Annotated in this window: 59 protein-coding genes (1 of these 59 only partly in view); 22 read left to right on the top strand and 37 right to left on the bottom strand. The window is 62.9% G+C overall.

The window, feature by feature from the left end:
• Window positions 1–258: 258 nt before the first annotated feature.
• The 3 genes from E8E68_RS08520 to E8E68_RS08530 are packed head-to-tail and all read right to left on the bottom strand — an operon-like array spanning window position 259 to window position 2,696.
• Window positions 259–843 (bottom strand): LysE family translocator, encoded by a 585-nt coding sequence (locus tag E8E68_RS08520; RefSeq protein ID WP_110743287.1) that lies wholly within the window; start codon window positions 841–843, stop codon window positions 259–261.
• Window positions 844–893: 50 nt separating this feature from the next.
• Window positions 894–1,724: an AraC family transcriptional regulator gene (locus E8E68_RS08525; protein WP_266029658.1), complete on the bottom strand. Its 831-nt coding sequence runs from the start codon at window positions 1,722–1,724 to the stop codon at window positions 894–896.
• Window positions 1,725–1,772: 48 nt separating this feature from the next.
• Window positions 1,773–2,696: a LysR family transcriptional regulator gene (locus tag E8E68_RS08530; RefSeq protein WP_280340690.1), complete on the bottom strand. Its 924-nt coding sequence runs from the start codon at window positions 2,694–2,696 to the stop codon at window positions 1,773–1,775.
• Between the two features lie 102 nt (window positions 2,697–2,798).
• Between E8E68_RS08530 and nfsB the strand changes: the two genes are divergently transcribed.
• The 3 genes from nfsB (at window position 2,799) to E8E68_RS08545 (ending at window position 4,518) form a co-directional block, all read left to right on the top strand.
• Window positions 2,799–3,452 carry an oxygen-insensitive NAD(P)H nitroreductase gene (gene nfsB, locus E8E68_RS08535; RefSeq protein ID WP_280340692.1) on the top strand — a complete coding sequence of 218 codons (654 nt, stop codon included), beginning with the start codon at window positions 2,799–2,801 and terminating at the stop codon, window positions 3,450–3,452.
• 182 nt (window positions 3,453–3,634) lie between these two features.
• Window positions 3,635–4,084, top strand: coding sequence for an antitoxin Xre/MbcA/ParS toxin-binding domain-containing protein (locus E8E68_RS08540; protein ID WP_110743283.1), 450 nt, complete (start codon window positions 3,635–3,637; stop codon window positions 4,082–4,084).
• On the top strand, window positions 4,081–4,518 hold the full coding sequence (locus tag E8E68_RS08545; RefSeq protein ID WP_110743282.1) for an RES family NAD+ phosphorylase: 438 nt from the start codon (window positions 4,081–4,083) through the stop codon (window positions 4,516–4,518). The genes E8E68_RS08540 and E8E68_RS08545 overlap by 4 nt, the downstream gene beginning before the upstream one ends.
• A gap of 7 nt (window positions 4,519–4,525) precedes the next feature.
• Here the strand turns inward: E8E68_RS08545 and E8E68_RS08550 are convergent, their stop codons facing one another.
• Window positions 4,526–5,680, bottom strand: a complete 1,155-nt coding sequence (locus tag E8E68_RS08550; protein WP_266029663.1) for an aminotransferase class V-fold PLP-dependent enzyme — start codon at window positions 5,678–5,680, stop codon at window positions 4,526–4,528.
• 183 nt (window positions 5,681–5,863) lie between these two features.
• Window positions 5,864–6,790 carry a LysR family transcriptional regulator gene (locus tag E8E68_RS08555; protein ID WP_266029664.1) on the bottom strand — a complete coding sequence of 309 codons (927 nt, stop codon included), beginning with the start codon at window positions 6,788–6,790 and terminating at the stop codon, window positions 5,864–5,866.
• A gap of 139 nt (window positions 6,791–6,929) precedes the next feature.
• On the opposite strand from E8E68_RS08555, the gene E8E68_RS08560 reads away from it, so the two are divergent.
• From E8E68_RS08560 to E8E68_RS08570, 3 genes are all read left to right on the top strand, one after another.
• Window positions 6,930–8,159 (top strand): acyl-CoA dehydrogenase, encoded by a 1,230-nt coding sequence (locus E8E68_RS08560; protein WP_280340696.1) that lies wholly within the window; start codon window positions 6,930–6,932, stop codon window positions 8,157–8,159.
• Window positions 8,160–8,280: 121 nt separating this feature from the next.
• Window positions 8,281–9,681 (top strand): PAAR domain-containing protein, encoded by a 1,401-nt coding sequence (locus tag E8E68_RS08565; protein ID WP_280340698.1) that lies wholly within the window; start codon window positions 8,281–8,283, stop codon window positions 9,679–9,681.
• Window positions 9,674–10,066, top strand: coding sequence for a hypothetical protein (locus tag E8E68_RS08570; protein ID WP_280340700.1), 393 nt, complete (start codon window positions 9,674–9,676; stop codon window positions 10,064–10,066). Before E8E68_RS08565 ends, E8E68_RS08570 begins: the two co-directional genes overlap by 8 nt.
• A gap of 6 nt (window positions 10,067–10,072) precedes the next feature.
• On the opposite strand, the gene E8E68_RS08575 is transcribed toward E8E68_RS08570, so the two are convergent.
• The 7 genes from E8E68_RS08575 to ribBA form a co-directional block, all read right to left on the bottom strand.
• On the bottom strand, window positions 10,073–11,137 hold the full coding sequence (locus tag E8E68_RS08575; RefSeq protein ID WP_280340701.1) for a TerC family protein: 1,065 nt from the start codon (window positions 11,135–11,137) through the stop codon (window positions 10,073–10,075).
• Between the two features lie 299 nt (window positions 11,138–11,436).
• Complete coding sequence (locus E8E68_RS08580; protein ID WP_266029670.1) at window positions 11,437–12,744, bottom strand: phosphate ABC transporter substrate-binding/OmpA family protein; 1,308 nt, start codon at window positions 12,742–12,744, stop codon at window positions 11,437–11,439.
• A 98-nt stretch (window positions 12,745–12,842) separates the two neighbouring features.
• Window positions 12,843–13,991 carry an ABC transporter ATP-binding protein gene (locus E8E68_RS08585; RefSeq protein ID WP_266029671.1) on the bottom strand — a complete coding sequence of 383 codons (1,149 nt, stop codon included), beginning with the start codon at window positions 13,989–13,991 and terminating at the stop codon, window positions 12,843–12,845.
• A gap of 17 nt (window positions 13,992–14,008) precedes the next feature.
• A complete protein-coding gene (locus E8E68_RS08590; RefSeq protein ID WP_003256236.1) occupies window positions 14,009–14,815 on the bottom strand; it encodes an ABC transporter permease in 807 nt (268 codons plus the stop codon).
• A gap of 6 nt (window positions 14,816–14,821) precedes the next feature.
• Window positions 14,822–15,739, bottom strand: coding sequence for an ABC transporter permease (locus E8E68_RS08595; RefSeq protein WP_110743268.1), 918 nt, complete (start codon window positions 15,737–15,739; stop codon window positions 14,822–14,824).
• Entirely contained in the window at window positions 15,736–16,761 is a 1,026-nt protein-coding gene (locus tag E8E68_RS08600) for an ABC transporter substrate-binding protein (RefSeq protein WP_110743267.1), read from the bottom strand. Before E8E68_RS08600 ends, E8E68_RS08595 begins: the two co-directional genes overlap by 4 nt.
• A 367-nt stretch (window positions 16,762–17,128) precedes the next feature.
• Window positions 17,129–18,250, bottom strand: a complete 1,122-nt coding sequence (gene ribBA / locus E8E68_RS08605) for a bifunctional 3,4-dihydroxy-2-butanone-4-phosphate synthase/GTP cyclohydrolase II (protein ID WP_266029674.1) — start codon at window positions 18,248–18,250, stop codon at window positions 17,129–17,131.
• A gap of 78 nt (window positions 18,251–18,328) precedes the next feature.
• On the opposite strand from ribBA, the gene E8E68_RS08610 reads away from it, so the two are divergent.
• A complete protein-coding gene (locus tag E8E68_RS08610; protein ID WP_266029675.1) occupies window positions 18,329–18,622 on the top strand; it encodes a DUF1330 domain-containing protein in 294 nt (97 codons plus the stop codon).
• 79 nt (window positions 18,623–18,701) lie between these two features.
• Here the strand turns inward: E8E68_RS08610 and E8E68_RS08615 are convergent, their stop codons facing one another.
• Entirely contained in the window at window positions 18,702–19,721 is a 1,020-nt protein-coding gene (locus tag E8E68_RS08615; protein WP_266029676.1) for an alpha/beta hydrolase, read from the bottom strand.
• Window positions 19,722–19,867: 146 nt separating this feature from the next.
• Here E8E68_RS08615 and E8E68_RS08620 point away from each other — a divergent pair, with 146 nt between their 5' ends.
• A complete protein-coding gene (locus E8E68_RS08620; RefSeq protein WP_266029677.1) occupies window positions 19,868–20,752 on the top strand; it encodes a LysR family transcriptional regulator in 885 nt (294 codons plus the stop codon).
• A gap of 59 nt (window positions 20,753–20,811) precedes the next feature.
• Here the strand turns inward: E8E68_RS08620 and E8E68_RS08625 are convergent, their stop codons facing one another.
• Genes E8E68_RS08625 through purU form a run of 6 tightly spaced genes read right to left on the bottom strand, consistent with a single transcriptional unit; the run spans window position 20,812 to window position 27,633 of the window.
• The gene (locus tag E8E68_RS08625; RefSeq protein ID WP_280340708.1) at window positions 20,812–21,414 is read right to left on the bottom strand and encodes a sarcosine oxidase; all 603 of its coding nucleotides are present in this window, start codon (window positions 21,412–21,414) and stop codon (window positions 20,812–20,814) included.
• A 3-nt stretch (window positions 21,415–21,417) separates the two neighbouring features.
• Complete coding sequence (locus tag E8E68_RS08630) at window positions 21,418–24,321, bottom strand: 2Fe-2S iron-sulfur cluster-binding protein (RefSeq protein ID WP_266029679.1); 2,904 nt, start codon at window positions 24,319–24,321, stop codon at window positions 21,418–21,420.
• On the bottom strand, window positions 24,318–24,623 hold the full coding sequence (locus E8E68_RS08635; RefSeq protein WP_280340710.1) for a sarcosine oxidase subunit delta: 306 nt from the start codon (window positions 24,621–24,623) through the stop codon (window positions 24,318–24,320). Before E8E68_RS08635 ends, E8E68_RS08630 begins: the two co-directional genes overlap by 4 nt.
• 12 nt (window positions 24,624–24,635) lie before the next feature.
• The gene (locus E8E68_RS08640) at window positions 24,636–25,877 is read right to left on the bottom strand and encodes an FAD-dependent oxidoreductase (RefSeq protein WP_110743259.1); all 1,242 of its coding nucleotides are present in this window, start codon (window positions 25,875–25,877) and stop codon (window positions 24,636–24,638) included.
• Complete coding sequence (gene folD / locus E8E68_RS08645) at window positions 25,859–26,770, bottom strand: bifunctional methylenetetrahydrofolate dehydrogenase/methenyltetrahydrofolate cyclohydrolase FolD (protein WP_266029681.1); 912 nt, start codon at window positions 26,768–26,770, stop codon at window positions 25,859–25,861. The genes E8E68_RS08640 and folD overlap by 19 nt, the downstream gene beginning before the upstream one ends.
• Window positions 26,767–27,633, bottom strand: a complete 867-nt coding sequence (purU, locus tag E8E68_RS08650) for a formyltetrahydrofolate deformylase (RefSeq protein ID WP_266029682.1) — start codon at window positions 27,631–27,633, stop codon at window positions 26,767–26,769. Before purU ends, folD begins: the two co-directional genes overlap by 4 nt.
• A 230-nt stretch (window positions 27,634–27,863) precedes the next feature.
• Between purU and E8E68_RS08655 the strand changes: the two genes are divergently transcribed.
• The 5 genes from E8E68_RS08655 (at window position 27,864) to E8E68_RS08675 (ending at window position 31,038) form a co-directional block, all read left to right on the top strand.
• Window positions 27,864–28,265, top strand: coding sequence for a hypothetical protein (locus E8E68_RS08655; RefSeq protein WP_110743256.1), 402 nt, complete (start codon window positions 27,864–27,866; stop codon window positions 28,263–28,265).
• 147 nt (window positions 28,266–28,412) lie between these two features.
• Window positions 28,413–28,634, top strand: a complete 222-nt coding sequence (locus E8E68_RS08660; RefSeq protein ID WP_003256222.1) for an MbtH family protein — start codon at window positions 28,413–28,415, stop codon at window positions 28,632–28,634.
• Window positions 28,631–29,350, top strand: a complete 720-nt coding sequence (locus tag E8E68_RS08665) for an alpha/beta fold hydrolase (RefSeq protein WP_266029683.1) — start codon at window positions 28,631–28,633, stop codon at window positions 29,348–29,350. Before E8E68_RS08660 ends, E8E68_RS08665 begins: the two co-directional genes overlap by 4 nt.
• Window positions 29,351–29,407: 57 nt before the next feature.
• Complete coding sequence (locus tag E8E68_RS08670; RefSeq protein ID WP_266029684.1) at window positions 29,408–29,959, top strand: hydrolase; 552 nt, start codon at window positions 29,408–29,410, stop codon at window positions 29,957–29,959.
• A gap of 26 nt (window positions 29,960–29,985) precedes the next feature.
• Window positions 29,986–31,038, top strand: a complete 1,053-nt coding sequence (locus E8E68_RS08675) for a DUF1615 domain-containing protein (RefSeq protein WP_266029685.1) — start codon at window positions 29,986–29,988, stop codon at window positions 31,036–31,038.
• A gap of 62 nt (window positions 31,039–31,100) precedes the next feature.
• Here E8E68_RS08675 and E8E68_RS08680 read toward each other — a convergent pair whose 3' ends face one another.
• From E8E68_RS08680 to E8E68_RS08720, 9 genes are all read right to left on the bottom strand, one after another.
• Window positions 31,101–31,964 (bottom strand): zinc ABC transporter substrate-binding protein, encoded by an 864-nt coding sequence (locus E8E68_RS08680; RefSeq protein ID WP_266029686.1) that lies wholly within the window; start codon window positions 31,962–31,964, stop codon window positions 31,101–31,103.
• A complete protein-coding gene (locus E8E68_RS08685; RefSeq protein ID WP_110743251.1) occupies window positions 31,961–32,860 on the bottom strand; it encodes a metal ABC transporter permease in 900 nt (299 codons plus the stop codon). The genes E8E68_RS08680 and E8E68_RS08685 overlap by 4 nt, the downstream gene beginning before the upstream one ends.
• Window positions 32,860–33,606: a metal ABC transporter ATP-binding protein gene (locus tag E8E68_RS08690; RefSeq protein WP_266029687.1), complete on the bottom strand. Its 747-nt coding sequence runs from the start codon at window positions 33,604–33,606 to the stop codon at window positions 32,860–32,862. The genes E8E68_RS08685 and E8E68_RS08690 overlap by 1 nt, the downstream gene beginning before the upstream one ends.
• A complete protein-coding gene (locus E8E68_RS08695; protein ID WP_110743249.1) occupies window positions 33,603–34,505 on the bottom strand; it encodes a metal ABC transporter substrate-binding protein in 903 nt (300 codons plus the stop codon). Before E8E68_RS08695 ends, E8E68_RS08690 begins: the two co-directional genes overlap by 4 nt.
• Window positions 34,506–34,521: 16 nt before the next feature.
• Complete coding sequence (locus tag E8E68_RS08700) at window positions 34,522–35,091, bottom strand: DUF6162 family protein (protein ID WP_266029688.1); 570 nt, start codon at window positions 35,089–35,091, stop codon at window positions 34,522–34,524.
• Window positions 35,088–35,408 (bottom strand): hypothetical protein, encoded by a 321-nt coding sequence (locus E8E68_RS08705; RefSeq protein WP_110743247.1) that lies wholly within the window; start codon window positions 35,406–35,408, stop codon window positions 35,088–35,090. Before E8E68_RS08705 ends, E8E68_RS08700 begins: the two co-directional genes overlap by 4 nt.
• Complete coding sequence (locus E8E68_RS08710; RefSeq protein WP_280340715.1) at window positions 35,405–35,944, bottom strand: thiamine pyrophosphate-binding protein; 540 nt, start codon at window positions 35,942–35,944, stop codon at window positions 35,405–35,407. Before E8E68_RS08710 ends, E8E68_RS08705 begins: the two co-directional genes overlap by 4 nt.
• Entirely contained in the window at window positions 35,941–37,134 is a 1,194-nt protein-coding gene (locus E8E68_RS08715; protein WP_266029690.1) for a PepSY domain-containing protein, read from the bottom strand. The genes E8E68_RS08710 and E8E68_RS08715 overlap by 4 nt, the downstream gene beginning before the upstream one ends.
• A 177-nt stretch (window positions 37,135–37,311) precedes the next feature.
• Window positions 37,312–38,646 carry a SidA/IucD/PvdA family monooxygenase gene (locus E8E68_RS08720; RefSeq protein ID WP_280340717.1) on the bottom strand — a complete coding sequence of 445 codons (1,335 nt, stop codon included), beginning with the start codon at window positions 38,644–38,646 and terminating at the stop codon, window positions 37,312–37,314.
• 172 nt (window positions 38,647–38,818) lie between these two features.
• Between E8E68_RS08720 and E8E68_RS08725 the strand changes: the two genes are divergently transcribed.
• On the top strand, window positions 38,819–39,268 hold the full coding sequence (locus tag E8E68_RS08725; protein ID WP_280340718.1) for a hypothetical protein: 450 nt from the start codon (window positions 38,819–38,821) through the stop codon (window positions 39,266–39,268).
• 79 nt (window positions 39,269–39,347) lie between these two features.
• On the opposite strand, the gene pbpG is transcribed toward E8E68_RS08725, so the two are convergent.
• Entirely contained in the window at window positions 39,348–40,274 is a 927-nt protein-coding gene (gene pbpG / locus E8E68_RS08730) for a D-alanyl-D-alanine endopeptidase (protein WP_280340719.1), read from the bottom strand.
• 261 nt (window positions 40,275–40,535) lie between these two features.
• On the opposite strand from pbpG, the gene E8E68_RS08735 reads away from it, so the two are divergent.
• Window positions 40,536–40,829, top strand: coding sequence for a hypothetical protein (locus E8E68_RS08735; protein WP_280340721.1), 294 nt, complete (start codon window positions 40,536–40,538; stop codon window positions 40,827–40,829).
• A 73-nt stretch (window positions 40,830–40,902) separates the two neighbouring features.
• Here E8E68_RS08735 and E8E68_RS08740 read toward each other — a convergent pair whose 3' ends face one another.
• On the bottom strand, window positions 40,903–41,577 hold the full coding sequence (locus E8E68_RS08740) for a polysaccharide lyase family 7 protein (RefSeq protein ID WP_280340723.1): 675 nt from the start codon (window positions 41,575–41,577) through the stop codon (window positions 40,903–40,905).
• A gap of 241 nt (window positions 41,578–41,818) precedes the next feature.
• Here E8E68_RS08740 and E8E68_RS08745 point away from each other — a divergent pair, with 241 nt between their 5' ends.
• Window positions 41,819–42,142 carry a DUF1654 domain-containing protein gene (locus tag E8E68_RS08745; protein ID WP_280340724.1) on the top strand — a complete coding sequence of 108 codons (324 nt, stop codon included), beginning with the start codon at window positions 41,819–41,821 and terminating at the stop codon, window positions 42,140–42,142.
• A 39-nt stretch (window positions 42,143–42,181) separates the two neighbouring features.
• Here the strand turns inward: E8E68_RS08745 and E8E68_RS08750 are convergent, their stop codons facing one another.
• The gene (locus E8E68_RS08750) at window positions 42,182–43,006 is read right to left on the bottom strand and encodes a S24 family peptidase (protein WP_266029696.1); all 825 of its coding nucleotides are present in this window, start codon (window positions 43,004–43,006) and stop codon (window positions 42,182–42,184) included.
• A 162-nt stretch (window positions 43,007–43,168) separates the two neighbouring features.
• Here E8E68_RS08750 and E8E68_RS08755 point away from each other — a divergent pair, with 162 nt between their 5' ends.
• Complete coding sequence (locus E8E68_RS08755; RefSeq protein ID WP_266029697.1) at window positions 43,169–43,525, top strand: chemotaxis protein; 357 nt, start codon at window positions 43,169–43,171, stop codon at window positions 43,523–43,525.
• A 32-nt stretch (window positions 43,526–43,557) separates the two neighbouring features.
• Here E8E68_RS08755 and E8E68_RS08760 read toward each other — a convergent pair whose 3' ends face one another.
• Window positions 43,558–43,740 carry a hypothetical protein gene (locus E8E68_RS08760; RefSeq protein WP_016711139.1) on the bottom strand — a complete coding sequence of 61 codons (183 nt, stop codon included), beginning with the start codon at window positions 43,738–43,740 and terminating at the stop codon, window positions 43,558–43,560.
• A 94-nt stretch (window positions 43,741–43,834) separates the two neighbouring features.
• Window positions 43,835–44,185, bottom strand: a complete 351-nt coding sequence (locus E8E68_RS08765; RefSeq protein ID WP_266029698.1) for a hypothetical protein — start codon at window positions 44,183–44,185, stop codon at window positions 43,835–43,837.
• A 159-nt stretch (window positions 44,186–44,344) separates the two neighbouring features.
• Here E8E68_RS08765 and E8E68_RS08770 point away from each other — a divergent pair, with 159 nt between their 5' ends.
• Window positions 44,345–45,166 (top strand): shikimate 5-dehydrogenase, encoded by an 822-nt coding sequence (locus tag E8E68_RS08770; protein WP_266029699.1) that lies wholly within the window; start codon window positions 44,345–44,347, stop codon window positions 45,164–45,166.
• A gap of 63 nt (window positions 45,167–45,229) precedes the next feature.
• On the opposite strand, the gene E8E68_RS08775 is transcribed toward E8E68_RS08770, so the two are convergent.
• From E8E68_RS08775 to E8E68_RS08785, 3 genes are all read right to left on the bottom strand, one after another.
• On the bottom strand, window positions 45,230–45,472 hold the full coding sequence (locus E8E68_RS08775; protein ID WP_280340729.1) for a hypothetical protein: 243 nt from the start codon (window positions 45,470–45,472) through the stop codon (window positions 45,230–45,232).
• 97 nt (window positions 45,473–45,569) lie between these two features.
• A complete protein-coding gene (gene gloA / locus E8E68_RS08780; protein WP_110743234.1) occupies window positions 45,570–46,097 on the bottom strand; it encodes a lactoylglutathione lyase in 528 nt (175 codons plus the stop codon).
• Window positions 46,098–46,322: 225 nt separating this feature from the next.
• Entirely contained in the window at window positions 46,323–46,682 is a 360-nt protein-coding gene (locus E8E68_RS08785; protein WP_110743233.1) for a histone-like nucleoid-structuring protein, MvaT/MvaU family, read from the bottom strand.
• A 359-nt stretch (window positions 46,683–47,041) separates the two neighbouring features.
• On the opposite strand from E8E68_RS08785, the gene E8E68_RS08790 reads away from it, so the two are divergent.
• Both E8E68_RS08790 and cobF read left to right on the top strand, forming a co-directional pair.
• Window positions 47,042–48,331, top strand: a complete 1,290-nt coding sequence (locus tag E8E68_RS08790; protein WP_266029700.1) for an OprD family porin — start codon at window positions 47,042–47,044, stop codon at window positions 48,329–48,331.
• A 67-nt stretch (window positions 48,332–48,398) separates the two neighbouring features.
• On the top strand, window positions 48,399–49,148 hold the full coding sequence (gene cobF, locus E8E68_RS08795) for a precorrin-6A synthase (deacetylating) (protein ID WP_266029701.1): 750 nt from the start codon (window positions 48,399–48,401) through the stop codon (window positions 49,146–49,148).
• 124 nt (window positions 49,149–49,272) lie between these two features.
• Here cobF and E8E68_RS08800 read toward each other — a convergent pair whose 3' ends face one another.
• Window positions 49,273–49,623 (bottom strand): response regulator, encoded by a 351-nt coding sequence (locus E8E68_RS08800; protein WP_266029702.1) that lies wholly within the window; start codon window positions 49,621–49,623, stop codon window positions 49,273–49,275.
• A gap of 248 nt (window positions 49,624–49,871) precedes the next feature.
• Here E8E68_RS08800 and E8E68_RS08805 point away from each other — a divergent pair, with 248 nt between their 5' ends.
• Window positions 49,872–53,339, top strand: a complete 3,468-nt coding sequence (locus tag E8E68_RS08805) for a response regulator (RefSeq protein ID WP_266029703.1) — start codon at window positions 49,872–49,874, stop codon at window positions 53,337–53,339.
• A protein-coding gene (locus tag E8E68_RS08810; RefSeq protein WP_110743228.1) for a protein-glutamate O-methyltransferase CheR crosses the window boundary here: on the top strand, window positions 53,336–53,898 show its 5' portion. Its footprint extends 259 nt past the window's final position; 563 of the gene's 822 nt are visible here — the first part of the coding sequence; its start codon is at window positions 53,336–53,338; its stop codon lies beyond the right edge, outside the window. The genes E8E68_RS08805 and E8E68_RS08810 overlap by 4 nt, the downstream gene beginning before the upstream one ends.

The raw sequence follows: 53,898 nt of genomic DNA on the forward strand, positions 1-53,898 counted from the left end.
GACAAGCCCGCTCCCACAGGGGATTGCGCTAGATTCTGGAAATTGAGCAAGCCAGTTGTTTCCTCAGGTACAGCATCAGCCCCAAGCCTGCGGGGTACCTGTGGGAGCGGGCTTGTCCCGCGAAGTATCCAACACGGTGGATGGCACCGGCTCCGCCGGTGTTCGCGGCTAAAGCCGCTCCCACAGGGGGGCGCAAGATCCTGGAAATTGAGTAAGACAGTTGCTCCGACAGGTCTCGCTTAGCTTGCAGCAGAGGGCTCAAGCCAGCACGGCGGCCCAGGCAGAAACCAACAAAATCCCCGCCAACACCTGATTGAACACTCGCAACCGCTGCGGCGCCTGCAACCAGCGCGTACTTCCCACCCCCAGCATCGCCCACGCCGTCATGCAGGGCAGAGCGATAAGCCAGAACACCAGCGCCAGCATCCACACCGGCAACGAGGGTGCGGCGAATACCCCGACCACCGCCACAGCCATCAACCACACCTTGGGGTTCACCACCTGCAGCGAGGCGGCGCTGAATGCGCTGAAGCCTTGCCCATTGCCTTCCCGCAGCGGTGCAGCGGCACTGCGCAGCATCTTCCACGCCAGCCAGCTCAGCCACAGCACCCCGGCCCAGCTCATCAGCTGTTGCGCCAGCGGGTGACGCAGCAACAGCTCGCCCAGCCCCAGCCCGACCAGCAAAACGATCGTCGCCGCTGCGCCACAGGCCGCCAGGATTGGCGCCAGGCTGGCACGCAGGCCCAATCGGGCGCCATGGGCCAGGATCAACAGGTTGGTTGGCCCCGGGCTGATACTGGACACCAAAGCAAACAGGATGAAGGGCAACAACGACTGCGACATGGTCAAGCACTCCGAGAAATCGAAGCACCATGCTCGCGGCTTGCAGGCACTCAGTCTGGAAGGTTTGAGCAGCGCCTGCGGTAGTCCGCTGGGGTCAACTGGTAGGCGCGACGGAACCAGCGGCCCAAGTGACTTTGGTCGGCAAAGCCCAAGGCCACGGCCACTTCGGCAGGCGTCTGGCCCTGGGCAAGCAGACGCCGCGCACGGGCCAGGCGCAACTGGATCAGGTAGGCATGCGGTGCAATGCCGAACGCGGCCTTGAATGCACGGGTGAGGCGAAAACGGTCGATGCCGCAGGCTTGCGCCAGGTCCTCCAGGCCGATGTCGCGTTCCAGGTTGGCGTGCAGGTAGTCCCGCGCGCGCTGCGCGGTCAGCGGCAGGCGCGGGTCGGGGTTGACGCGCCGGCGCCAGTGCAGGTGGCGGGTCAGGCAGGCCAGCAGGTCATCGGTGGCGGTTTGCCGGACGATACGCAAGTCCTGGTCGTGCACGGCGCGGAAGGCGAGGCCGGTGGCCCGGGCCAGGCGCTCATCCTGGCACAGGGTATCGGCAAAGCTGGGCAGGCTGTTGCCTGGTGCTTGCTCGAACAGCGCCCGCAGTTGCTGGTCGAGCCAGGCCGGCTCCAGGTACAGCGTCGAATAGGTGAAGCCTTCGTCGGTGGGGGCCAAGCCGTCGTGAATGTCGCCGGGCTCAAGCAGGAACACCTGCCCGGGGGTACTGCGGTGGCGCACCCGGCGACAGTTGAACTGCTGCACGCCCTGCTCGGTCACGCCGACCAGGAAGCTGTCGTGCCAGTGCGGGTCGTAGGCATGCCCGACAAAATGCGCACGGACCGACTCGATGCCGGTGTCGGCATCTTGCTTGAAGTCGATCCAATTGCTCATGAAGGTGTGCCTTGGGGGTAAAGGGCTACCTTAGCGTACCCGGCCTGTTCAGTCTGGAACGATTGTGCAGCCGTTGGTCAGTGCCCGGTCACGCAGTTGGTCGAAGCGCTCGCGCAGCCAGCGGTGCAATTGCGTCACCGCAGGCGTGAGTTGCTTGCGGTGTGGGCAGACCAGGGTGACCGGGGTCGCTTCGCCGAGGAGTTCGGGCAAGACGATTTCCAATTCTCCGGCGGCAATGTTGGCGCTCACATCCAGCCACGATTTATACACGATGCCCTCGCCTTGAATGGCCAGGCGGCGGATGACGTCGGCATCGTCGCTCACCAGTGGCCCGTGCACGTGCACGGTGCGGTTGCCCAGCTGCCATTTGTCGTACACCCGGTTGTGCTGCATGTACAGCAGGCAGGCATGTTGCTGCAGGGCGTCGGGGTTAGACGGGCGACCATGGCGGGCCAGGTAGTCGGGTGAGGCGACCAGCACCCGGCGGTTCCAGGCGGCCAGCGGCAGGGCAATGTAGTTGGCGTCCTGGTTGAGGCCATAGCGGATGGCCACATCCACTGGGTCCCGGTTGAGGTCGGCAATCTGGTCGGAGAGGAAGAAGCGCAGCTGCAACGCCGGGTGCTCACGGCGAAAGGCACTCAGCCACGGCAGCAGCATATTGCGACCCATGTCGGACGGCGCCGAAACCTGCAGGGTGCCGCGCAGGGTGTTGGGGGTGCCGTGCAGGTCCTCGTGGCCCTGGCGCAGGCTTTCCAGCACATTCAGCGCGGTGGGCAGGTAGCGCTCGCCCTCGGCGGTCAGGCGCAGGCTGCGGGTAGTGCGGGCAAACAGGCGCACATCCAGGTCGCGCTCCAGGCGCTTGATTGCCGCAGCCACCTGGCCAGGCAGCAGGCCGGCTTCGTGGGCGGCGGAAGTGAAGCTGCCCAGCACGCTGCTGCGGGCAAACAATTGCAGGTCGGTGACGCGCAGCATTTTCACTCCAGGGATGAAAGTGTTGCTGAATATTCCCACTTTTTCTTTTAGTAGGGAAATATAAGATGCCAGGCAAACCACGTTCATACCCGGAGCTGTTGCATGGATACCGTCTCGCTGGCCAAGCGCCGCTACACCACCAAAGCCTACGATGCCTCGCGCCGTATTCCTCAGGCCACTGTCGATGCCCTGCTTGAACAACTGCGCCACAGCCCGTCTTCGGTCAACTCCCAGCCATGGCACTTCGTTGTTGCCGACAGCGCTGAAGGGAAGGCCCGCCTGGCCAAGAGCACAGCCGAACGCTATGCCTATAACACCCCGAAGATTCTCGACGCCTCGCATGTGATTGTGTTTTGCAGCCGCACCGAGATGACTGAAACGCACCTGAACAGCGTGCTCGACCAAGAGGCTGCCGACGGGCGTTTCCGTGACGAGCAGGGGCGTGCGGCGCAGAACCAGAGCCGTCGCCATTATGTGGACCTGCACCGTTTCGACTATAAGGACGTGCAGCACTGGATGGAGAAGCAGACTTATCTGGCGTTGGGTACGGCCTTGCTGGGTGCGGCAGCGCACGGGCTGGATGCCACGCCGATCGAAGGTTTTGACAGTAAGCTTCTGGACGCGGAACTGGGGTTGCGCGAGCGTGGGTTCACCAGCGTGGTGATGCTCAGCCTGGGGTATCGCAGTGAGAGCGATTTCAATGCGGGCCTGAGCAAATCGCGGTTGCCGGCTGCGCAGGTATTCACCTTCCTGTGAGTTCCTGGGGCCGCATCGCCAGGTGAGGGGCGCGGCCTTGGCCAGCGCGTCCCAACGCCGCCCAGGTTGTTCAATGCTGAGTCATTCCCCTCGTCGAGCGCGGAGCAGTGCCTGGTCCCAGGCTGGCATTGCTCCGGCATATGCCGCATACTTGTCGGCAAACGCCGAATGAGGACCTTGCCATGCTTGCCGAAGTGCTTCGCGACAACGGTTACCATGCGTACCGGGCGCGCCTTGAGGCGCTGCTGGAAATCCCCGAATTCGCCAGTGACTTTGAAATCCACACCCGCATTACCCATGGTTTCGCAGCCACTTGGCTGGTGACACTGACCGAGCGTGGGGTGTTCACCCCCGTGGAGCGTGACCAGATCATTCCGTTGCGTACCCTGAAAACCCGCATCGAACGCGACCAACCGCTTACCGTGGAAGAAAGCGATCGGCTGTTCCGCTCGGCGCATATCACCGCCATGGCCGAGGCCGTGTTCGGCGAAGCGGGCAAGGCCAAGCGCTGGTTGTCCAAGCCCAAGGAGCGCTTCTCGGGGCTGACGCCGATGCAGATGCTCACCACCCAGCAAGGCACCACCCAAGTCGAAGAGATGCTGTTGCAGATCGCCGAGGGTTTTGGTCTGTGATTCTATGGCGCATCAGCGCTTATGCAGACTTGAGTGGTACCGGCGGCTTGCGTGTCAGTGGTCGCTGGCATCAGGCGGGGCGGCCGGTTGTGTATGCCGCCACCAGCCCGTCGGGGGCCATGCTCGAGGTGCTGGTGCACCTGGAGATCGACCCCGAGGATTTCCCCACCACCATGCGCTTGATCCGCATCGAGTTACCCGACACTGTTACGCAAGCGCAGCTGCCTGCCTTGCAGCCTGGCTGGTCTGGGCATACCGAGCTGACCCGCGCCCTGGGCAACCGCTTTCTGGACGACTGTTCAGCGTTGCTGTTGCCAGTACCGAGCGCGATCATGCCCAGTACCACCAATTACCTGTTCAACCCCCGGCACCCGCAGGCGCAGAGCGCGACGATCCAGGTCGAGGACTTCACCCCCGACAGCCGCTTGTTCTGACGCGTGTCTACCACAGTGCTGCCGATGCCGCTGCCAGCACCCGGGCGAACACTTCAAGCGCCTTGTCTACTTCGGCGTCGGTGCTGAAGCGGCCGATGCTCAAGCGTAGGCTGTTGCGTGCCTGGTGCTCATCCAGCCCCAGCGCCAGCAGCACATGCGACGCTGCATTGCTTGCCGAGTTACACGCCGAGGTGGTCGACAACGCCAGCTCGCTGGCCAGCGCTGCACTGTTGAAGCCGGTGTGGGCGATGCGCAGGTTGAGGGTATGGGGAATGCGCTGCGTAGCGCAGCCATTGAGGGTGACGCCGGGTAATGCCAGCAGGCCTTCGCGCAGGCGCTGGGCCAATTGCGCAAGGCGCAGGTGCTCGCTGTCGCCGGGTTGACCGGCCAGGGCGAAGGCGCTGCCCATACCGGCGATCTGGTGGGTTGCCAGGGTGCCTGAGCGCAGGCCCTGTTCATGGCCACCGCCGTGTATCTGCGCACGCATCAAGGCGCGGGCGCGTGGCCCCACATAGAGCGCACCGATACCCTTGGGTCCGTACACCTTGTGTGCCGAGAACGACATCAGGTCCACAGCCAGGGCGCTGAGGTCGATCGCCAGCTTGCCAACGGCTTGCGCCGCATCCACATGCAGCAGGGCGCCATGAGCGCGAACGCTTTCGCCAATCGCGGCAAAATCGGTGACTGTGCCCAGTTCGTTATTGACCGCCATCAGCGATACCAGGCGGGTATCGGCGCGCAACGCTGCTTGTACGGCAGCTGGCTGGATCAGGCCGGCGGCATCCGGTGCCAGGCGGGTAACGGCCCAGCCCTGGCGCTGAAGTTCGGCCACGGTGTCGAGCACTGCCTTGTGTTCCAGCTGGCTGGTGATCAGGTGCCCGGGCTGGCCGACGCCTTGGGCAATGCCCTTGAGCGCCAGATTGTTCGACTCGGTCGCGCCAGACGTCCACACCAGGTCCGCAGCTTGTGCACCAACGCGGTCGGCCACTTGCTGGCGGGCATGCTCCACTGCATCGCGGGCAGCCTGGCCGAACGCATGGCCGCTGGATGCCGGGTTGCCGAAGTTGGCCTGGCTGCCCAGGCAGGCGAGCATGGTCTCGATGACCCGGTCGTCGACCGGGGTAGTGGCGGCGTAGTCGAAGTAGAGCGGGGCGCTAGGCATTGGGGCGGGTCCATGTCAGTCGGCGATCGATGCAATCAGCGTACCCGCGGATTGAGAGATATTTTTCACTTACAGCAGCTCTTAACCAAGATTCTGTGAAAAATATTTCTACATGGAGTGATTTAGATAGAAATATTTTCTCGCTCTGATGAAGGGCATGCAAGCAGCCCCTCTTTGACCTGCTCAGGCTAGCTCTACAGCCCTTTCTTCATCGGCCACCACACGCTCGCACAACTCCGTGATCTGCTCGCGCATCCAGCGGTTAGCCGGGTCCTGGTCGGTACTTTCATGCCAATACAGGTGGGTTTCCAGCGCGGGCACTTCCACCGGCAGGGGGTGGTAACGCAGTTGATGGCGGCGGGCGAATCGCTCGGGCACAGTCATCGCCATGTCAGTCTGCTGCAACACCTGCGAAGCCATCAGGTAGTGTTGCGACCGCAGGGCTACCTTGCGTTGCACGCCCATCTTGCCCAACGCCAGGTCGACATAGCCCAGGCCGTTGCGGCGGCTGGAAATATGGATATGGGTCATGCCCAGGTAGCTGTCGAGGGTCAGCTTGCTGTCGGCCAGCGGGTGACCCTGGCGCAAGGCACACACGTAGCGGTCCTGCATCAGTTTGACGTGACGTACTTGCGGGTCGGTGTTCAAGGGGGCGTCGATGGCGAAGTCCAGGCGGCCAGCAGCGAGTTCCTTGGTGGTCTCGCGGCGCTTGCACAGAAAACTTTCGATCAGCACCCCTGGGGCCAGGCGGCGCAGGCGCTGGAACAGTGGTGGCAGGATTACCGCCTCGGTCAGGTCGGTCATGCTGATGCGGAAGGTCTTGTTCGCCTGTTGCGGGTTGAAGATGCGGCTTTCCTGGACCGAAGTGCGCAGCAGCGCCAGGGCGTTGCGCACCGGGCCAATGATGTTCTGCGCCATGGGCGTGGGCACCATGCCTTGCGCAGTGCGGACGAACAGCGGGTCGTTGAAGGTTTCGCGCAGCCGCGACAAGGCGTTGGACACTGCTGGCTGGGTGATGCCGACGATCTGCCCGGCGCGGGTCAGGTTGGCTTCGGTGTAGATCGCATCGAACACGATGAACAGGTTGAGGTCGACCTTGCTGAGGTTCATGGGCGCCGCTCTTTGTTGGAATTATCAGCCGATCATATATCGGTTATGAATGTTTATACACGCGGAAAATAGACTAGGTGGATGGGGCCATGCTGCTCTAGGCTCTGGCCATGTACTCCGAACCGTGAAGGTAGCCCCGATGGATTTCGCCTATTCGCCCAAGGTCCAGGCACTGCGCGAGCGCGTCACAGCGTTCATGGACACCTACGTCTACCCCGCCGAGGCGGTGTTCGAACGGCAGGTTGCCGAGGGCGACCGCTGGCAGCCAACTGCAATCATGGAAGCGCTCAAGGCCAAGGCCCGCGCCGAAGGGCTGTGGAATCTGTTTCTGCCCGAGTCGGAATACGGCGCCGGCCTCAGCAATCTGGAGTACGCCCCACTGGCAGAAATCATGGGCCGCTCGCTGCTCGGGCCAGAGCCGTTCAACTGCTCGGCGCCGGATACCGGCAACATGGAAGTGCTGGTGCGTTATGGCAGCGAGGCGCAGAAACGCCAGTGGCTGGAGCCGCTGCTGCGTGGGGAGATCCGGTCGGCATTCGCCATGACCGAGCCGGACGTAGCCTCCTCGGACGCTACCAACATGGCCGCCACAGCCGTGCGTGACGGTGACGAATGGGTCATCAATGGCCGCAAGTGGTGGACTTCCGGCGCGTGCGACCCACGCTGCAAGGTCATGATCTTCATGGGCCTGTCCGACCCTGAAGGGCCACGCCACCAGCAGCATTCGATGGTCCTGGTGCCCACCGATGCGCCGGGCGTGAAGATCGTCCGCCCGTTGCCGGTATTCGGCTACGACGATGCGCCGCATGGCCATGCTGAAGTGCTGTTCGAAAACGTGCGGGTGCCCTATGAAAACGTGATTCTCGGCGAGGGCCGTGGTTTCGAGATCGCGCAGGGGCGCTTGGGCCCGGGGCGTATCCACCACTGCATGCGTTCGATCGGCATGGCCGAGCGTGCGCTGGAATTGATGTGCAAGCGCTCGGTTGAGCGCACGGCGTTCGGCCGGCCGCTGGCACGCCTGGGCGGCAACATTGACAAGATCGCCGACTCGCGCATGGAAATCGACATGGCCCGGCTGTTGACGCTGAAAGCGGCATACATGATGGACACCGTCGGCAACAAGGTGGCACGCAGCGAAATTGCGCAAATCAAGGTGGTGGCGCCTAACGTGGCTTTGCAGGTAATCGACCGGGCGATTCAGCTTCATGGCGGGGCAGGGGTGAGCGGCGATTTCCCGCTGGCCTACATGTATGCCATGCAGCGCACCCTGCGCCTGGCCGACGGGCCGGACGAAGTGCACCGGGCGGCGATTGGCAAATATGAAATTGGCAAGTATGTGCCGGTGGAGATGTTGCGCAGCGGGCGATAGCGGGTTGCTACCGCAAGTTCGGGATAACTTGTAGGAGGCTTCTGATTCTCTGTTCCAAGCGCTTGAGGCCGCCCTGTGGGTGATAGGTTTCTAACCCTATCCACCCACAGGGAGCTTGAGGATGCGCGTCAGCCTAGAGGGAAAAGGTCAGGCGGTAGATGGCGATGTGACCACAACGGGGGCCGTGTGTATTGCGACGGATGCGGGCTATCTCGACGAGGGTCGAATGGTGCTGCGCGAAGGTGACCACACCACGGCATGCCCTGTTTGTGGGCAGGTGGGAATGGTCGCCGAAGGTGTGGACCATGTTATTTCCGATGGCCGCCGGGTGGCCATGGACGGTGCGCTGGTTCTCTGTGGTTGCTCGCCGGGCAGCAATCGGGTTGTTGCACCGGTAAATGAAATACCACCGTCCAGGCATTCCGTTGCAGTGCGCCCGAACACCCACGTTGGCGAGCCTTCAACCCTCGTTTACCCCGAACGTTTCTCCCAACCCATTGCCGTGGCGATGCCCGGTACCCTGGAGCCTGGCTTCTACGTTATTCCGCGACGCATGTCATTCGCACAGGTACTGCTGGAATTGGCCGAACACGATGCCACGTTGCCGATTTCCCGGCTGCAGCGGCTCAACCCTACGTTCGAACAGGGGTTCAAGGCCGGGGAAATTTTCGTTATCGGTGACCCTGACAATGGTGGCGCCTGCACCCGCGAGGAAGGCCAGCTGATGGCGGCGGCGCAGCATGCGCGGCGTGCGCTGGCGGTGCTCGATTTCGCCGAAGCGGACTTCATGATGAAGCATCAGGCCGAGATTGCGGGGTTGCTCAGCGACGCTAGCCTGTCCATGGGCGTGGGCAAGGATATGCTGGACCAAGGTTTGAAGCAGGTCAGCCATACCTTGACCAGCATCGAGCAATTGCACCAGCGGGAGTTCATTCGCCACGGGCACTTGAACAGCCCGGGCTTTTTTGCTGAACGGCGGCGGCTTCTGCAGCAGCTGGATGGGCAGTTGAAAACAGCACTTTTGAACAAACAGTTGAACCTTGGGAACTATGAGCGCTTGAGGAAGAGCTTGAATATTTCGACCAAGAGTCTAGTCCATCACTGGTCGAAAGCGGGCGGGCCGGGGCAGATTCCGGGGTATGCGACGCATCTGGACAAGGTGGCACGGCTCAGCAAGTATCTTGAATATGGAGGGTATGCCGCGATTGGGTTAGGTGGAGCTTCTTCATATTTAAAGGTGCAAGACGCTTGTCGGGCTGAGGAGACCGAAGACTGTAAAAAAGTCAGACTGACCGAGACTGGAGGTTTTGCTACTGGAACCGCCGGAGCAATGGCTGGCACTTTAGGAGCAAACCTCGTATCGGGAACAATTTGTGCCGCTGTTACTATGGGTTCGGCAGGTCTGGCTGCGCCGGTATGCGGGATTGTACTGGTGGGCGTCAGCGGGATGGCCGGAGGAGTGCTGGGCGGGAAGCTCGGTGAGTTCGTAGGCGAGTTTATTTACGAGGCAACCAGTGATTGACATTACTGGCTGGCAATCACTTGCTAAAGTGGCGCTTCTATTAAGTCCTTTCGCTATCGTCATACCAGGATTAGTCCTTAGTGCTGTCTCGACGCTGGCCAAAGATTATGATGCCGCCTGCTCGGCCATCACCAGTAACCCCTATTTTGAAAGCATCAAGCGTTATTGGGGTTCTGGGTCATTCAAGTGGCGCTGGATGACGCTATGTACGGTAAGTGGGCTAGTGGCATTTCCATGGTTAGCGCTGCGAATGGGTCAACTGGATGCTGGCGAGCTAAATGCGTTTCCGAAGAAGCTTAAACGCAGGTTGAAAATTTCAGCCTGGCTAAGCATGGCTGGATGCATCTGGATGGTGGTTGTATGGGCGTTATTTAAGTTCAAGTAGGGGAAATCAGACCCGCATCTGCGGGTCTTCCTCTTTCTGGTCGACAGCACGATCGGCATTTGCAGGTTGCTCGAGGGGCTGATCTACGATCACTACCTTCTCCCCCCGTGTCTTGATCAACGAAACCACCACCCCACCCAGCAACAACCCGAACGTCACCCCCAACGACACCAGCGCCGGCACCTTGCCCACCATGCCGTGATAGAAAATCTTGCACCCAATAAAGATAAGTACCAGCGCCAACGCATACTTGAGGTACACGAACCGGTGCATCAACGACGACAGCGCGAAGTACAGCGAGCGCAGCCCAAGAATGGCGAAGATGTTCGAGGTGTAGACAATGAACGGGTCCTGGGTAATGGCGAAGATGGCGGGCACGCTGTCGACCGCAAACACCAGGTCGGCCAGTTCGATCAGCACCAGTGCCAGGAACAACGGTGTGGCGTAGCGCAGCGCCTTGCTGTGGCCGGCCGGGGTCTGGCGGATGAAGAAGTGCGAGCCGTGGATCTGGTCGGTAACCCGCATGTGCCGACGTACGAACTTGATGACCGGGTTATTGGCCAGGTCCGGGTGGCCGTCTTCCTTCGACAGCGCCATTTTTACCCCCGTGAACAGCAGGAATGCGCCGAAGATGTAGAGCACCCAGGCAAAGTTCTGCACCAGCGCGGCGCCGACGCCGATCATGATCGCCCGCAGGAATACCACCCCGAGGATGCCCCAGAACAAGACGCGATGCTGGTAGCGGCGGGGGATGGCGAAGTAGCTGAAGATCATCGCCATGACGAACACGTTGTCCATCGACAGCGACTGCTCGACGAGGAAACCGGTGTAGAACTCCAGGGCCGACTGCGCGCCCAGCTGGTACCAGACCCACACGCCGAACAGCACACCGACACTGAAGTAGCCTGAATACAGCAGCAGGCTCTCGCGCATTTCTATCTCGCGGTCGTGGCGGTGCAGCACGCCGAGGTCGAGTACCAGCAAGCCGATGACGATGGCCAGGAATACCAGCCACAGCCAGGCGCTGGTACCGAGAAACGGAGTGGTGAGGAATGCTTGCAGAGCTGTCATGAGCCCCTCCTTGAATGTCGACGTTGCATGGCAACAGTGATCCGACATCACGGCATGGAAGCCGTCAGAGGGGCCCGGTATCACATGGGCTTGAGCCTAGACCCGTTTGCCGGTGATGCCGAATGGGGAGCTGTTACATTTCTTTGCCAGCGCCCCTGCAGCACCCGCCGGGTCTCGTAGACAACACATAATCCATGCTCAAGCAGGGGCTCTGTGGGAGCGGGCTTGCCCGCGAAGAATCCAACACTGTGGAAGGCACCGGCTCCGCCAGTGTTCGCGGCCAAGCCCGCTGCCAAAATTCAGTACACCCATACCTCGACCCGTCGATTGCGCAGCCGCCCTTGTTCCAGTTCGTTCCCGGCCACCGGCAGTTCATCGCCCATGCCGGTGACCTCTAGCACCTCCACCCCATCGCGTGCCAGTTCGCGGCGTACCGCCTGCGCGCGCAAGCGCGAGAGCAAGGCGGCGCGGCCGGGTGTTTCCTTAGGGTCGCCAAAGCCCACCAGCACCGCCTTGCCCTGCAGTTTGCCAGCCTGGCGCAGGTACTCGGCCACCCGCTGCACATCGCGCAGGGCCTTGGTGTCGAGGCTGGCGCTGCCTTCCTGGAAGCGGAAGTTCACGCTTAGGCGCTGCGCCTGCTGGGCCAGGCTGCGGTAGCGTGGCGGCATGTCGGCCTGGGGTACTACTGGCTGGGCCTTGATCTGCTGCGAAACAAAGCCCTGCTGGGCGACGATCGCCTGGCCGGCCGGGCTCTGGGCAAAATCGGCCAAGGCCTTTGCCTCGGGCTTGGCGTTGGCTGGCAGATAGAAGTAAAGGCGTCGCGACAGCGGGTAGTCCTCGCTGGCCACCAGCGCACGCTCGGGCAGCATGGCCGGTGCGTCGCCTTCGGCGACGGCAAGTACCTTGGCCCCGTGGACAGCAGCCAGGCTGCTGAAACCGATGGCCTGGCGGTCGCCGCCCACCCGCGCGGCCAGTTCTTCACTGGATTCGAACCGGCGGGCCTTGGCGGACAGTTCAGCATGCTGCGGCTCCAGCACCAGAGCCTTGAAAGTCTCGAAGGTACCGGAGCGGTCATCCCGGGCGTACAGGTGAATGGCGCCACCGCTGACCCCCAGTTGCTCCCAGCGCTGGACCTCCCCGGAGAAAATCTGCGCCAGTTGCCCGGTGGTCAGTTGTGGCAACGGGTTGTCGGGGTGCACGATAACCGCGACACCATCCAGGCCGATGACCTGCTCGGCGCTGGCTGCGCGCAGGTCGCCCAGGGCCCGCAACTGCTGCAGTTCGCTGTCGTTTATCGGCCGAGAGGCAGCGGCCAGGTCGGCCTCGCCACGGCCCAGGGCGATGAAACCGGTGCTGGAACCGTGGGCAGCGATGTCGATGCGCAACGGCCGGCCATGCACGTCGCGCGCGCTGATCACGGTTTCGTTGGGCCGTTGGCCAGGCTGCTGTTCGATGGCGCTGGCCTGCTGTGCACGCAATTGCCCCTGCACCAGCGCCGGCAGCAACGCTGCCCCGATGGTGTTGGAGCCTTGCGCACGTAAATGCACGGGTTCGGCCAGGGTGGCCAGGGGTAGCAACGTGAGCAGCAGGACAAGCAGACGGGGCATGCCGGGTGGCCCTGTGGCATAGAGTTGGCCGGCAGATTACGACAAAGGCGTGATGAAAATGTGACAGGCCGTGGGGCCGCAAAGCGGCCCCGGCGACCTCAATGCGCCCCGGCCGATTTGCTCAGGTCACTTTCGGCCCATTCGGTGTAGATGCACGCATCGGCCACTGCCCAGCGCACCTTCACGCTGTCGCCCGGCTGCATGGGCATGCCCGCGGCCGACAGGGCCTTCACCGTCAGCTCGGTACCCCCTGCAGTCACCACATGACAGGTCTGGCTTTCACCCAGGAACAGCACTTCGCCAACCTTGGCACTGACCTCGTTCCAGCCCGCCGGCAGTGGCTCGCGCGCTGCTTGTTCGGCGGTCAGGGCCAGGGCTTTTTCCGGGCGCACCATGATCAGTGCGTCCTGTGCAGCGGCCAGGCCTGGGGTGAGGCGGATGGCCACTGGCTGGCCCTCGAAGCTGCCTGCGCCATTGCTGCTGGCCTTGATCCGCAGGAAGTTGGAGTTGCCGAGGAACGACGCAACAAAGGCATTCGGCGGATTCTGGTACAGGTCGTACCCGGTGCCCAGGCCGACGATCTTGCCGTGGCTGAAGATGGCGATGCGCTGCGACAGGCGCATGGCCTCTTCCTGGTCGTGGGTCACGTAGACAATGGTAATGCCCAGGCGGCGGTGCAGCTGGCGCAGTTCGTCCTGCAGGTCTTCACGCAGCTTCTTGTCCAGCGCGCCAAGCGGCTCGTCCATCAGCAGGATGCGTGGCTCGTACACCAGCGCCCGGGCAATCGCCACGCGCTGCTGTTGGCCGCCAGACATCTGCGACGGCTTGCGGTGGGCGAACTTCTCAAGTTGCACCAGCTTGAGCATGGCGTCGACGCGCTTGCTGGTTTCGGCAGCATTGAGTTTGCGGATGGCCAGCGGGAAGGCGATGTTGTCGCGCACGTTCAGGTGCGGAAACAGCGAATAGCGCTGGAACACCATGCCGATATCGCGTTTGTGCGGCGGCACATTGACCAACGACTGGCCGTCGACCAGGATCTCGCCGCTGCTGGGTGTTTCGAAGCCGGCCAGCATCGACAACGTGGTGGACTTGCCCGAGCCGCTGGAGCCGAGGAAGGTCAGGAACTCGCCATCCTGGATTTCCAGGTCGAGGTTGTCCACGGCGGTGAAGTCGCCGTAGTGCTTGTTCAGGCCGCGCAGGCTGACCAGGGTCTTGCCGTGCGCGTTGTCTTTGATCACTGCACTCATTGTTGTTTTCTCCGCGCTCAGGCGTTTTCGGTGCGCCGGCGCAAGGCGGCGGCAATGAACATGACCAGCAACGACAGGCCGATCAGCAAGGTCGAAGCCACGGCGATGACCGGGCTAAGGTCCTGGCGCAGGGTGGTCCACATCTTCACCGGCAGGGTTTGCAGGTCGGGGCTGGCCATCATCACGCTCAACACCACCTCGTCCCACGACACCAGAAAGGCGAACAGGCCACCCGCGATCATGCCCGGGCGAATCGCCGGGAAGGTCACCTTGAAGATCGCCTGCAGGCGCGAGGCGCCACAGATCACCGCGGCATCCTCGATCGACTGGTCGAACAGCTTCAGCGAGTTGATGATCGAAATGATGGTGAAGGGCAGGGCGACGATCACGTGGCTGACCACAAAGGCGAACAGCGTGCCGGTGTAGCCCAGCTTGAGGAACAGCGCGTACACCGCTACGGCAATGATCACCAGCGGCACGATCATCGGCATGGTGAACAGCCCGTACAGCAGCTCGCGGCCCGGGAAGCGGCCACGCACCAGGGCGAACGCGCTGGGCAAACCGAGCAACACGGCGGCGATGGTGGTCAGCACGGCCACTTTCAGGCTGGCCAGGGCGGCGTCCATCCACTCCGGGTTGGAGAAGAACTGGCCGTACCATTTGAACGTCCAGCCCGGCGGGGGGAACACCAGCCACTGTGACGAGCCGAACGACAGCAACACGATGAACACGACGGGCAGCAGCAGGAATGCCGCAATCACCCCGGTGGTCAGGTACAGGCCGGTGCGCAGCGGGCGGCCCATGGCATTGGGAGACAGGAGCATGGCGGTTTACCTCGCGTTGCCAACCGGGGATTCCGGCTGCAGCTTCAGGTACAGGTAGAAGAGCACCAGGGTGATCACCACCAGCAGTGCGGCGGCGGCGCTGGCCAGGCCCCAATTGAGGAACGATTGCACCTGCTGGATGATGAATTCGGGCAGCATCATGTTCTGCGCCCCGCCCAGCAGAGCCGGGGTGACGTAGTAACCGAGCGACATCACGAACACCATCAGCGCCCCGGAGAACAGCCCCGAGCGGCACAGCGGCAGGAACACCTTCCAGAAGTTGGTCCACGGACTGGCGCCACAGATCGAGCCGGCCTGCAGCACCATCGGGTCGATGGCGTGCATGGTCGCCTGCAACGGCAGCACGATGAACGGGATCATGATGTAGCTCATGCCAATTACCACGCCGGTGAGGTTGTGCACCATTTCCAGCGGGGCATCGATGATGCCCATGGCCATCAACGCCTTGTTGATCACCCCCGAGCTCTGCAGCAGCACCAGCCACGAGTAGGTACGTGCCAGCAGGCTGGTCCACATCGACAACAGCACGATGTTCAGCAGCCAGCGGCCCCAGCCCTTGGGCACCAGGGTGATTGCCCAGGCCAGCGGGAAGCCCAGCAGCACGCTGATCAGGGTGACCACACCGGCCACCGAGAAGGTGTTGAACAGCACCCGTGCATAGGCCGAGTTGGCGAACAGCTGCTCGTAGTTACCCAGCCCTGGTGTTGGCTCCAGCACCCCGCGCAGCAACAGGCCGACCAGCGGGGCGAAGAAGAACAGGCCAAGGAACAGCAGGGCTGGCAGCAGGTTGCGGCTGCCTTTCCAGCGCTGGCTCAGGCTGGCACGGCGCGGTGCGGTGCCCGGGGCGCCGGCACCCGTAGGGGCACCTTGCGCGTTTTGCAGGGCGTTGATGGCGACTTTCATTTGACCAACCACTCATTCCAGCGCGCGGCGATGGCTTGACCGTTCTTGGCCCAGTAGGCGAAGTCGAGGGTGACCTGGTCCTGGGCGTAAGCAGTCGGCAGGTTTGGCGCGAGGTCCTTGTTCAGTTTGGCCACGCTGTCGACGTTCACCGGGGCGTAGGCCGTCTTGTTGGCGAACTCGGCCTGGCCTTCGGCGCTGCTGGCGTTGGCCAGGAACTTCATGGCCGCGTCCTTGTTCTTGGCGCCTTTGGGGATGACCAGGAAGTCGGCCATGACCAGGTTCTGTTTCCAGCTCACGCCCACCGGAGCACCGTCCTGCTGCAGGGCGTAGACACGACCGTTCCAGAACTGGCCAAGCGAGGCTTCACCAGACGCCAGCAACTGCTGCGACTGGGCGCCACCGCCCCACCAGACGATGTCTTTCTTGATGGTGTCGAGCTTCTTGAAGGCGCGGTCAAGGTCCAGCGGGTAGAGCTTGTCTGGCGCTACGCCGTCGGCCAGCAGGGCCAGTTCCAACACACCGGGGCTTGGCCATTTGTACAGGGCGCGTTTGCCCGGGTAGGTCTTGGTGTCGAACAGGGCGGTCCAGTCGACCGGTTTGTTGGCACCGAGCTTGCCTTCGTTGTAGCCCAGTACGAAGGAGAAGAAGAACGAGCCGACGCCGTGGTCGGAAACGAAGCGCGGGTCGATCTTGTCACGTTTGATCTGATTGAAATCGAGGGGCTCCAGCAGGCCTTCGCTGGCGGCGCGCAGGGCAAAGTCGGCTTCCACGTCGACCACGTCCCATTGCACGTTGCCACTCTCGACCATGGCCTTGAGCTTGCCGTAGTCGGTAGGGCCGTCCTGGACAACCTTGATGTCCGTGGCCTTGGTGAAAGGTACGGCCCATGCTTCTTTCTGGGCGTCCTGGGTAGTACCGCCCCAGCTGACAAAGTTCAGGCTCTCGGCGGCCTGGGCGGCCTGACAAGCCAGGGTCAGCAGGCTGGCGGACAGCACTGCGGTTACACGTTTGCTCAACAGCATGGTTACGCCCTCGTTGCTTTTGTTATTCGAGGCGGGGCTTGTGGTGCGCCCGCCAACAGTGTTCGGGGAGCAGCTAAAACAAAGTGTCAGGTGGCCGTTTGTGATTGTAGGTGCCGGCCTGCAGATTCAAGGTCTACGGGATATCATATTATGGTATTCCAAACTTTTGGCAAGAGGTATGAGGCGACCGGCCATCACTCCGCTTTCAGCCCGGGGCTGTTGCTGGTCGGGGTAACTGACTTGAACGGTGCCTAAAAGCTTGCGCGGTCCCTGTGGGAGCGGGCACCCAAGCGAACACGGGCGAAGCCCGTGCCATGCACCGAGGTGTCTGCGTCGCGGGCTTGCCCGCTCCCGCAGGGGCCGTGGATCAACCTGTAATCCCAGGCTCGAATGGGATGCTCTGCACCACCTCCAGCTCATAACCCGCCAGCCCCGCGTATTTCAGCGGCGGCCCCAGATGGCGCAGCTTGCCCACGCCCAGGTCCTGCAGAATCTGCGCCCCGGTACCCACCTCGGAGTACACCTTCGACTGGCCACGCTGGTATGGCCGTACCGGCTGGGTCAGCTGGGGCACGCGCTCAAGCAAGGCCTGCGAGGATTCATGATTGGCCAGGATCACCACCACGCCCGCGCCTTCCTCAGCCACCTTCTGCAGCGCCGCCCACAGCGTCCAGTTGGCCGGCCCGGCGTACTCGGCACCGACCAGGTCGCGCAGCGGATCGATCACATGCACCCGCACCAGGGTCGGCTGCGCCCGGCGGATGTCGCCCATGACCATGGCCATGTGCACGCCCCCTTCGATGCGGTCTTCATAGGTGACCAGGCGGAAGGTGCCATGCACGGTCGGCAGCTCACGCTCGCCGATGCGCTTGATGGTCTGCTCGGTGCTCAGGCGGTAGTGGATGAGGTCGGCGATGGTGCCGATCTTGATGCCATGCTGCGCGGCGAATATTTCCAGGTCCGGGCGGCGGGCCATGGTGCCATCGTCGTTGAGCACTTCGACGATCACCGAGGCTGGGCTGAAGCCCGCCAGGCGCGCCAGGTCGCAGCCAGCTTCGGTGTGGCCGGCGCGGGTCAGCACGCCGCCTTCGCGGGCACGCAGGGGGAAGATGTGGCCGGGTTGGACCAGGTCTTCGGGGCGGGCGTTGGGCGCCATGGCTGCCGCCACGGTACGCGCGCGGTCGGCGGCGGAAATGCCGGTGGTGACGCCGGTGGCCGCTTCGATCGACACGGTAAACGCAGTGCTGAATACGCTGCCGTTGGCCGGCACCATCTGCTCCAGGCCCAGGCGCTGGCAGTGATCGTCGGTCAGGGTCAGGCAGATCAGCCCACGCGCTTCGCGGGCCATGAAGTTGATGGCCCGGGCGTCGCAACGCTCGGCGGCGATCAGCAGGTCGCCTTCGTTTTCGCGGTCCTCGTCATCCACCAGCAGGACCATCTTGCCTTGCCGGTAGTCCTCGAGAAGTTCCTCGATGGTGTTGAAAGCCATGTTGCACGCTCACTGTGGTGGGGTGGTTTTTATGGTATACCATCATACACAAATATCGCCGTAGCAGGAGAGCAGCGCATGAAGGCTTATTGGATCGCCCATGTGGACGTGACAGACCCCGAGCAATATCAGCAATACACCCAGCGAGCGCCGGCGGCCTTCAAGGCGTTCGGCGGCCGCTTCCTGGCCCGTGGCGGGCGCAGCGAGGCGATGGAAGGGCGGCCTACCCCTCAGCGTAGCGTGGTGATCGAATTCGACTCGTACGCACAGGCGGTGGCGTGCTATCGGTCCGAGCTGTACCAGGAGGCGTGCAGCCATCGCCACGGTGCGGCAAAGGCTGAGGTGATCATCGTCGAAGGGTTTGAGGCCTGAGTCTGGCTCGCCGGCCGGTTCGCGGCGGCGAAATGTCGAAAGGACAAGACCCGCTTATGCGGGTCTTGTCCTTACTGACTCATTGCAGATGTGTTTTCAGCTCCCCCGCTGCCTGGCGCATGGCGGCTTTGACCGCCGGCACCTGGCTCAGCGGGTTGAGCAGGCCGTAGTCATGAATCATCCCGTTGTAGCGCACCGAGGTCACTGTCACGCCGGCCGCATTCAACTTGCGGGCATAGGCCTCGCCTTCATCCCGCAGCACATCGAACTCAGCCGTCTGCACCAGCGCCGGTGGCAAGCCTTTCAACTGTTCACTGCTGGCCCGCAGTGGCGAGGCGTAGATCTGTTCCCGCGCTTTGGCATCCGTGGTGTAGTTGTCCCAGAACCACTTCATCATCCCGGTGGTCAGGAAGTGCCCTTCGGCAAACTGTTTGTACGACGCAGTCTCGAAACTGGCGTCGGTCACCGGCCACAGCAGCAGCTGGAAGCGCAAGGCAGGGGTGCCAGCTTCTTTGGCCTTCAGCGCTACCACCGCCGCCATGTTGCCGCCGACGCTGTTGCCGGCCACGGCCAGGCGCTTGCCGTCCACGCCGATTTCCTTGCCATGCTCGGCCACCCACTGGGTCGCGGCGTAAGCCTGGTTGATCGCGGTCGGGTAGTGCGCCTCAGGTGAGGGGGTGTAGTCGACATAGACCGCAACTGCACCAGAGCCAACCACCAGGTCGCGGATCAGCCGCTGGTGGGTAGGGAAATCACCCAGCACCCAGCCGCCGCCGTGGAAGAACATGAATACCGGCAATTCACCTTTGACATTGGCCGGGCGCACCACTTGCAGCTTGATCGACTGGCCGTTGGCCTGGATGGTGCGTGCCTTCACCTCGATGCCGGAGAGGTCCACCTTGACCGAGGCCTGGGCGCCGGTCAGCACCGCACGGGCGTCTTTCGGGCTGAGCTGCTCGAGTGGCTTGCCGCCGCCTTGTTCCAAGGCTTCGAGGAAGGCCTGGGTGTGTTGTTCGACGCCTGGGCTGCCAGCGGCGAAGGCGCTGGAGACGGACAGGGCCAGAAGGGAAGCGGTGAGGGTTTTGTGGACAATGTTCATGAGCGAATCCTTTTCTGTGCAAGTGTGGGTAATGGGCGTCTTGCCTGGCCTGCTGGGCCATCGCTGCGACTTGTGCGTAGATTAGGCAGGTGCAGCGATGGGAAAAAGCCGCTATAAAGCGTTTTACTGTCACCAAGAGCGAGACAATGAACCCTTACGAAGACATGCGGATCTTTGCCCAGGTCATGGAGGCTGGCAGTTTCACTGCCGCCGCCGATCGCTTGGGCATGTCCAAGCAATCGGTCAGCCGGCGCCTGATGCAGCTCGAAGAACGCCTGGGCGTGCGTCTGCTCAACCGCTCCACCCGGCGCCTGGACGCCACGCCCCTGGGCCAGCATTACTACCAGTCAGCGCTGCGCCTGCTGGGCGAGGTGCAGCAGGTGGAGCACGACATCAGCGGCCAGGCCCAGGCCTTGCGCGGCACCTTGCGGCTGAGCGCGCCGTTGTCCTTTGCCATGGCGCACCTCGGCTGTTTGCTGACCGAGTTCCTGCAGTTGCACCCGCAGGTGGATGTGGAGGTGGACCTGAGTGATCGTGCGGTAGACCTGATTGGTGAGGGCTATGACCTGGCGCTGCGGATTGGCGCGCTGGAGGACTCCAGCCTGATTGCCCGGCGAATTGCCGATGTGGAGCGGGTGTATTGCGCGAGCCCGGCGTATCTGGCGGCGCGGGGCGTGCCGGCCAGGCCGGAAGATCTGGCCGCGCATGACTGCCTGCCTTATGGGCACTCGCGGCAGGTGCAGTGGCAGTTCAGGCAGGCTGGCAAAGCCCAGTCGATCCAGGTGGCCGGGCGGATGCGCGCGAATAACGGCGAGATGCTGAGGGATGCGGCGATTGCCGGGATGGGGGTGACCTACCTGCCGACGTTCATCGTTGGGCAGGCGCTGGCGGATGGGCGCCTGGTGACGGTGCTGGATGAGTGGGTAACACCGGCGTTGCAGCTGTCAGCGGTGTACCCACAGCACCGGCAGGTGGCGCGGCCGGTGCAGGGGTTCGTGGCCTTCCTGCGTGAGCGGCTGGTGCAGCTCTGATCTTCGATACCGAGTTGGCTGCTTCGCGGGCGCGCCCGCGAAGAGGCGGGTACAGGGCGCTACATCAGCTCATCCACCCCGACCCACCCGCCATCGAATTCCGCCATGGCATCGAGTAGCGCATCACGGAAGTACGCCAGCGATGCCCGATCAAACAGCAACTGCAACGCCGGTCGCTGATCGCTGCCCACATTGAGCACGATCACATTGATCCGTGCCGCCGAGGTTTGCGCCACCGCGCCAGGCCCAAACGCCTCGGCACGCAAATCCACCCCGCACAACTTGGCCATCACCGCACTGGCAAATTCACCCGACAGCTGCAGCCAGGCATGGCTGTCCTGGCGTGGCAGCAGGTAGTTGAGCTGGGCATCCTGTGCCCATTCGGCCTCAGCGCCAGCCACCCGTGCACCCTCATCGGCCAGGCTGCCCAGCAGCAGGTACTCGGTCTGCGACAACCGCGCTACCCAGCCACCGTCTTCCTGGCGCACGGCATTGTTGGGGAGCGGCGGCAAACGGTAGCCTCGGTTCTGCAAATACGCCGCGCTGTCAGCGCCCCGGAACCCGACTCGCGCCAATTCGGTAAGGTCAGTCAACGCACAGGTGTGCAACACATCAGCCCGAGGGCTGCGAGAAACAAACGCTTCGGCTGGCAAACTGTTCATGGCTCAGAGCTCCTGGCGCAGGTTGTCGGGGTCGTGGAACGGCAGTTGCACCACCTTGGCATTGACCATCACGCCGCCTTCCACGCGGATCGGGATGTGCATGCCCGGGGTTGCCTGGTGGGCGCCGGCATAGGCCAGACCAATGATCTGCCCCAGGGTCTGCGAGTACTCGCACGAGGTGACGTTGCCGCTGATGTCTGGCCCATCGAGCACCAGGTGCCCCTCCAGCGGCTGCGGGCTACCCTTGGGCAGAGTGAAGCCGACCAGCTTGCGCTTGAGCGGCTGCGCCTCGAGGATTTCGATCGAGCGCTTGCCAACGAAGAATGGCTTCTTGCGGGCGATGGCCCACTGCATGTCTATCTCTGCCGGGTGGGTCATGCCATCGGTGTCCTGGCTGATGATCACATGGCCTTTTTCCAGGCGCAGCAGGCGCTGGGTCTCGACGCCGAACGGGCGGATGCCCAACCCGGCGCCGGCTTGCATCAAGGTGTCCCACAGGCGTTCGGCGTGGCGCGCTGGGACGTGTATTTCATAGCCCAGCTCACCGACAAAACCCACCCGCAGAATGCGCGCCGTGATGCCAGCCACCTTGCCCTGGCGCACGCCCAGGTAAGGGAAGGCCTCGGCCGACAGGTCCACGTCATCACACACCTTGGCCAGCACCTGGCGTGACAGCGGCCCGGCCAGGTTTACCGCAGCCAGTGCGGCGGTGACGTTGGTGATGTCCACGTCCAGGCGCCATTGTGCGTTCCACTTCAGCATCTGCTGGTAGATACGGTCGACACCGCTGGTGGTCGCGCTCACATAGAAGTGCTGCTCGCCCAGGCGGGCGCAGACGCCATCGTCGATCACCACGCCGTGCTCGTTGGTCATCAGCGCGTAGCGGGTACGACCGATGGCCAGCCTGGCGAAGCCGAAGGTGTACAGGCGCTCCAGCAGTTCGGCGGCATCCGGCCCGCGTACGTCCAGGCCGCCGAGGGTGGAAACGTCGATCAACCCGACTTTCTCGCGTACGTGACGGGCCTCCTCCTGCATGCAGCGTTCACGGTCCTCGGGCTTGCCATAGTAGGCCGGGCGCTGCCAGATGCCGGCCGGCATCATCTTCGCCCCGGCTTGCAGATGGCGGTGGTGCATCGGCGTTTGCCGGTACGGGTCGAACGCGCGGCCGGCGACATGCGCAAGTTTTTCCGCCTGGAACGGTGGGCGGGCGGTGGTGACCCCGGTTTCGCTGATGCTGCGGCCGGTGGCATGGGCCACGAGCCGCGCAGTGGGCAATGCCGAGTGGCGACCTTGGGACGGGCCCATGCCGACCGTGGAAAAGCGCTTGACCAGTTGCACATCGCGGTAACCGCTACGGGTGGCATTGACGATGTCGCGCACTTGCAGGTCTTCGTCGAAATCGACGAAATCCTTGCCCTTGGGGTGCGGGAAGATCGGCCAGGGGAAGTTGACCCTGGGCTCGGCACTGAACACCGGCTGCGCCGGCGCTTCAAGCCCCAGCGCAGCCACCGCTTCGGCAGCCCCGCGAGTGGCGTCGGCCAGCACGTTGGCCAGCGCGTGGCGGCCATTCACGGAACCGGCGATATCCAGCCCTGCCGGCAGGTTGCTGATGGCGAATTCGTCGCGGTTGACGTCATAGGCCAGCTTGCCACCGGCCTGGCACAACAACTGGTACACCGGCATGTAGCCTGCCGACATGCACAGCAGGTCACAGGCCAGGCGCAGGCCATGCGGGCCCACCTTGCCCTGGCCGGTGATCGGGCGAATGTCGACGCCACTGACATGGCGCATGCCTGCGTCATGCAGCGCTTCGTACACGGTGCTGCCCAGGTGCACGGGGATATCGCGGCGCTTCAGCTCCGCGGCCAGCGTGGCATCGGCCGGCGCCGCGCGCATGTCGACCACCGCTGCTATGGCTACGCCTTGCTCCTGCAAGTCAAGTGCGGCGAGGTAGCCGTCATCGTGGCCGGTCAGGACGACCGCACGCTCGCCCGGCTTGACCGCATACAGTTTCATCAACCGCTGTGCAGCGCTGGTCAGCATCACGCCGGGCAGGTCGTTGTTGCGGAACACCACCGGCTGGTCGAACGAGCCGGCCGTTACCAGGCAGCGGTTGGCGCGGACCTTGTACAGGCGTTTGTGCTGGATCACCGGCAGGTAGTTGTCGGTGAACCAGCCGTTGCAGGTGGCTTCCAGCAATACCTGGATGTTCGGGTGGCTTTCCACGGCTGCCAGCAGCTCCTGGCGCAGGGCGGCGGCACGGGTGCCGGCGATATCGAAGCGGGCATAGGTGAGCGAGCCGCCGAGCACTGGCTGCTGTTCGATCAGTAGCACCTGGGCCCCGGCATTGGCCGCGTCCAGCGCCGCGCGCAGGCCGGCCGGGCCGGCGCCGATCACCGCCACCTCGACAAACAGGTAGGCCTTATCGTAGTACTGCGGCTTGAAACCAAGGTCGAGCACGCCCAGGCCGGCCTTTTTGCGGATCAGCGGCTCCCAGACCTTCCACATGCCCTTGGGCTTGTAGAACGAGCGGTAGTAGAAGCCCACAGGCATGAAACGCGAGAACTTGCCCAGGTAGGCGTCGCGGTCGTGCTCCAGGCTGCCGTTGAAGTTCTGGCCGTCGACCACCTGGCCGTCCCGGGCGGGTTCCATGTCGGCCAGCACGTTGGGTTCTTCCGGCAGTTGGACCAGGGTGTTGGCGTCCTGCCCGGCCATGCTCAGCGGGCCGCGTGGGCGGTGGTATTTGAACGAGCGCGACAGCAGCCAGCGGCCGTTGCCGAGCAGGGCACTGGCGATGGTGTCACCGGCAAAGCCTGCGCAAGCCTGGCCGTCGAACTGGAAACGCAGGGGCCGCTCGCGGTCGATCAGCAGGCCCATGGGCGCGGGGAGGCGAGTGTGGCTGGTCATCCGGCAATCTCCGCGGTGGCGGTTGGGGCAAAGTCGACGCGGCGGTCGAACAGTGCCTTGGGGTCGAAGGTGCGCAGCACCTGGTCACTTACCGTGTGGCGTTCGGCCAGGAACCAATAGCTGGAGGCGTTGTGCAGCCACCACTCCAGCACCACCCCGGCCAGGTTGTCGCTGTTGAACACATGGTCGGTCCACTCGGCGTCGCTGCAGCTGGCCGGGTCGGGCATGTGCTTGAGCTCGCCGCCGTAGGTGAACTCGCTGATGTTGCGCGGGCCATTCAGGGGGCAGGTCAGGATCTTCATCGTCGTCGCTCCTTAGTGGCTGGCCGCGGTGGCGCCCATTTCGTTGACTTGCTGGAAGCGGCTGAAGCGCTCCAGGGCGAACGGGGCGATCAGCTCGGGCACCTTGCCGCCGCTGGCGACCAGCTCGGCCATGGTCTTGCCGCAAATCGGTGTAGCCTTGAAGCCCCAGGTGCCCCAGCCCGCGTCGAGGTAGTAGTTTTCGACGGGTGACAGCCCCATGATCGGGCTGTAGTCCGGGGTCATGTCGGTCATCCCGGCCCACTGGCGCATCAGCTTGGCGTTGGCCATGAACGGGAACATCTCGATGGCATGGGCCAACAGGCTTTCCTTGAGGTCGAGCGTGGAGCGGGTGTTGTACAGCGGGTAAGGGTCGGAACCGCCGCCGAAGACGATTTCGCCACGACTGGTCTGCTGTACGTAGCAGTGCAGCGCCGACGAGCTCACCAGGGGGTCGAGGAACGGCTTGAACGGTTGGGTGACCATGGCCTGCAGCGGGTAGGTGTGGATCGGCGCGCGGATGCCGGCCTTGGCCATCAGCAGCGAGCTGGCGCCGGCCACCGCCTGCACCACGCAGCCGCACTGCACGGTGCCACGGTTGGTCTTCACTGCTTCGATGCGGCCATTGCGAATCAGCAGGTCCTGCACTTCGGTCAGCGGGTGGATTTCCACGCCGCGCTTGGCCGCCTGCTTGGCGTACCCCCAAGCCACGGCGTCGTGTCGAGCAGTGGCGCCGTCGATGTGCCAGAGACCGGCGAGCACCGGCAGGTGGCCGGGGTCCAGGTTCAGGCTGGGGACCAGCTCACGAATCTGTTGACGGTCGATCATCTCGGTTCGCCCGCCGAAGTGCTTGTTGACCTCGGCGCGCTGGCGGAAGGCGCGCACGGTGGCGTCGGTGTGCGCCAGGGTCAGCTGGCCACGCTCGGAGTACATGATGTTGAAATCGAACTCGTTCGACAGGTTCTGGAACATGCGCACCGATTCGGCGTAAAAGCGCACACCTTCGCTGGTCAGGTAGTTGGAGCGGATGACGGCCGTGTTGCGCGCGGTATTGCCGCCACCCAGGTAGGCTTTCTCCAGTACGGCGACGTTGGTCACGCCGTGGTACTTTGCCAGGTAGTAAGCAATGGCCAGCCCGTGCCCGCCACCGCCGATGATCACCACGTCATAGCGCGGCTTGAGTTCGCACGGTGGCGGCAGGTCGACCTCCACCGGATAGTCGGCGCTCAGGCCGTATTTCAGCAGGGCGAAAGGCATGCGGTGCGCTCCTGGTGGGCGGCCTGCTGTTGCAGGTCGAGGGCGAGCAGGGTGTTTTTCATCAGGTAGGCGATGGTCATGGGGCCGACACCGCCGGGCACCGGGGTGATCCCGGCAACCTGGGGGAGGGCAGCGGCGAAGTCGACATCGCCGACGAGGCGGCTGTGGCCACCCTCATCAATGCGGTTGATGCCCACATCGATCACCACTGCGCCGGGCTTGAGCCAGTCAGCGCCGATCAGCAGAGGCTTGCCTACAGCGGCCACCAGGATGTCGGCCTGGCGGCACAGCGCTGGCAAGCCCTGGCTGCGCGAGTGCACCACGGTCACCGTGCAGTCGGCTTGCAGGAGCAGGGCCGCCATGGGCTTGCCGACGATGTTCGAGCGGCCAACCACCACAGCGTGCTTGCCACGCAGCTCGCCGCAGGTATCGCGCAGCAAGCGCATGCAGCCGCTGGGCGTGCAGGGGGTGAGCACGTCACGCCCTTGGGCCAGGCCGCCGACGTTCTCGCTGTGGAAGCCATCCACGTCCTTGAGCGGGTTGATGGCTTGCAGTATGCGGTGTTCGTCGATATGCCCGGGCAAGGGCAGTTGCACCAGAATGCCGTTGACCTCGGTGTCGCGGTTCAGGCGCTCGATCAGGGTCAGCAGTTCGGCCTGCGTAGTGTCGGTGGGCAGGCGATGCTCCAGTGAGCGAATACCCACTTCCTCGGCGCGCAGCACTTTGTTGCGCACGTACACCTGGCTGGCGGCATCGACGCCAACCAGCACCACGGCAAGGCCCGGTTGCACGCCGCCGTCGCGCAGCTGCTGCACCTGCTCACGCACCTCGGCCAGCACGCGCGCAGCCGTGGCCTTGCCGTCGATCAGCTTGACGCTGGGAATGGCGTTCATTTGAAAATCACCGTGCGGTCGTGGTTGAGAAACACCCGGTGCTCAAGGTGGTATTTCACCGCGCGGGACAGGGCGATGGTCTCGGTGTCGCGGCCGATGGCTACGAGGTCGTCCGGGGCGTAGGCGTGGTCGACGCGCTGCACTTCCTGTTCGATGATCGGCCCTTCGTCGAGGTCGCTGGTAACGTAGTGGGCGGTGGCGCCGATCAGCTTGACCCCGCGTTGGTAGGCCTGGTGATAGGGCTTGGCACCCTTGAAACCAGGCAGGAACGAGTGGTGAATGTTGATCGCCCGGCCCGACAGCTGGCGGCACAGGTCGTCGGAGAGGATCTGCATGTAGCGCGCCAGCACCACCAGTTCGGTGCCGGTGTCCTCGACGATGCGCAGCAGCGCTGCTTCCTGCTCTGCCTTGGTGTCCTTGGTCACCGGCAGGTAGACGAAGCGAATGCCCTGGCGCTCGGCCATCGGGCGCAGGTCCAGGTGGTTGGAGACCACGGCCGTGATCTGCATGTCCAGCTCGCCCTTGGCGTGCCGGTACAGCAGGTCGGACAGGCAGTGGTCGAACTTGCTCACCATCAGCAGCACGCGCATGGGCCGGGCGCTGCTGTGCAGGCTCCACTGCATGTCGAAACGCTGGGCGACATCGCTGAAGCCGCTTTCCAGCTGCGGCGTGTCGCCTGGGGTACCGGTGTTGTAGCGGAACACCGCGCGCATGAAGAAGCGCCCGTTATCCTCGTCGTCGAACTGCGCCATCTCGCTGATATAGCAACCGTGCTCGGCCAGGTAGGTGGTCACCGCCGCGACGATGCCGGACACCGCCGGGCAACTGACGCGCAGGATGAAATGATCGGGAGCGGGGTGCATGTGGAATAGGCCTCGTGATGGAGTGGGGCAGGTCGGGCACAAGGGCAAAAGAGGCTTCGCGAGCGGCGAAGTGGTGTTTCTTGGTAGGAATATAAATTTCCTTTAGGAGATTTATAGGCCAAGAGGGGGTTGGCGGTCTAGCGGTTTGTGAAATTTTTTATCCTGACAGGAAACCTTTCACGGCCTGCGCCGGCATACCCGCGCAGCGCAGTACACGCTATGCTTGCCCTATGAGTACACCAGCCCCTTTACGCCAACCGTGCCCCCCTGGCGCCTGTATCTGCGGCCGTGAACACCTGGCCGAGCACCCGCAGACCGCCCAGCGCATCCTCCTGCTGACCCGCCAGGAAGAAAAACGCCTGCTCGAACGCCTGGAAAACCTCAAGGACCTCGAAGACCTGCAACGCTTGCAGCAACGCTTGTACGAGAACCTCGGCATCCGCGTGCACATTGCCCCAGGCTTCAACGAAGTGCGGACCATGCGCGGTATCGTCATCGAACTGGACGACCAGCCCGGGCTGTGCCGCAAGACCCGGCAATCGATCCCGGCGGCGATCCGCCGGGGGCTGGAGCGCAACCCGCAGGTGGCCTTCCGCCTGCTCGATAACCACGACTTGTTGCGGGATGCTTGAAGTGAAATACGGCCTTTTGTAGTTGCGCGGGCCACTGCCACACGCAAGTGCGTCAGGCCCACTAATTTTCCCACCGTTCGCTACGTCTACTTGAAAGCCCCCCTGCGCGAAGCCCGCAGCGGTATTCATCATTCAAGGAGACAGGCAATGACTTCCGTTTTCGACCGCGACGATATCCAGTTCCAGGTAGTGGTCAACCACGAAGAGCAGTATTCGATCTGGCCCGACTACAAAGCCATCCCCAACGGCTGGCGTGCCGTGGGCAAGAGCGGCCTGAAGAAGGACTGCCTGGCCTACATCGACGAAGTCTGGACCGACATGCGCCCGCTGAGCCTGCGCCAGAAAATGGCCGAAGCTGCCGCCCAGTGACCCCATTGAACCTGCTGTGCCTGCCGTACTCAGGCGCCAGCGCGATGGTCTACAGCCGCTGGCGGCGCAAGCTGCCTGCCTGGTTGCAGGTACGCCCGGTGGAATTGCCCGGGCGCGGTGCGCGCATGGCCGAACCGCCGTACACCGACATGCAGGCGCTGGCCCGGCAACTGGCCAGCGAGCAGCGCCTGACGGCCAGTACGCCTTACGCGTTGCTTGGCCACAGTCTCGGTGCGTTGCTGGCCTTCGAGCTGGCCCACGAGCTGCAAGCGCTGGGCTGCCCGGCGCCCGTGGCCTTATTCGCCTGCGGGACGGCGGCACCGACCCGGCGCGAGGACTACGACGGCAAGAACTGGGGCCAGCCCAAGAGCGACGCCGAGCTGATCAGCGAGTTGCGTGAGCTGCAGGGCACGCCTGAGGAAGTGTTGGCCAATGCCGAACTGATGAGCCTGACCTTGCCCACCCTGCGCGCCGATTTCCTGTTGTGCGGCACCTACGCCTACCGTCAGCGCCCTGCATTGCAGTGCCCGCTACATGTGCTGGGTGGCACCGATGACCGGGCCAACGATGAGCAGCTGCAGGCCTGGGGCAGTGAAACCCACGGTGAATTCACCCTGCAGATGTTCCCGGGTGGCCACTTCTTCATCCATGAACATGAAGACCGTGTGCTGGACGCCCTTACCGCCGCGCTGCAACCGCTGCGGCTGACAGCCTGATTGACGTTACCGCTTGCCTGGGGGAGGCTAGGCCTTTTCCCAGGCAAGGGGCATGCAATGCTGATCGATCCACACAAGGCCACACTGCTGGTCGTCGACATCCAGGAAAAACTCATCGGCGCCATGAGCGACCCCGAAGGCACTCGAGCGCGGGCGCGCTGGTTGCTGGCTGCGACCGCCGAGCTGGAGCTGCCGACGGTGATCTCCGAGCAGTACCCCAAGGGCCTGGGTCATACCTTGGCGGAGCTGCTGGCCGCTGCACCGGCTGCCGACGTGGTGGAGAAAAGCCATTTTTCCTGTGTGACCGCCGAGTGCCTGCCGGCCAGCCTGATGGCGCGTGGGCAGGTGATCGTGTGTGGCATGGAAACCCATGTCTGCGTGCTGCAGACCGTGCTCGGCCTGCTGGCGCTGGGCAAACAGGTGTTCGTGGTCGAGGATGCCTGTGACAGCCGCACTGCGGCCAGCAAGGCTGCGGGCCTGGCACGCATGCGAGCCGCCGGGGCGCAGGTGGTGACCCGGGAAATGGTGCTGTTCGAGCTGATGGGCAGTGCCAGCCACCCCTTGTTCCGCCACATCAGCAAGACCTACCTGGTCGGTGAACAGCCCTGAACGGCCGGTTACTGGCCAGCGGCTTGATGGCCCTGGCGCTGCTGCAAGGCTGTGCCGGGCGCCGCGAGGAGGCCCCCGAAGCGGACCCCGCCAAGGTTCGCGCCCAGCTGCTGCGGCTGCTACCTGCCCAGGCCAAGGATCGCGACGGTTGGGCCAGGGATATCCAGGTAGCCTTCGAAGCCCAGCGCATTGCCCCGAGCAAGAGCAACCTGTGCGCCGTGCTGGCGGTGACCGAACAGGAATCAACCTTCACTGCCGACCCCCAGGTGCCCAACCTGGGGCGTATTGCCCGCGATGAAATCGACCGCCGCGCCGCGCGTTTGCATATCCCCAAGCTGCTGGTCGATGGTGCGCTGAAGACGCCGTCAGGCAACGGTCAGAGCTACCAGCAGCGGTTGCAGGCGGTGCGTAGCGAAAGGCAGCTGAGCGAGTTGTACGATGAAGTCATCGCTCGCGTCCCACTGGGTAAGACCTTGCTGGGCGGGCTCAACCCGGTGCATACCGGCGGGCCGATGCAGGTGAGTATCGATTTTGCCGAAAAGCATGCACAGGATTACCCGTACAGCCACGATGGCAGCATCCGCCAGGAGGTGTTCAGCCGGCGTGGCGGTATGTACTTCGGTATCGCCCACTTGTTGGGGTACCCGGCCAGCTACGAGCGCCAGCTGTATCGCTTCGCCGATTTCAACGCGGGCTGGTACGCCAGCCGTAATGCGGCGTTTCAGGCGGCCCTGAGCAAAGTGACTGGCGTGCAGCTGGCGCTGGACGGCGACTTGATTGCACCGGGTTCGATCATGCCGGGCACGACCGAAATGGCGGCGCGCAAAGTGGGCGTGAAGCTAGGCCTGCGCAACCCGCAGATCCGTAGCCAGCTGGAAGACGGTGACAGCCTGGCATTCGAGGACAGCAAGCTGTACAGGGGGGTGTTTACCCTGGCCGATGCTGCTGCCGCCAAGCCGGTGCCGCGGGCGGTGCTGCCGGGGATCCAGCTGAAGAGCCCGAAGATCACCCGCAAGCTGACCACAGCGTGGTTTGCGGGGCGGGTTGATGAGCGTTATCGGCGGTGCATGAAGCGCTAGCAGCGGTTACCGGTGCCGGCCGTTTCGCGGGCTTGCCCGCGAGAAGGCCGGCACCGCCGCTTTCAGCTTTCGCCCAATGCCCCAACCACCTGATCGACAGTGGCCTTCAAGCCGGCAAACGCATCCTCAGGGTCGCTGTCCACCACCACTAGCTTCGCCCCGGCCGCCTTGATCACTTCGGCCACCCCCGCGTCCGGCTGCCGGTGGTGCAGCACCAGCGCCACATCCTGTGCCTTCAGGTTTTCCTCCAAGGCCTTCAACGCGGCCGCATCCCATTCGGCAGGCAGCGGCTGCTCGACCACGTCCAGGTTCAACCCGCTGGCCAGATAACCCAGCCGCTCCGACAGGTTCACCACGGTCAGGTTGTCGACCTTGGCCAGGCGTGTCTGGCTGCTGGCCGCAAGCGCCAGCAGCTGGCGCTTGAGCCCGGCCAGGTTGTGCTGGATCTTCGCTTTGTCGCCAGGCGCCAGGCGCTCCAGATCATTGGCCACCACGTCGGCCATGCGCCCAAGGTTGGTCGGGTTGAGCCAGGGGTAGGCGCCATAGGCATCGTCACCACTCACCGCGATACCGGGCAGGGCGCCATCCACCGGCCGGGCAGCATCGATCTCGACAATGCGGATATTGCTGCGCCTGGCCATGGGGTACAGCGGGTCGTCACGCCAGATCGAACGCACCCCGATCACCGCGTCGGCCTGTTGCGCCGCCTTGTCCAGGCTGGCGCCGCCGCGCCCGCTGAAATACGACGGCTGGCGGCTGGCCGGGAGGTTGGCCGGTGCCGCCCGCTTGAGCTGCACCGTTGTGCCGTCGAGCAGGGCGCTGGCCAGGCTGTGGGTGACGGGCAGGGTGGTCAGCACCTGCGTGGCGAAAGACAGCGACGGCAGGCCGGCAAGGGCCAGTGCCAGGGTCAGGTGTTTGAGGTTCATGCCGGGTTTCCTTGCAGGCGGGGAACGAGGGCGCGGGCCAGCGCGGCCAGGGCGAAGCAAATGCCGGCGACCAGGATGATCGCGGCGCCCGATGGCACCGGCAGATCGAAAATGATCGGCAGCAGGATGCCGAACAGGGTGCTGATGGTCGCGATCAGCACCGACAGGAAGAAAAAGCCCTTCAGCGACTGGCTGACCAGGCGTGCCGCGGCGGCAGGGATCACCAGCAGCGCACCGACCAGGATCGCCCCGATCACCTTCACTGCCGCTACGGTCACCAAGGTCACCAGCACCACGAACAGATAGTCCAGGGTTTTCACGGCTACCCCGCGCACGGCGGCCAGTTGCGGGTTGAAACTGGCCAGCATGATGCGGTTGTACAGCGGTAGGGCCAGCGCCAGCACCAACACTGCGACGATGCCCAGCACCACCAGGTCCTGGCCACTGACGGTCAGCACCGAGCCGAACAATACGTTTTCGAGGATATGCACATTGATCTTGCCTGCCAGCATCAACAGCAGGCTCGCGCCCAGCGCCAGCGACACCGACAGGAACACGCCGATCAGCGTGTCCGGCGATAGCCCGGTGCGGTTGCGCAGGAAGTTGAGCAGGATGCCGAACAGCAGGCAGTAACCGAACAGGCTGCCGTAAGGGCCGGTGTAGGGCTCACCCAGCAGGATGCCGATTGCGACGCCGGTCAGCGCGGCATGGCCAACGGCTTCGGAGAAAAAGGCAAAGCGCTTGACCACCACGAGGGTGCCCAGGCCGCCCAGTACCGGGCCGATCATCAGGCCGGCCAGCAACGCGTTGACCACGAAGCCGTAGGCCAGCGCCTCGGGCAGGTAGCCGACAGTGGCCCAGTCCTGGACCGTTTGGCGAAAGGTTTCAAAACTCATCAGGCAAGGCGCTCGCTACGCGGGTGAACGGAGAACAGGCCGAGCAGGCGCTCTGGGGTCAGGGCCTGGGCGGGCGGGGCGTCGAACAGCACCTGGCGGCTCAGGCCAGTGACACGGTCGGCCAGGCGCAGCACAGCTGCCAGATCATGCTCGATCCACAGCACGGTGGTACCCGCCTGGCGCCAGCCCAGCAGCAGCTGTTCGAACACCTGGATACCCGCTTCGTCGAGCGCCGACATCGGCTCGTCCAGCACCAGCAGCTGCGGCTCGGGGATCAGACCCTGGGCCAACAGCACGCGCTGGCGTTCACCGCCAGACAACGCGCCCATGCGTCGCTTGCGCTTGTCGAGCATGCCGACCCGCGCCAGCGCGGCATCGATGGCCGGCTGCACACGCCGTGACAGGCCGAGAAAGGCCGGCCGGCGCTGGCACATGGCGGCCATGAAGTCGTCGACGGTCATCGGCAGGCCGCGGTCGAACTCCAGCGCCTGGGGCACGTAGCCGATCACTTCGCGCTCCGTTGGCCAGTGCAGGGTCAGTTGGCCCTGGTGCGGCATCTGCCCGAGCAGGGTCTTGATCAGCGAGCTCTTGCCGCCGCCGTTCGGGCCGACGATGGCATGCACGCTGCCAGCGGCCACGCTGAAGCTGACCTCTTCGAGGATGCGGGTGCGGCCCAAGGTCAGGTCGATGCCGGTAAACTCGATGCGCGGCCCACAGGCGGCAGCCAGGTTGGCGGCGGCGGTCATGCGCGGTTCTCCTGGATGGCACGGACCACCGTGTCGAGGTTGCGCTTCATCTCCACTTCGTACTTTTCCTTGGTGTATTCACCGTAGGAAATGTGCGTCAGCGGGTACAGGCGTACGCCGGATTCGCGCTGGATGGTCTCGACATAGGCCGAGGGGAAATCCATTTCCGAGAAAATCACCCGTACATCCAGCGCCTTGAGCTGATCGATGGTTTTCTTCAGTTGCGCCGGGCTTGGTTCGATGCCATGCGCCGGTTCGACCACGGCGGTCACCTCCAGGCCGAAGTCGCGTACCAGATAGTCGTAGGCGGCATGGATGGTGGCAACGCGGAAGGTGGCGCTGGGTGCCTCGGTGACCTTGGCCAGTGCGTCGGCACGCAGGGCGCGCAGGCGCTTGGCGTAGGCACGGGCATTTTGCGTGTACAGCTTGGCATTGTCCGGGTCGAGCTTGCCCAGCTCGCGGGCGATGTTGTTGACCTGGGCGATGGTGGTGCTGATGGACAGGAACGTGTGCGGGTTGACGACCTTGCCGGCGCCGCGCGCAGCAATGCCGGTGGCCGCCAACAACGGTACGTTCTGGTTGGCCTCGATGGTGGCGATGTCGGGCTTTTCGCTGGCCGCGATCATGCGGTCGGCGAAGTCGTCATGGCCGACGCCGTTGAGTACCACTACGTCCAGCGAGCCGATGCGTTTGATGTCCTCCGCCCGTGGCTCATAGGCATGCGGGTTGAAGCCCGCCGGTATCAGCGGTACCACTTCGGCTTTGTCGCCGACGATGTTGCTCACGTAGCTGTAGTAAGGGTGCAGGGTGATGCCGATACGCAGCGGCTTGCCGTTATCGGCCAGGGCCAGTGTCGGCAGGGCAAGGGCCAGGAGCAGGGCGAGGGCGGAGCGGAACATGGGAGAGTCCTTGAGTTCAGTGACGGTGTTCGCGGGTAACCCCGGCGTCATAGTGGCTGACCACCTGCTGCCAGCCGGCAGCGATCAGGGCGGCCTGGCCAAGATCGTCCGGCATGACGGCGGCGCTGTCGCGACGCAGCCAGACATCGGCCTCGCCAGTGCTGTCGGCCGGCAGAATCAGCAGCAGGCTGCCGGCAACCTCGGGTGCGTGGCTGCGGCCCAGGTAGGCGCCGGTTTCCAGCCATGACCATTGGTGGTTACCGCGGCTCTGGCTGCCGGCATCCACCACGAACGGCGGCAGGCCTTCATCGGCCAAGGCCTGTACGCTGGGTGCGACGGTGTTTTCCTCGCGCAGCAGCTGGATCTCGTCGAAGGCCACCCGCAGGTCGGTGTACAGGCCTTGTTCGGCGGCAGTGAGGTCGCGGCGGGCGTCGATCTGGTGGCTGGCAATGGCCTGTTCGTCCTCGCGCTCACCACGCAACAGCACCACGCCGGCTGCCAGCGCCACGATCAGCAGGCTGGTCAGCAACACGTACAGGGTTTCGTGCCCGGCACCGGCCGGGCGAATCACTTGGGCGCGGCTCATGGCTGGGCAATATCGGCGTAGTCGACTTCCACCACGTGCCCGGGGCCGGCATCGAACAGCACGTAGAATTCGCCGTCAGGGCGCTTGAAGGTCAAGGTCGAATCATCACCGAGCTTGCCACCGACCAGCACCTGCTCGTCATAGCCGATCACGTCCAGGGTTACCCCGGCGGCACCGCTGCCATCCGAGAAGCCACCGGTACACTTGACCTGGCCGCCGGCCAGTTCTTCGCATTCACACATCGGGTTGTGAGCCAGGGCGGGGCCGGCGGCCAGCGCCAGCAGGGGCAGGGTGAGGGTTCGCAGCAGGTAGTTCATTTCTTGCCTCCTTGTTTCTCGAGCCAGGCCACTGTGGCTGGCGAAGCCTTGGCCAGGGGGACGGATGCCTGGTGCATGGTGCCGTCCCAGCCTTCCAGGGTGATCCAGATTCGGGCGTCAGGTTTGGTGCGTGGCGGAATCGGCAGCGAAGTGCCCATGTGGTACGGCGCGCCGAAGAAGATGGTGCCGGCGGCGCGCAGGCTGCGTGGTTTGCCGATGCGCAGGTAAACGGCCTTGACGTCCTTGATGCAGGCCTTGCACAGCGCTGCGTTGAACGGCTTGAAGTAACCGGCCGGGCCGTCGGCGCGTGGCGCTTCGTCATGCAGTTCGGCCAGGTTCAGGCGGTAGGGGCCGACCTGGATATCGCTGATGATAGTGGCGCCCAGGCCGGCTTCGCCGCGGAACAGCTTGGCGTCGGCGAAATACTTGGGCATGAACCCCAGCGGGATCAGGATCAGCAGGATGTTCAGGTGAAAGCGCCATTTCAGCCACAGTTGCTTCAACGGGCTGGCGGGCAGGGCCTGGGCCTGGCTCATGGGCGCACCTCCACGGTGGTTTCATTACGTGCCCCACGCGGTGTGCGCGCGCTACGCTTGAGGGCCGCAACAGAGGCCTGGGCGGTGCGTTTGGTCCAGATCAGCAAGCCACTGAAGACCATCAGGGTCAGGATGAGGCCGAAGAAGAACCAGATGAGCTTGATCGGCAAACCGCCGAAATCGCCGGTGTGCAGCGGGCGCATGGATTCGGTCACGAATTCCAGTGCCGAGCGGTCGCTGATCAGGAACTGGCTGTCGACATTGCGCGTGTACGGGTTGACCGAAGCGCTCTGCAACATTAGCGGGTACCAGCCCGGCCCGGACAGGGAAACATGGCTGTAGGCGGTAGCCGGCAACGAGACGGAGTTGATCGCAAGGCCCGGGATCGCCAGGCCGGCAAGGCGCGCCGCTTCATCCAGGTCGATGCGCTGGGCCGGGCTGCCGTCTGGCGTTTGTGGTACTTCTTCACGGGCGATTACCGGCACGATGGGCCGGCTGGAAATGGTGATGTGATTGTCGAACAGGATCGCCTGGATCAGGAACCAGATGCCGGTGATGGAAATGACTGCGATGAACCAGATCGACCATACCCCGGCCAGGCGGTGCAGGTCCCCCCAGAAAATCCGCGGACCTTGGCCGGTGCGCACGGGTTTGAAAAAGCCCTTCCAGAACTTCTTGTACACCACCAGCCCGGTGACCAGCGACGCCAGCATCGGTAGGCCCAGTAGTGACACCAGGTACCAGCCCCAGCTGAAGCCGTTGGTGAACGGCACCAGCCACCAACCGTGCAACGCACGGGTGAAGCCTTCAAAATTGAAGTCCGGGGTCTTGCCCTGGATGGCGCCGGTGTAAGGGTTTACATACAAGGTTGGGCTGGTGCCGTCTGGCAGCGTGACATGCGCCTTTACCGCGAAGTGCGAACCGTCCGGCTGGCTCAGGCGCTCCACCACCATGTCAGGCTCGGCTTCGTTCAAGGCCTCCAGTACCTGCTGAAAGCTCATGCGCTCGACGTCGGCGTCTGGTTTGTTGGCGCGCACCGCCGGGTCGGCCAACCAGACGATTTCCTGGCTGACCACGGCGAGCATGCCGGTGAAGCAGACGATCAGGACAAAGAACCAGATCGGTAGCGCTAGCCAACTGTGAACCAGGAACCACACCCGGGATTTCGATTTTTTCGGTGATTTGGCCATCAGACGGTCTTCTGCAGTAAGTGGTCGAGCATGTGCCCAACCAAAGAGGGCTGTACTGATAAGGACGAATGAGAATCGAAAACCTGCCGTTTAAAATGAAAGCAAATGTTTCAGACGACAAAAGCCGGCCTGTGCACGAGGGATCAGGCCGGCCTTGCGCGTGAGGTAAATGCGGGGTCAGGCGCTGGTCAGGGCCACCGCTGCTTGCGCCCTGCCGTGCAGCTGCGCCAGGTCCTGGTACAGGGCCAGGCCAATTTCTGCGGCGCGCGCCGGCAGCACCGAGAGCAGGGTGTCGCTCAAGCCGTGGCTGCTTTCACAGAACCCTTGCAGGTACACCGAGGCCTGCAGGTCGGGGCTGGCCAGCATGCGGTAGTTGCGGTCGACGTTGAAGTCATCCAGGTAGCCGGCCAGGGGTGCCAACAGGTCACGGTGCGAGCGGCGCTCGTAGCCCGTGGCGAGAATCACGGCATCGTAGCGGTGCGTTTGCTGCTGGCCGGTGGCGAGGTCGCGCAGGGTCAGTTCCAGGCCCTCGCGGGTGGCCACCACCGCTTCCACCTGGCGGCGGCACAGCACGTTGTGGCGGTGCTGATGGGCCACTTTCTGCCGGTAGAGGATGCCGTAGATACGTTCGATCAGGTTGAGGTCTACCACCGAGTAGTTGGTGTTGTGGTATTCGCCCAGCAGCTTGCTGCGCTGGTCGGCCGGCTCGTTGTAGACCAGTTCGGTGTAGTCGGGCGAGAAAATCTCGTTGACGAACGGGCTGTCATCCGCGGGTTTGAGCGCCGAGCCGCGCAGGACCATGTCGACCTTGACCGACGGGTAGCTGTCGTTGAGGTCGATGAAGGCCTCGGCGGCGCTTTGGCCGGAGCCGATCACGGCAATGCGCATTGGCTTGCCGGCCGCACAGGGCAGCTTGTTCAGGCTGCTCAGGTATTGGGAGTGGTGGAATACCCGTGGGTCGTCCTTGAACGCGCCGAATTTTTCCGGAATTTTCGGCGTACCGCCGCTGGCGACCACCACCGAGCGGGTGCGGCGACTGTATTCGTGGCCTTGTGCGTCACGCGAGATCAGCCGCAGGTGTTCGACCCGGCCGGCCTGTACTACCGGCTCAATGCGCAGCACTTCCTGGCCATACACCGCCTGGGTCGAGAAGTGCTCCGCGGCCCAGCGCAGGTAGTCGTTGTACTCCAGGCGGCAAGGGTAGAAGGTGCCGAGGTTGATGAAGTCGGCCAAACGCTGCTTCTGGTGCAGATAATTGACAAAGCTGTAGGGGCTGGTGGGGTTGCGCAACGATACCAGGTCCTTGAGGAACGAGATCTGCAGCTCGCTCTGGGTGGCCAGGGTCTCGCCGTGCCAGCGGTAGTCTTCTTGCTTGTCGATGAACAGCGCGTCCAGGGCATGCCCCTGGGACTCGGCGAGTTCTTCCAGGGCAATGGCCAAGGCCAGGTTGGAAGGGCCGAAGCCCACGCCGATCAGATCTTTGATGGTTTCCTGCTGTGATTGCTGGCTCATGGCTGCGATTCCCTGAATGATCGAATATGGACGCCCGCCGAGGCGCTGGCTCCTGCGCAAGTACATGTGTTGGAACGAGCCAGCCAGAAGGGAATTTAAGCGGCTAAAGAACGGGGTGACGCTGCCGATAGGGGGTTAAGGCAAGGACCCAACTATGAACCAGGGAGTCGGCATGACATCCATATCCGCAAATCTGAACATCAACGGCGTTTCGGCGCAGACGCTGAGTGCGAATGCTGCTGCGGAGCGTGACCAGGCGGGGGCGGCGGAACAGGCGGGGAAGGATGGGGCACTGCGCATCAGCGGTGAAACGTCGAAAGTCGGCGCTGCAGGCCAGGCCCAGCCTGCAGGGAACAGTGCCCGCAGCGAATCGACAGTTGTAGAGTCATTGCGAGAGTTGATCAAAGAGCTGCAGAAGCAGTTGGCCGACGAACAGCAACGGCTGGCGCAATTGATGGCAAGCAAGATGGAAGAGACTGCCAAAGCCACTGCAGTGAGTGCCAAGCAGGCCAGCATCGCCACGATCACCGGGCAGATCATGGCGGCGACGGCGCAACTGCTGGCGTTGCTGCAGCAGGAGGGCGGTAGCAGCGCTGGCGGTGTGGTCAGCACCGCTGCTTGATAAAGTGGCCCAGAAGCCAAGCGTTACCCGACCGCTGCCTGGCAGCGGCGTTGCGCCGCGAAGCGCCGGGTAACGGCAGTTACTCGGCCGCCACCCGCCCTTTGCTCTGCCGGTCAGCCTTGTACTGCATGGCCACGGCCGGTGCGGGCTTGGCTGCGCCGGTTTCCAGCCACTGGCGCATGCGGCTGGCATCGGCGAAGTGGGTGTACTTGCCGAAGGCATCGAGGATGACCATCGCCACCGGGCGATTATCCATGCGCGTCAGCAGCACCAGGCAGTGCCCGGCTTCGTTGGTGAAGCCGGTCTTGGTCAGCTTGATGTCCCAGTTGCTTTTGTTCACCAGGTGATCGGTGTTACGGAAGCCCAGGGTGTAGTTGGGCTTGCGGAAGGCTACGGTCTTTTCGCGGGTGGTCGACAGCTCGCTCAGCATCGGGTATTTGCGCGAGGCCATCAACAATTTGGCCAGGTCGCGTGCGGTAGACACGTTCTGCGTCGACAGGCCGGTCGGCTCGACGTAGCGGGTATGCGCCATGCCCAGGCTGCGGGCCTTGGCGTTCATCGCCTTGATGAAGGCCGGGTAGCCGCCAGGGTAAGCGTTGGCCAGGCTGTTGGCAGCGCGGTTTTCCGACGACATCAGGGTAATCAGCAGGGTTTCGCGGCGGTCCAGCTGGCTGCCCACGCGCACGCGCGAATACACGCCTTTCATTTCCGGGTTGTTGGCAATGGTCATGGTGAGCATCTCATCCATGGGCAGCTTGGCATCCAGCACCACCATCGCTGTCATCAGTTTGGTGACCGATGCGATAGGGACCACGCGGTCGGCGTGGCTCGAATACAGTTCCTGGTTGCTGTTCAGGTCGATCAGCAGGGCGCTGCCTGAAGCCAGGTGCAGCTTGGACGGGTCACGTTGGACCTGGGCCGGGGGTTGTGCAGCAGCAGTCGACGGAAGGGTCGCAGTTCCTGTGAGCAACAGCAGCAGGCTGAGGATGGACAGGGATGTTTTCACGTTGAGGCTCACTAAAAGTTGGTATGTCGTTGGCTGTGCAAGGGTTTTCCCCCTAAAACCGCTGCATTCTGGAGTATGGCTGAATTGCTGTCGAATGCCTTATGACTAAAGGGCGCAAGGTGAACGAAATTTAATCCTGTACCAATTCTGTACCCATTACGTTCTTCGCCTCCGGGCCAAGGCAGCAAGGTGAATGCGCTGGCGGGTAACCCGTAAATGGGCTTTGCTTGCTCGTCTATGAACACGCTGAAGGAGCTGAAAATGAAGCGTTTGCTGCTCGGGGCTTGTCTGGTCGCATCTGGCGCGGCCCAGGCCGGGATACCGATGCTGAATGCAACCTGTCCAGGCAACATCGAGGTCCACGCCGACAAGGGCGGCCCGATTTACATCAATGGCAAGGAAGGGAAGCTGAAGAAATTCAACGATAACTACTTCGAAGCCAAGGGCAGCGGTGTGACGATCTCGCTGTCCATCAACCCGGATGGTTCGCCTGATGTTTCGTACACCGGCAAGAACAGAGCCAATGGTGTCTGCCAGGTAATGGAAGACGCCTGATCCTTTTGCGTGGGGCTCCCGCAGCGGCAGCGCGTGGGGTATGCGCTGCCCTGCAGGAGCCTGGCCCTGTTAATCAGTCATGTAGCAATGAGAGCTCGCTGATGATGCAGATCGAGCCATCATCGGCCGGCGTTGCATCGTTGTAGTCAACCTGGTTGTAGACCCCACCGTGGAATTCGAACAGCCGCGAAGCCCAGCTGCTGTCGAGTTGCAGCCCGCCTGATGACCCGGACACCCCGTTACAGCTCGCTGTCACCGTAACCAGGCCGTCGCGGGTGGTGTGAATGCTCACATCGAACTTCGCCCCCAGCGGCACGCCTTTGAGCACAGTCGAGTTTACCGGGTCTGGCTGGTCGTAGGTCTGCCGAAACCCCAGGGTGATATCACCCTTCTTCCAGAACACTTTTACCGGTGGGCTGTCGTCCCCGCGCACGTGCATCTGCGCAATGACCACCTTCAGCGCAGCGTTGACCTTGGTCAGCGCCATGGTCTGGCGGTTCCAGTGGTTCTGGGCACTTGCAAGCGTCCAGCTTTGGGTTTCTGTCCACTCGCAGCGTGTGCGCCGGGTGCTTTTGCTGGATGCACCCTTGGTGGGGGCGGAAAACTGGATCGAACCGTCGCTAAGCACGGTGACCACACTGGGGAAGCGGGCGATGGCTTCGGCGCCGTTGAGTTCGAGTGCAACGGGGTTGGTTGCGGAGACGGCTACAGGGGTGGCGATGATGAGGTTGCTGATGTCTACGGCCATGTTGGCGCTCCTGACTAAAGTAGGGTTGTGTGGCGACTACCTGGCAGCCGTGTAGCTGGCTGCCAGGCAAAAGTTAGCCACAAGCTAAACCCGCGTCAATAGCTTCGAGCTAAATAAATTTCGCTTGACGACAAATTACCTGTTGGCGAAATTTTTCCACCCTGGGGGTTTACGCTGGATTTGGCGGTGCGATAAGCTTTGCCTGAGTACTGTACGAATATACAGCTATCAGGATGAAGTTATGCCTAAGCACATGAAGTCGGCACCCCAGCATCAGCAGGAACTCACCGGCGTAGAGCGGCTTGGCCTGCGCGTCTCATCGATGATCAACCACCCGGTGGCACAAACGCAGCGCTGGGTTCTGGTGCATCGCCTGGATACTGATGGTGATGCGGAATGGGAGGAGGTGATGGGCCTGCTGAAGGACACGCCAGAGCTGGACCTGACCTTCAACGATGACGAGAGCGTGATGGTGCGCTGGGCGCGTAGTAGTGTGGAGCAGCGCGACGACTTCGTCATCGAGCACAACAGCGAAGAGCAGGTCGATTTGGCGGCGCCTTTCTGATGATCGACAAACGCCCGCCGGGGTGAGCGGGCTGAGGGGTTAAACCAGGTGGGCATTCCATACCAGTAGCACCCTGGCCTGAATGTAGGTTTCTTCCCGACGAATCATGCGGTCCTTGTGCCGCGCGTTGTCGGAGATCATCTCGAAATGGTCCTCGTCGGCGATCTGCAGGCGCTTGATGTAGATGTGCTCGCCCCAGGAGAAGAAGTAAATGCCGTCGCCGACGAATTCACGAATGCTGACATCAACGATCAACGGGTCGCGATGCCGGATGGTCGGCTCCATTGACTGGCCCCAGCCGGTGACCATCTTCAGGTGGTGGTGCTCGGTGAACTCCACGCCCAGTTCACGCAGGTGGCTGGGGCTGACGCGCACGTCTTTGAACATTTCGGGGTAGTCGTGGGGGATCTGTCCACCGCCCATGGCAGCGCGCACATCGTAGTGGGCGATCCATACTTCATCCCCGACCAGGCCGGGGCGGCTCAGGTCGGCCTTCAGCAGAACGGCATCGGCGGGCTCCGCCGCGGCGGCCAGCAGCCTTTGCCGGGTTTCTTCAGGGATACCTTTGCCGCTTCGGGCCAGCATCTGCCTGACCAGGTCCGCCGCAGTCAGCTTGCTTTCGGCAGGCTCGGCTGCAGCTTGGGCGTGGTCGCCGGCCGCCATTGCGTCGAACCAGCCGCGTGGCAAGCCTTCTATGGCCTCGATGCGCCGGGCTACGTCGTCACCGAGGTTCTTGACGGTCTTGTCAGAAAGAATCTGGCTCAGGTGCGCAGGGGCCATCCCCCAGCGTTCTGCACAGGATCCTTTTCTCTGGCTGCCGATCAGCTTGACCAGGTTGTGCTTGCGTATTTCATAGATGTCCATGAGCCGAAGCATGCCAGTATTTAGCTTTCTGCTAAATGTGCGCATGGCTAAATTTACTCTTGCGAGAGATTTAGCCTAAGGCTAAATTAATTATGTGAAGAAAAACAGCCGCCGAGACATTTTTCTGCGGCTATGACATTACCTTTGAGCGATGAGGTTTACATGGATCCGACTGACCTCGGCCCGGGCACCATCACTTGGCTGGGCGGTACGGGCACCGTGTTGCTGGGCGCATTTCTATGGCTGCGCAAATGGCTGTCCAGGGATGCCGCAGACCGTGCGATGGACAATGCAGACATTGCAGTCGTCCGCCGCCTCACAGAACTGCTGGATATCGAGCGGGATGCCCGCAGGGAGGCGGAAGCCAAGGCTGAGCATTTCGCCAAGGAACGCAATCAGCTGGTGATAACCGTAGGCCGGCTTCAAGGCAAGGTCGTGGCGCTGACCAGCCAGTTGGCCGATGCCGTGCCCCAGCCAGCCAGAATGCAAAAAAAAGCCCGCCAGTTCGGCGGGCCATAAGGGCGTAGGGAGCAACGCACAACAAATTCGGGTCAGGCAACCAAGGTGCCTGGCTGCAACTGTTCAACCAAGGCCTGGGCCGAGGCAAGGGTAGGCATCGGGCCGCTGACGGCTTCGCCATTGCGTACCAGGTACCAGCACGCCAGCAGGCCTTGTTCACGCAGTGAAGCAGGGACGGCGCTACCGACAACGGACATGATATGGATTGTGGCCATGTGGACCTCCTGTGAAACATGGCTCTACCTTACGCAGCAGCCGCAGCGGTTTGAAATCAACTTCCTCGATAGTGGTCATTAGTTCTATCAACCATTACCAACGTGGCGGGCCGTAATACACCGGTGGCGGGCCGTAGTAGGCGCGATAGCCCGGTGGTGGCGGTGCTGGCGCGTAGTACGGCTGGTAGTACACCGGCTGTGGCGGTGGCTGCACGTACACTGGCTGCGGTGGGTAATAGACAGGCTGGCGCTCGACATACACGGTACGGTCACGCCCGCCATACACCGTTGCGCCGACCACTGCGCCCACCACCGCTGCGCCCAGCAACGGGCCAGGGCCATACCAACCGCCGCCGCCATGGCCGCCATAACCATGGGCAGCAGCAGGCCCGCTGATGGCCAGGGCACCGACCAGCAGCACGATTCCGGGAATATGACGGTTCATAGGCAACCTCGCAGGAAACCCCCAGTGTGGGGTCCTGCTAATATGACTCCAGTCTCCGTCAGCTGAGCACAGGGAAACGGTAAAGGTTGTGTAAGGGACGACCAGCGGTTGCCTCTGTTACGCTGCACAAACGTTTCAGTCATGACAGAGGAGCAGGTTATGTCGCTAACTCCCAGCCGGGACACGGTGCTGTGCATTTCCCTGGCCGGCCGCCCTGGTACCTTCGGCGTACGCTTTCACAACCACCTGTACCAGCAGTTGGGCCTGGACTTCTACTACAAAGCCATGCGCACCGATGACCTGCCGGCGGCGGTGGCGGGTATCCGCGCCCTGGGCATACGGGGTTGTGGGGTGTCGATGCCATACAAGGAGGCCTGCATGGCCCTGGTCGACGAAATCGATCCGTCGGCGGCGGCCATCGAGTCGGTCAATACCCTGGTCAACGACCAGGGCCATCTCAAGGCCTACAACACCGATTACTTGGCGGTGCGCCAATTGCTGGCGCAGCACAGGGTCGACCCGGCCACGGCCTTTGCCCTGAGGGGCAGTGGTGGCATGGCCAAGGCCGTGGCCAGCGCCCTGCGCGATGCCGGGTTTGCCGAAGGTGTCATTGTTGCGCGCAACGAGCAGGCTGGGCGGCAGTTGGCGGATGTTTGCGGTTACCGATGGTTGCCTGAGCTGGGCGACATCTGCCCGCCGATGCTGGTGAATGTCACGCCGATCGGCATGGCGGGTGGCCCGGAAGCCGAGGAACTGGCGTTTTCCGAGCATGCCATCGCGGCAGCGGAGCGGGTGTTCGATGTGGTGGCGATGCCAGCGCAGACACCCTTGATTCGCCGGGCGCAGGCGTTGGGTAAACCGGTGATTACCGGGCTGGAGGTGATAGCGCTGCAGGCGCTGGAGCAGTTCGTGCTGTATACCGGGGTAAGGCCGACGCGGGCGCAGGTGGATGCGGCGGTGGCTTACGCCCGGGATATCTAGTGGATCTGCACTGGCCACTTCCCGGGTTTGCCTGCGAAGTGGCAAGCACAGGCGCAAACCCGATCAGAACACTTTTTGCCCGTCATCCAGCTGTTGGTCAACCAGTGCCCGGCCATGAGCCAACGACACATGCTGCGCATTCTCAAGGTCGGAAAAGAACTTCATCGGCATGGACATGCGCTTGCTGGTGTGGCCGTCGGGTGCGGTGATCAGGCAGCCTGCGGCATAGGGCAGGGGAGAGTCGGGGTGGGGTATCACGCTGGCGGTGATGGTGTGCTCGCGGTATTCACAGTGAAGAGATTGCATCGTCCTTACCTCGCTGTGGCATGTGAAGCAGTTACCTTCATATACCACAGCAAGGGGCCGGGAGTTCCCGGCCCGACGAGCGAACCGCGACGAACGCCTAGCCTTTCAGCTCGGTCGGCTGGATCACTTCTACCCAGTAACCGTCCGGGTCCTTGACGAAGGCCAGGTGGTTCATGCGCCCGTCCTGCAGGCGTTTCTGGAACGGCACTTCAAGCGCTTCGAAGCGCGCGCAGGCGGCGCGCACGTCGGGCACCGAAATGCAGATGTGGCCGAAGCCGCGCGGGTCGGTGTTGCCGTTGTGATAGGCGAACTCGGCGTCGTTTTCGGTGCCGTGGTTGTGGGTCAGCTCCAGGACGCCAGGGATCGACTTCATCCACTGGTGGCGTGCGGCGTCATCGGCAGGGATTTGCGCAGGGTCGACCAGGGCCAGGAAATACAGGCTGAAAGCGGCTTCAGGGAAATCACGCTTGTCGACCAGGCGGAAGCCCAGCACACGGGTGTAGAAGTCCAGCGACTTCTCGATGTCCTTGACCCGCAGCATGGTGTGGTTGAAGACAAACTGTGCGGTCGCGGCGTCAGGTTGCGCGGTGACGCCAGGCAGGGTGTTCAGATCGTGCAGGCTCATGGAAACTCCTGAGTCGGGGCCGGGCGCAGGGCACCGGCAAAAACAGACAGGCGGCCATGATACGGCAGTGTGCCGATTGCGCAAATGAAAGCGCCCTGCACAAGGCAGGGCGCTGGAATTAGAGGCCCGCATGTGCGGGCGCGTGATGGGGTCGCTAGTCCTTTAGCTGTCTCGATACTGAGCCAGCCCTTGTGAAAAAAGTGTGAAGTGGACGTTGATGTTTCATCAGCGGACCCAGCTTTCCACCGTCGCGGCGCCATATTCTTCCTTCCAGGCTTTTAGCCCGCGGTGGTTGCCGCCTTTGGTCTCGATGCGCTCGCCGGTGTGCGGGTTCTGGTAAACCTTTACCACGCGCGGGCGGCGCTGTTGCTTGGGGGCGGCACTGGAAACGCGGGCCACGGCTTTCGGGTCGAGGATGGCGATGATGTCGCGCAGGCTCTTGTCATAGCTTTTCATCAGGCCGACTAGTTTCTGCTCGAATTCGATTTCGCGTTTGAGGCCGGCATCCTTTTTCAACGCTTCCAGTTGCGCCATCTGTTCCTGGAGCGCTTTTTCGGCAGCACGAAACTCTGCAAGTCTGGACACTGTAATCACTCCTGTACGTCGGTCGTGGCAAGGCGTGACGAACATTGAAGAAGAATGAAAACGCCGGCCACGCGGTTGGGTTTTGCTGTTCGCTGATATCGAGTGTAGTCACTCATGGGAACTGGGTAAACTGCAAACTTTTGTAAGTAAGCCAGGAACTTTCCTAGTTTTGCGTGCGGTATTTTCCGCGTTTTCTCTGGGCCCCCGTCGGCGCGCTTAGACCATGGTCCAATGGCCCGTGCCAGAGCCCTTGCGAGAAAATTTCAGATGATTGCCGGCTGAAGTTCGGCCCTGCCGCAGTAGCGTGGTCAAGCCGTGCCACAGGTTGTTAACCCGCCTTATTTCTGGATGTTTCTCGCATGTTTGCCCCTTTCCCCCTCGCCCCAGGGCGTCGTGTTGCCGGCTTGTTCCTGTTGTGTGCCGGCGCCAATGCCCAGGCCGCCGGTTTTCTTGAAGACAGCAGCGCCAAGGTCGAAGCACGCACTGTCTATTTCAACCGGGACTTTCGTGACGGCCACAGCAGTTCCAGCCAGGGGGCTTCCAAGCGTGAAGAATGGGCCCAGGGTTTCATTCTCAATGTTCAGTCGGGTTTTACCCAGGGGCCGGTCGGCTTTGGGTTGGATGCACTGGGCATGTTCGGTTTCAAACTGGATTCCAGCCCGGCCGACAGTAACAGCGGTTTGCTGCCGTCTTCCGGTCACGACCCGCGACACGCTGCGGACCAGTACGCGAAGATGGGCCTGGCGGCCAAGGTCAAAGTGTCCAGCACCGTGCTCAAGTTCGGCTCGATGATGCCGGATATGCCACTGCTCAAGTACAACGATGGCCGCTTGCTGCCGACCATGTTCCATGGCGCCATGTTGACCTCCGAAGAACTGCAGGACCTGAAGTTCACCCTGGCCCGCCTGGACAAGTACACCGCGCGCGACTCCACCGACCGCCAGGACATTCGCGTGCATTGCAAGAACAAGCGTTATGCCTGCGATACCGAAGCCGACCACTTTGACCTTGCCGGTGTCGATTACCGATTCAACGAGCGCTTCAGTGCCCAGTACCAGGTGGCCAAACTGGAGAATATCTACCGCCAGCACTTCCTCGGCCTGGTGGCAAGCCAGGCGTTGGCGGTGGGCAGCCTGTCGGCCGACCTGCGCATGATCAAGAGTGATGACATTGGCAATGCCCGTGCTGGCGCCATCGACCACCACGCCTTCAGTGGCATGCTTGGCTACAGCCTGGGTGGCCACAAGCTCAGCGCCGGCTGGCAGCGCATGTACGGCGACAGCGCCATGCCTTACCTGGATGGCAGTAACCCGTACCTGGTCAACTACGCCCAGGTGAACGACTTCGCCGCTGCCCAGGAGCGCTCTTGGCAGTTACGCTATGACTATGATTTCAAGGCACTGGGTGTCCCCGGGCTGACGTTCTTCACCCGCTATATCAACGGTGACCACATCAAGGTGCCGGGTAGCAGCGCCGAAGGCAAAGAGTGGGAGCGCGACACCGAATTCAAGTATCAGGTGCAAAGTGGCACTTTCAAGGACGTCAGCGTGCGTCTGCGTAATTCCACTTACCGCAGCAACTACGAGAAGTGGGCGCGTGACATGGATGAGACGCGCGTCATCATCAGCTACAACTTCTCAATCCTCTGAGTGGTCGCTTTGCCAAATACCGGCCGCCGCCTGACAATGGTTGCATGTTCCGGCAAAGGGCAGGGCAATGAAAGACCTGTTGTTGATCGGCATCGGCCCGGGTGACCCGCGTCAGGTCACCTATGAGGCGGTCGATGCACTACGCAGCGCCAGTGTGTTCTTCGTGCTGGACAAGGGCAGCGACAAGGACGAACTGCTGCATCTGCGCAAGGCCATCCTGCAACGCTACCGCCCCGAGGGCGGCTATCGGCTGGTACAGGTGGCCGACCCCTCGCGCGATGGCCAGGCGCCGGACTACCTGGCTGCAGTGCAGGACTGGCACCGAAGGCGTGCGGTGTTGTATGCGCAGTTGTTCGAGCAGGAGATTGGCGACGGTGAAATCGGTGCCTTTCTGCTGTGGGGCGAGCCTACGCTGTATGACAGCACCTTGCGGATTCTTGACCTGGTTCGCGACCGCGGCGTGGCCCTGCGCCTGCAGGTTATTCCCGGTATCAGCAGCGTGCAGGCACTGGCGGCGCGGCATCAGGTTGCGCTCAACCGTGTCGGCGAGCCGCTGACCGTGCTGGCGGGGCGCCGGCTGGCCGGGCAGGGGGATATCGACAACGTGGTGGTCATGCTCGACGGGCGGTGCGCGTTTGCCCAAGTCAATGACCCGGCGCTGATGATCTATTGGGGCGCTTACCTGGGCACTGAAGATGAGGTGCTGATTGCCGGGCCGTTGGTTAGCGTGAAAGCGCAGATTCTGGAGGTGCGTGAGCGGGCGCGGGCGCGCAAGGGGTGGATCATGGATACCTACCTGTTGCGCAGGGAGCTGTAGGCGCGGCCTTGGGCTGCGAAGAGGCCAGCCTGGGCAACAGTCTGTGCCGACAAGGGTGGCGCCTTTGCAGCTCAAGGCTGCTTCTACAGGTGACGGGTGAACATGAAAATGATGCCCGCCGACGTCAAGGTGTGCCCAGTATGGCCACGACTTTGTCGCGTAGCTGGTCAATGGTGAACGGTTTGCCGATTATGTGCATGCCTTCCGGCACATTGATGCTGTCTGCATAACCACTGGCAAACAGCACCGGCAACAGCGGCCGCAGTTCGCGGGCCTTGGCCGCCAGCACTTCGCCGCGCATGTCCGGCAGCCCCACGTCGGTCATCATCAAGGCCAAGGCCTGCTCAGCGTTTCCGAGAATGCGTAGCGCCGCGCTAGCATTTTCCGCTTCAAGGACTTCGTAGCCCAGTTCGTCGAGCACTTCGACCATCAACATACGGACGATGTCGTCGTCTTCGACTACCAGAAGGTGCATGGTTGGGTTCCTGTGCAAATGAATGTCTTTAATCTGTGCTCTGGGCGGCAGCAGAAGTTCCCGAGGATACCGATACGCGCAAATAGATGGAACGATTGTCGACCCTACCTTTCAAATACTGGCTAAATGCCCTGCCAGACCCGGCAAAGCTGGTTAGACTCGCTTAACAGGACGGCGCAGTGGCAGATAACTACAACGACTGATCGGCCACTCTTTTCAATGGACTTTTCTTGCTCGGGCGTTTTCTCATGATTCAAGCAGCCTCGATGGACCAGCGAAGCTTCCGCAAACTGCTGAGCCGCAATGTCGGCCTTCCCCTGGGTGTGGGCCTGCTGGGTGCCGTGGCCTTTGTCGCGGTAATCAACTACCTGCTCTCGGCCATGCAATGGGTCGAGCACACCGACCGGGTGATCGGCAATGCCAACGAAACGGTCAAGCTGTCGATCGACATGGAAACCGGCATGCGCGGCTTCCTGCTGACCGGTGACGAGCGCTTCCTCGACCCGTACGAGGTGGCTAAACCGCGTATTCTCAGCAGCCTGCAGGGCTTGCGCAGCTTGGTCGAAGACAACCCACAGCAAGTCGACCGCATCGACAGGCTGATTGCGTTGCAGCAGGCGTGGAACGAATTCGGTAGCAACATGATCACCCTGCGTCGCAATGACGGCGCCTATCGGGAGCTGATCGGCAATGGCCGAGGCAAGCGCCTGACCGATGAAATCCGGAAAGAGTTCGACAACCTCATCGGCATCGAGCAGCAATTGCGCACGGCCCGCAACGAGAAGGTCAGCACCGTCACCGTGACGGCGATTTCGGCCTTCGTGCTGCTGATCGTGGGCCTCAGCGCCTTGCTGGCCTACCTGGGGCGGCGCGACCTGATGGCGTTGTCTGACAGCTATGACGAAAATCTCAAGGCCCAGCAGCGCTCGGCCGAGCGCCTGGAGCACCAGGCCTGGCTGCGCAACGGGCAGACCCAACTGGCCGAGCAGGTCCTGGGCCAGCTGACCCTGCCGATGCTGGGTGACAATATCCTGCGTTTCTTTGCCGGCTACCTGGGCAGTGTGGTCGGGGCGCTGTATGTGCGTGACGAGCATGGCCGGATGGTGCGTGTGGCCACCTACGGCCTGGATGCCGAAGAGCAGGCCCGCGAGCAAGTGCTCGGCAATAACGAGGGCCTGCTGGCCCAGGCAGTGCGTGAAGAAAGGCTGCTGCGCCTGGACGATCTCCCGGAAAATTATTTCCACTTCAGCTCAGGCCTGGGCAAGGGGCTGCCGCGCAGTGCCATGCTGATGCCGGCCAGCGATGGGGGGCAGATCAATGGTGTGGTGGAGCTGGGCTTCCTGCGGCCATTGCAGGAGCGCGACGATGAACTGCTGCAGCGGGTCGAGGGCAACCTCGGCATGTCCATCGAAAGCGCCCGCTACCGTCAGCGCTTGCAGGAGGTGCTGGCCGAGACCCAGCAGTTGAACGAAGAGCTGCAAGTGCAGCAGGAAGAGCTGAAAACCGCCAACGAAGAGCTGGAAGAGCAATCGCGCGTGCTCAAGGAATCCCAGGCCCACCTGGAAACCCAGCAGGCGGAACTGGAGCAGACCAACGAGCAGTTGTCCGAACGTACCGAAGCGCTGGACCGCAAGAACGACGAACTGCTCCAGGCCCAGGAGCAATTGCAGGCCCGGGCCGACGAGCTACAGCGCTCGAGCAAGTACAAATCCGAATTCCTCGCCAACATGTCCCACGAGCTGCGCACGCCGCTGAACAGCTCGCTGATCCTGGCCAAGTTGCTGGCGGAGAACGGCGAGGGCAACCTCAGCGACGAACAGGTCAAGTTCGCCGAGTCCATCTATTCGGCCGGCAACGACCTGCTCAACCTGATCAACGATATCCTCGACATCGCCAAGGTCGAGGCCGGCAAGCTTGAAGTGCGGCCCGAGAGCACCCAGGTGGCGCGCCTGGTCGAAGGCCTGCGCGGCATGTTCGAACCGTTGGCCGGGCAAAAGGGCCTGGCTTTCGAGGTGACTGCCGAGGGGCAGGTGCCGGCTACTTTGTTCACCGACCGCCAGCGCCTTGAGCAGATCCTCAAGAACCTGCTGTCCAACGCCATCAAGTTCACCGAGCGTGGCCAAGTCAGCCTGAATATCGGCTACCAGCCGGACAGCGGTATCGTGTTTGCCGTGCGTGATACCGGCATTGGCATTGCGGCCGATCAGCAACAGGCGATTTTCGGTGCCTTCCACCAGGTCGACGGCACCAGTAACCGGCGCTACGGCGGCACTGGGCTGGGCCTGTCGATCTCCCGCGACCTGGCGCATTTGCTGGGTGGGCAGATCAGTGTAGAAAGCACCCCGGGGCAGGGCAGTGTTTTCAGCCTGGTATTGCCGGAGCGCTTCGAGAACCAGGCCCAGGACGTCGAGCCGTTGAGCCTGCGCCCGGCAGTCGACGCGTTGCCGCCCGTGCCGCAGGTGGCGGCCGTCGCTGCGCCGAAGCGCCCGGTGCTGGCATTTGCCGACGACCGCGAACGGGCACCGTTCGGCAACCGCTGCATATTGGTGATCGAAGACGAACCGAACTTCGCCCGCATCCTGTTCGACCTGGCGCATGAGCTGGGTTACAGCTGCCTGGTGGCGCACGGCGCCGACGAAGGCTTCGAGTTGGCTGCCCAATACATCCCTGATGCGATCCTGCTGGACATGCGCCTGCCCGACCATTCCGGGTTGACCGTGCTGCAACGCCTGAAGGAGCAGGCCGATACCCGGCATATCCCGGTGCATATCATTTCTGTGGAAGACCGCGTCGAGGCCGCCATGCACATGGGCGCCGTCGGCTACGCCGTCAAGCCGACCAGCCGAGAAGAGCTCAAGGAAGTGTTCGCTCGCCTGGAGGCCAAGCTCACGCAGAAGCTCAAGCACATCCTGCTGGTCGAAGACGACGACCTGCAGCGCGAGAGCATTGCGCGTCTGATCGGCGATGACGATGTCGAGATCACTGCTGTGGGCATGGCCCAGGACGCCCTGGCGCTGCTGCGCGAGAACATCTACGACTGCATGATCATCGACCTCAAGCTGCCGGACATGCTGGGCAACGAACTGCTCAAGCGCATGACCGCCGAAGATATCCGCGCCTTCCCGCCCGTGATCGTGTATACCGGGCGCAACCTGACCCGCGAAGAAGAAACCGACCTGCTCAAGTACTCGCGTTCGATCATCATCAAGGGCGCCCGCTCGCCAGAGCGCTTGCTCGACGAAGTGACGCTGTTCCTGCACAAGGTCGAATCGCAGTTGTCCAACGAACGCCAGCGCATGCTCAAGACTGCACGCAGCCGCGACAAGGTGTTCGAAGGCCGCAAGGTGCTGCTGGTGGACGACGACGTACGCAATATCTTCGCCCTGACCAGTGCGCTGGAGCACAAGGGGGCGATTGTCGAGATCGGCCGTAACGGCCGTGAGGCCATCGAGCGCCTGGAGCAGCATGACGACATCGACCTGGTGCTGATGGATGTGATGATGCCGGAAATGGACGGCTTCGAGGCCACCCGCCTGATTCGCCAGCAAGCCCGCTGGCGCAAGCTGCCGATCATCGCCGTGACCGCCAAGGCGATGAAAGATGACCAGCAGCGTTGCCTGCAGGCAGGTGCCAATGATTACCTGGCCAAACCGATCGACCTGGACCGCCTGTTCTCACTGATCCGTGTATGGCTGCCGCAACTGGAGCGAATTTGACTAGCGAACGTAACACCGACATCGAGATCCGCTTGCTGATCGAGGCCATCTACCTCAAGTACAGCTACGATTTTCGCAACTACTCCGGCGCTTCGATCAAGCGCCGGATCCTGCATGCGCTGCGCCAGTTCGAATGCCAGACGGTGTCGGCGCTGCAGGAGCGCGTGCTGCACGACCCTGGCATGTTCATGCAGCTGCTGCAGTACCTGACGATCCCGGTCAGCGAGATGTTCCGCGACCCGGGGCACTTCCTGGCGCTGCGCAACGAAGTGGTGCCGTTATTGCGTACGTGGCCTTCGATCAAGGTCTGGATTGCCGGCTGCAGCACGGGTGAGGAGGTGTACTCGATGGCCATTCTGCTGCGCGAGGAGGGCCTGCTGGAGCGCACCATCATCTACGCCACCGACATCAATCCGCATTCTCTGGACAAGGCCAAGCAGGGTATCTATTCGATGCAGAGCATGCGTGAGTACGCCGAGAACTACCGCATCGCCGGCGGCCGGCGGGACTTTGCCGAGTACTACACGGCGGCCTATGGCAATGCCATCATGGACAGCAC

It is taken from the genome of Pseudomonas sp. BN607 (assembly GCF_029871175.1).
In the GTDB taxonomy this organism is placed as follows: Bacteria; Pseudomonadota; Gammaproteobacteria; order Pseudomonadales; family Pseudomonadaceae; genus Aquipseudomonas.

What these genes read in the sequence shown, in the direction of transcription:
- E8E68_RS08725 (WP_280340718.1), top strand. Translation starts at nt 38,819, where the DNA reads ATGACATCCATATCCGCAAATCTGAACATCAACGGCGTTTCGGCGCAG.
- E8E68_RS08640 (WP_110743259.1), bottom strand. Translation starts at nt 25,877, where the DNA reads ATGCCTTTCGCCCTGCTGAAATACGGCCTGAGCGCCGACTATCCGGTG.
- E8E68_RS08590 (WP_003256236.1), bottom strand. Translation starts at nt 14,815, where the DNA reads ATGCTCCTGTCTCCCAATGCCATGGGCCGCCCGCTGCGCACCGGCCTG.
- E8E68_RS08525 (WP_266029658.1), bottom strand. Translation starts at nt 1,724, where the DNA reads ATGAGCAATTGGATCGACTTCAAGCAAGATGCCGACACCGGCATCGAG.
- E8E68_RS08685 (WP_110743251.1), bottom strand. Translation starts at nt 32,860, where the DNA reads ATGAGTTTTGAAACCTTTCGCCAAACGGTCCAGGACTGGGCCACTGTC.
- E8E68_RS08595 (WP_110743268.1), bottom strand. Translation starts at nt 15,739, where the DNA reads ATGAAAGTCGCCATCAACGCCCTGCAAAACGCGCAAGGTGCCCCTACG.
- E8E68_RS08670 (WP_266029684.1), top strand. Translation starts at nt 29,408, where the DNA reads ATGCTGATCGATCCACACAAGGCCACACTGCTGGTCGTCGACATCCAG.
- E8E68_RS08575 (WP_280340701.1), bottom strand. Translation starts at nt 11,137, where the DNA reads ATGACAGCTCTGCAAGCATTCCTCACCACTCCGTTTCTCGGTACCAGC.
- ribBA (WP_266029674.1), bottom strand. Translation starts at nt 18,250, where the DNA reads ATGGCTTTCAACACCATCGAGGAACTTCTCGAGGACTACCGGCAAGGC.
- E8E68_RS08750 (WP_266029696.1), bottom strand. Translation starts at nt 43,006, where the DNA reads ATGGACATCTATGAAATACGCAAGCACAACCTGGTCAAGCTGATCGGC.
- E8E68_RS08520 (WP_110743287.1), bottom strand. Translation starts at nt 843, where the DNA reads ATGTCGCAGTCGTTGTTGCCCTTCATCCTGTTTGCTTTGGTGTCCAGT.
- E8E68_RS08550 (WP_266029663.1), bottom strand. Translation starts at nt 5,680, where the DNA reads ATGCCTAGCGCCCCGCTCTACTTCGACTACGCCGCCACTACCCCGGTC.
- E8E68_RS08620 (WP_266029677.1), top strand. Translation starts at nt 19,868, where the DNA reads ATGAACCCTTACGAAGACATGCGGATCTTTGCCCAGGTCATGGAGGCT.
- E8E68_RS08630 (WP_266029679.1), bottom strand. Translation starts at nt 24,321, where the DNA reads ATGACCAGCCACACTCGCCTCCCCGCGCCCATGGGCCTGCTGATCGAC.
- E8E68_RS08655 (WP_110743256.1), top strand. Translation starts at nt 27,864, where the DNA reads ATGAGTACACCAGCCCCTTTACGCCAACCGTGCCCCCCTGGCGCCTGT.
- E8E68_RS08740 (WP_280340723.1), bottom strand. Translation starts at nt 41,577, where the DNA reads ATGGCCGTAGACATCAGCAACCTCATCATCGCCACCCCTGTAGCCGTC.
- folD (WP_266029681.1), bottom strand. Translation starts at nt 26,770, where the DNA reads ATGAACGCCATTCCCAGCGTCAAGCTGATCGACGGCAAGGCCACGGCT.
- E8E68_RS08805 (WP_266029703.1), top strand. Translation starts at nt 49,872, where the DNA reads ATGATTCAAGCAGCCTCGATGGACCAGCGAAGCTTCCGCAAACTGCTG.
- E8E68_RS08700 (WP_266029688.1), bottom strand. Translation starts at nt 35,091, where the DNA reads ATGAGCCGCGCCCAAGTGATTCGCCCGGCCGGTGCCGGGCACGAAACC.
- E8E68_RS08765 (WP_266029698.1), bottom strand. Translation starts at nt 44,185, where the DNA reads ATGAACCGTCATATTCCCGGAATCGTGCTGCTGGTCGGTGCCCTGGCC.
- E8E68_RS08565 (WP_280340698.1), top strand. Translation starts at nt 8,281, where the DNA reads ATGCGCGTCAGCCTAGAGGGAAAAGGTCAGGCGGTAGATGGCGATGTG.
- E8E68_RS08710 (WP_280340715.1), bottom strand. Translation starts at nt 35,944, where the DNA reads ATGAGCCAGGCCCAGGCCCTGCCCGCCAGCCCGTTGAAGCAACTGTGG.
- E8E68_RS08585 (WP_266029671.1), bottom strand. Translation starts at nt 13,991, where the DNA reads ATGAGTGCAGTGATCAAAGACAACGCGCACGGCAAGACCCTGGTCAGC.
- E8E68_RS08705 (WP_110743247.1), bottom strand. Translation starts at nt 35,408, where the DNA reads ATGAACTACCTGCTGCGAACCCTCACCCTGCCCCTGCTGGCGCTGGCC.
- E8E68_RS08760 (WP_016711139.1), bottom strand. Translation starts at nt 43,740, where the DNA reads ATGGCCACAATCCATATCATGTCCGTTGTCGGTAGCGCCGTCCCTGCT.
- E8E68_RS08540 (WP_110743283.1), top strand. Translation starts at nt 3,635, where the DNA reads ATGCTTGCCGAAGTGCTTCGCGACAACGGTTACCATGCGTACCGGGCG.
- E8E68_RS08755 (WP_266029697.1), top strand. Translation starts at nt 43,169, where the DNA reads ATGGATCCGACTGACCTCGGCCCGGGCACCATCACTTGGCTGGGCGGT.
- E8E68_RS08530 (WP_280340690.1), bottom strand. Translation starts at nt 2,696, where the DNA reads ATGCTGCGCGTCACCGACCTGCAATTGTTTGCCCGCAGCAGCGTGCTG.
- E8E68_RS08790 (WP_266029700.1), top strand. Translation starts at nt 47,042, where the DNA reads ATGTTTGCCCCTTTCCCCCTCGCCCCAGGGCGTCGTGTTGCCGGCTTG.
- E8E68_RS08580 (WP_266029670.1), bottom strand. Translation starts at nt 12,744, where the DNA reads ATGCCCCGTCTGCTTGTCCTGCTGCTCACGTTGCTACCCCTGGCCACC.
- E8E68_RS08715 (WP_266029690.1), bottom strand. Translation starts at nt 37,134, where the DNA reads ATGGCCAAATCACCGAAAAAATCGAAATCCCGGGTGTGGTTCCTGGTT.
- E8E68_RS08680 (WP_266029686.1), bottom strand. Translation starts at nt 31,964, where the DNA reads ATGAACCTCAAACACCTGACCCTGGCACTGGCCCTTGCCGGCCTGCCG.
- E8E68_RS08555 (WP_266029664.1), bottom strand. Translation starts at nt 6,790, where the DNA reads ATGAACCTCAGCAAGGTCGACCTCAACCTGTTCATCGTGTTCGATGCG.
- E8E68_RS08735 (WP_280340721.1), top strand. Translation starts at nt 40,536, where the DNA reads ATGAAGCGTTTGCTGCTCGGGGCTTGTCTGGTCGCATCTGGCGCGGCC.
- E8E68_RS08770 (WP_266029699.1), top strand. Translation starts at nt 44,345, where the DNA reads ATGTCGCTAACTCCCAGCCGGGACACGGTGCTGTGCATTTCCCTGGCC.
- E8E68_RS08775 (WP_280340729.1), bottom strand. Translation starts at nt 45,472, where the DNA reads ATGCAATCTCTTCACTGTGAATACCGCGAGCACACCATCACCGCCAGC.
- E8E68_RS08690 (WP_266029687.1), bottom strand. Translation starts at nt 33,606, where the DNA reads ATGACCGCCGCCGCCAACCTGGCTGCCGCCTGTGGGCCGCGCATCGAG.
- cobF (WP_266029701.1), top strand. Translation starts at nt 48,399, where the DNA reads ATGAAAGACCTGTTGTTGATCGGCATCGGCCCGGGTGACCCGCGTCAG.
- E8E68_RS08610 (WP_266029675.1), top strand. Translation starts at nt 18,329, where the DNA reads ATGAAGGCTTATTGGATCGCCCATGTGGACGTGACAGACCCCGAGCAA.
- E8E68_RS08695 (WP_110743249.1), bottom strand. Translation starts at nt 34,505, where the DNA reads ATGTTCCGCTCCGCCCTCGCCCTGCTCCTGGCCCTTGCCCTGCCGACA.
- nfsB (WP_280340692.1), top strand. Translation starts at nt 2,799, where the DNA reads ATGGATACCGTCTCGCTGGCCAAGCGCCGCTACACCACCAAAGCCTAC.
- E8E68_RS08660 (WP_003256222.1), top strand. Translation starts at nt 28,413, where the DNA reads ATGACTTCCGTTTTCGACCGCGACGATATCCAGTTCCAGGTAGTGGTC.
- E8E68_RS08600 (WP_110743267.1), bottom strand. Translation starts at nt 16,761, where the DNA reads ATGCTGTTGAGCAAACGTGTAACCGCAGTGCTGTCCGCCAGCCTGCTG.
- E8E68_RS08625 (WP_280340708.1), bottom strand. Translation starts at nt 21,414, where the DNA reads ATGAACAGTTTGCCAGCCGAAGCGTTTGTTTCTCGCAGCCCTCGGGCT.
- E8E68_RS08635 (WP_280340710.1), bottom strand. Translation starts at nt 24,623, where the DNA reads ATGAAGATCCTGACCTGCCCCCTGAATGGCCCGCGCAACATCAGCGAG.
- gloA (WP_110743234.1), bottom strand. Translation starts at nt 46,097, where the DNA reads ATGAGCCTGCACGATCTGAACACCCTGCCTGGCGTCACCGCGCAACCT.
- E8E68_RS08560 (WP_280340696.1), top strand. Translation starts at nt 6,930, where the DNA reads ATGGATTTCGCCTATTCGCCCAAGGTCCAGGCACTGCGCGAGCGCGTC.
- E8E68_RS08675 (WP_266029685.1), top strand. Translation starts at nt 29,986, where the DNA reads ATGGCCCTGGCGCTGCTGCAAGGCTGTGCCGGGCGCCGCGAGGAGGCC.
- E8E68_RS08615 (WP_266029676.1), bottom strand. Translation starts at nt 19,721, where the DNA reads ATGAACATTGTCCACAAAACCCTCACCGCTTCCCTTCTGGCCCTGTCC.
- purU (WP_266029682.1), bottom strand. Translation starts at nt 27,633, where the DNA reads ATGCACCCCGCTCCCGATCATTTCATCCTGCGCGTCAGTTGCCCGGCG.
- E8E68_RS08800 (WP_266029702.1), bottom strand. Translation starts at nt 49,623, where the DNA reads ATGCACCTTCTGGTAGTCGAAGACGACGACATCGTCCGTATGTTGATG.
- E8E68_RS08720 (WP_280340717.1), bottom strand. Translation starts at nt 38,646, where the DNA reads ATGAGCCAGCAATCACAGCAGGAAACCATCAAAGATCTGATCGGCGTG.
- E8E68_RS08745 (WP_280340724.1), top strand. Translation starts at nt 41,819, where the DNA reads ATGCCTAAGCACATGAAGTCGGCACCCCAGCATCAGCAGGAACTCACC.